Source organism: Marinobacter sp. P4B1, assembly GCF_001447135.1.
GTDB classification, from domain to species: domain Bacteria; phylum Pseudomonadota; class Gammaproteobacteria; order Pseudomonadales; family Oleiphilaceae; genus Marinobacter; species Marinobacter vinifirmus.
In genome coordinates this window covers 456,022-512,942 of the sequence record NZ_LLXM01000005.1, presented here as the reverse complement: position 1 = coordinate 512,942, position 56,921 = coordinate 456,022, and the positions used below count along the sequence as shown (strand labels likewise).

Annotated in this window: 50 protein-coding genes and 3 tRNA genes (2 of these 53 only partly in view); 30 read left to right on the top strand and 23 right to left on the bottom strand. The window is 59.4% G+C overall.

The window, feature by feature from the left end; genetic code table 11:
* On the bottom strand, nt 1-713 hold the 5' portion of the coding sequence (locus tag AQ621_RS04080) for a 6-phosphofructokinase (protein ID WP_058340377.1). The gene continues 550 nt to the left of window position 1, outside the view; the window shows 713 of its 1,263 coding nt (coding positions 1-713); its start codon is at nt 711-713; its stop codon lies beyond the left edge, outside the window.
* A gap of 145 nt (nt 714-858) precedes the next feature.
* Between AQ621_RS04080 and mpl the strand changes: the two genes are divergently transcribed.
* The 4 genes from mpl (at nt 859) to AQ621_RS04060 (ending at nt 6,137) form a co-directional block, all read left to right on the top strand.
* Complete coding sequence (gene mpl / locus AQ621_RS04075) at nt 859-2,253, top strand: UDP-N-acetylmuramate:L-alanyl-gamma-D-glutamyl-meso-diaminopimelate ligase (protein ID WP_058340376.1); 1,395 nt, start codon at nt 859-861, stop codon at nt 2,251-2,253.
* On the top strand, nt 2,246-2,869 hold the full coding sequence (locus tag AQ621_RS04070) for a flavin prenyltransferase UbiX (RefSeq protein ID WP_058340375.1): 624 nt from the start codon (nt 2,246-2,248) through the stop codon (nt 2,867-2,869). Before mpl ends, AQ621_RS04070 begins: the two co-directional genes overlap by 8 nt.
* A gap of 122 nt (nt 2,870-2,991) precedes the next feature.
* Complete coding sequence (locus AQ621_RS04065; protein ID WP_058340374.1) at nt 2,992-4,131, top strand: acyl-CoA dehydrogenase family protein; 1,140 nt, start codon at nt 2,992-2,994, stop codon at nt 4,129-4,131.
* Between the two features lie 143 nt (nt 4,132-4,274).
* Entirely contained in the window at nt 4,275-6,137 is a 1,863-nt protein-coding gene (locus tag AQ621_RS04060; RefSeq protein ID WP_058340373.1) for a hypothetical protein, read from the top strand.
* Nucleotides 6,138-6,325: 188 nt separating this feature from the next.
* Here AQ621_RS04060 and AQ621_RS04055 read toward each other — a convergent pair.
* Nucleotides 6,326-6,412 (bottom strand) — tRNA-Leu (locus tag AQ621_RS04055).
* A gap of 253 nt (nt 6,413-6,665) precedes the next feature.
* On the opposite strand from AQ621_RS04055, the gene rnr reads away from it, so the two are divergent.
* From rnr to alr, 8 genes are all read left to right on the top strand, one after another.
* Nucleotides 6,666-9,119: a ribonuclease R gene (gene rnr, locus AQ621_RS04050; protein ID WP_058340372.1), complete on the top strand. Its 2,454-nt coding sequence runs from the start codon at nt 6,666-6,668 to the stop codon at nt 9,117-9,119.
* A 25-nt stretch (nt 9,120-9,144) separates the two neighbouring features.
* Complete coding sequence (rlmB, locus tag AQ621_RS04045) at nt 9,145-9,882, top strand: 23S rRNA (guanosine(2251)-2'-O)-methyltransferase RlmB (RefSeq protein WP_058340371.1); 738 nt, start codon at nt 9,145-9,147, stop codon at nt 9,880-9,882.
* A gap of 241 nt (nt 9,883-10,123) precedes the next feature.
* Entirely contained in the window at nt 10,124-10,540 is a 417-nt protein-coding gene (gene rpsF / locus AQ621_RS04040; RefSeq protein WP_058340370.1) for a 30S ribosomal protein S6, read from the top strand.
* Nucleotides 10,541-10,564: 24 nt separating this feature from the next.
* Entirely contained in the window at nt 10,565-10,795 is a 231-nt protein-coding gene (gene rpsR, locus AQ621_RS04035) for a 30S ribosomal protein S18 (RefSeq protein ID WP_008937282.1), read from the top strand.
* Between the two features lie 25 nt (nt 10,796-10,820).
* On the top strand, nt 10,821-11,687 hold the full coding sequence (locus AQ621_RS04030) for a YybS family protein (protein WP_058340369.1): 867 nt from the start codon (nt 10,821-10,823) through the stop codon (nt 11,685-11,687).
* Between the two features lie 20 nt (nt 11,688-11,707).
* A complete protein-coding gene (gene rplI, locus AQ621_RS04025; protein WP_022987835.1) occupies nt 11,708-12,154 on the top strand; it encodes a 50S ribosomal protein L9 in 447 nt (148 codons plus the stop codon).
* Nucleotides 12,155-12,300: 146 nt separating this feature from the next.
* The gene (gene dnaB / locus AQ621_RS04020; protein ID WP_036218876.1) at nt 12,301-13,707 is read left to right on the top strand and encodes a replicative DNA helicase; all 1,407 of its coding nucleotides are present in this window, start codon (nt 12,301-12,303) and stop codon (nt 13,705-13,707) included.
* Nucleotides 13,707-14,780, top strand: coding sequence for an alanine racemase (gene alr, locus AQ621_RS04015; protein WP_058340368.1), 1,074 nt, complete (start codon nt 13,707-13,709; stop codon nt 14,778-14,780). The genes dnaB and alr overlap by 1 nt, the downstream gene beginning before the upstream one ends.
* Here alr and AQ621_RS04010 read toward each other — a convergent pair.
* Nucleotides 14,755-15,111, bottom strand: coding sequence for a hypothetical protein (locus AQ621_RS04010; RefSeq protein WP_022987832.1), 357 nt, complete (start codon nt 15,109-15,111; stop codon nt 14,755-14,757). The genes alr and AQ621_RS04010 overlap by 26 nt on opposite strands.
* Nucleotides 15,112-15,267: 156 nt before the next feature.
* On the opposite strand from AQ621_RS04010, the gene AQ621_RS04005 reads away from it, so the two are divergent.
* Nucleotides 15,268-16,161 carry an SDR family oxidoreductase gene (locus AQ621_RS04005; protein WP_058340367.1) on the top strand — a complete coding sequence of 298 codons (894 nt, stop codon included), beginning with the start codon at nt 15,268-15,270 and terminating at the stop codon, nt 16,159-16,161.
* Nucleotides 16,162-16,199: 38 nt separating this feature from the next.
* On the opposite strand, the gene fnr is transcribed toward AQ621_RS04005, so the two are convergent.
* Together fnr and ylqF are read right to left on the bottom strand one after the other, a co-directional pair.
* Complete coding sequence (gene fnr, locus AQ621_RS04000) at nt 16,200-16,949, bottom strand: fumarate/nitrate reduction transcriptional regulator Fnr (RefSeq protein ID WP_022987830.1); 750 nt, start codon at nt 16,947-16,949, stop codon at nt 16,200-16,202.
* An 85-nt stretch (nt 16,950-17,034) separates the two neighbouring features.
* Nucleotides 17,035-17,958, bottom strand: a complete 924-nt coding sequence (gene ylqF, locus AQ621_RS03995) for a ribosome biogenesis GTPase YlqF (RefSeq protein ID WP_058340366.1) — start codon at nt 17,956-17,958, stop codon at nt 17,035-17,037.
* 235 nt (nt 17,959-18,193) lie between these two features.
* On the opposite strand from ylqF, the gene AQ621_RS03990 reads away from it, so the two are divergent.
* Nucleotides 18,194-18,634, top strand: a complete 441-nt coding sequence (locus tag AQ621_RS03990) for a Spy/CpxP family protein refolding chaperone (protein ID WP_227508219.1) — start codon at nt 18,194-18,196, stop codon at nt 18,632-18,634.
* A 258-nt stretch (nt 18,635-18,892) separates the two neighbouring features.
* A complete protein-coding gene (locus AQ621_RS03985; RefSeq protein WP_058340364.1) occupies nt 18,893-20,947 on the top strand; it encodes a BCCT family transporter in 2,055 nt (684 codons plus the stop codon).
* Nucleotides 20,948-20,998: 51 nt separating this feature from the next.
* Here AQ621_RS03985 and AQ621_RS03980 read toward each other — a convergent pair whose 3' ends face one another.
* From AQ621_RS03980 to AQ621_RS03970, 3 genes are all read right to left on the bottom strand, one after another.
* Nucleotides 20,999-23,476 (bottom strand): efflux RND transporter permease subunit, encoded by a 2,478-nt coding sequence (locus tag AQ621_RS03980; RefSeq protein WP_058340363.1) that lies wholly within the window; start codon nt 23,474-23,476, stop codon nt 20,999-21,001.
* An 88-nt stretch (nt 23,477-23,564) separates the two neighbouring features.
* On the bottom strand, nt 23,565-24,608 hold the full coding sequence (gene lipA, locus AQ621_RS03975; protein ID WP_058340362.1) for a lipoyl synthase: 1,044 nt from the start codon (nt 24,606-24,608) through the stop codon (nt 23,565-23,567).
* 131 nt (nt 24,609-24,739) lie between these two features.
* Nucleotides 24,740-26,017: an O-acetylhomoserine aminocarboxypropyltransferase/cysteine synthase family protein gene (locus tag AQ621_RS03970; protein WP_058340361.1), complete on the bottom strand. Its 1,278-nt coding sequence runs from the start codon at nt 26,015-26,017 to the stop codon at nt 24,740-24,742.
* A 151-nt stretch (nt 26,018-26,168) separates the two neighbouring features.
* Between AQ621_RS03970 and AQ621_RS03965 the strand changes: the two genes are divergently transcribed.
* Complete coding sequence (locus AQ621_RS03965; RefSeq protein ID WP_058340360.1) at nt 26,169-26,693, top strand: hypothetical protein; 525 nt, start codon at nt 26,169-26,171, stop codon at nt 26,691-26,693.
* 42 nt (nt 26,694-26,735) lie between these two features.
* Here AQ621_RS03965 and AQ621_RS03960 read toward each other — a convergent pair whose 3' ends face one another.
* The 11 genes from AQ621_RS03960 to AQ621_RS03910 form a co-directional block, all read right to left on the bottom strand.
* A complete protein-coding gene (locus AQ621_RS03960) occupies nt 26,736-27,947 on the bottom strand; it encodes a serine hydrolase domain-containing protein (RefSeq protein WP_058340359.1) in 1,212 nt (403 codons plus the stop codon).
* Nucleotides 27,948-27,972: 25 nt separating this feature from the next.
* Nucleotides 27,973-28,416, bottom strand: a complete 444-nt coding sequence (locus tag AQ621_RS03955; RefSeq protein ID WP_058340358.1) for a PACE efflux transporter — start codon at nt 28,414-28,416, stop codon at nt 27,973-27,975.
* A 110-nt stretch (nt 28,417-28,526) separates the two neighbouring features.
* Nucleotides 28,527-28,603, bottom strand: a tRNA-Met gene (locus tag AQ621_RS03950).
* Nucleotides 28,604-28,694: 91 nt separating this feature from the next.
* Entirely contained in the window at nt 28,695-29,786 is a 1,092-nt protein-coding gene (gene ychF / locus AQ621_RS03945; RefSeq protein WP_022987812.1) for a redox-regulated ATPase YchF, read from the bottom strand.
* Nucleotides 29,787-29,870: 84 nt separating this feature from the next.
* Entirely contained in the window at nt 29,871-30,461 is a 591-nt protein-coding gene (gene pth / locus AQ621_RS03940; protein WP_058340357.1) for an aminoacyl-tRNA hydrolase, read from the bottom strand.
* A 21-nt stretch (nt 30,462-30,482) separates the two neighbouring features.
* A complete protein-coding gene (locus AQ621_RS03935) occupies nt 30,483-31,121 on the bottom strand; it encodes a 50S ribosomal protein L25/general stress protein Ctc (RefSeq protein WP_058340356.1) in 639 nt (212 codons plus the stop codon).
* A gap of 162 nt (nt 31,122-31,283) precedes the next feature.
* The gene (locus AQ621_RS03930) at nt 31,284-32,234 is read right to left on the bottom strand and encodes a ribose-phosphate diphosphokinase (protein WP_058340355.1); all 951 of its coding nucleotides are present in this window, start codon (nt 32,232-32,234) and stop codon (nt 31,284-31,286) included.
* A 52-nt stretch (nt 32,235-32,286) separates the two neighbouring features.
* A tRNA-Gln gene (locus AQ621_RS03925) sits at nt 32,287-32,361 on the bottom strand.
* Between the two features lie 22 nt (nt 32,362-32,383).
* Nucleotides 32,384-33,244: a 4-(cytidine 5'-diphospho)-2-C-methyl-D-erythritol kinase gene (gene ispE / locus AQ621_RS03920; RefSeq protein WP_058340354.1), complete on the bottom strand. Its 861-nt coding sequence runs from the start codon at nt 33,242-33,244 to the stop codon at nt 32,384-32,386.
* A 4-nt stretch (nt 33,245-33,248) separates the two neighbouring features.
* Nucleotides 33,249-33,875 (bottom strand): lipoprotein insertase outer membrane protein LolB, encoded by a 627-nt coding sequence (gene lolB, locus AQ621_RS03915; RefSeq protein ID WP_058340353.1) that lies wholly within the window; start codon nt 33,873-33,875, stop codon nt 33,249-33,251.
* Entirely contained in the window at nt 33,872-35,617 is a 1,746-nt protein-coding gene (locus AQ621_RS03910; protein WP_058340352.1) for a tetratricopeptide repeat protein, read from the bottom strand. The genes lolB and AQ621_RS03910 overlap by 4 nt, the downstream gene beginning before the upstream one ends.
* Nucleotides 35,618-35,853: 236 nt before the next feature.
* Here AQ621_RS03910 and hemA point away from each other — a divergent pair, with 236 nt between their 5' ends.
* From hemA to AQ621_RS03890, 4 genes are read left to right on the top strand one after another with little or no spacing between them, the layout of a single operon-like run.
* Nucleotides 35,854-37,143 (top strand): glutamyl-tRNA reductase, encoded by a 1,290-nt coding sequence (gene hemA, locus AQ621_RS03905; protein WP_058340351.1) that lies wholly within the window; start codon nt 35,854-35,856, stop codon nt 37,141-37,143.
* On the top strand, nt 37,140-38,228 hold the full coding sequence (prfA, locus tag AQ621_RS03900; protein ID WP_058340350.1) for a peptide chain release factor 1: 1,089 nt from the start codon (nt 37,140-37,142) through the stop codon (nt 38,226-38,228). Before hemA ends, prfA begins: the two co-directional genes overlap by 4 nt.
* Entirely contained in the window at nt 38,218-39,072 is an 855-nt protein-coding gene (gene prmC, locus AQ621_RS03895; protein ID WP_058340349.1) for a peptide chain release factor N(5)-glutamine methyltransferase, read from the top strand. The genes prfA and prmC overlap by 11 nt, the downstream gene beginning before the upstream one ends.
* An 11-nt stretch (nt 39,073-39,083) precedes the next feature.
* A complete protein-coding gene (locus tag AQ621_RS03890) occupies nt 39,084-39,827 on the top strand; it encodes a HesA/MoeB/ThiF family protein (RefSeq protein ID WP_058340348.1) in 744 nt (247 codons plus the stop codon).
* Nucleotides 39,828-39,976: 149 nt separating this feature from the next.
* Here the strand turns inward: AQ621_RS03890 and phrB are convergent, their stop codons facing one another.
* Nucleotides 39,977-41,368, bottom strand: coding sequence for a deoxyribodipyrimidine photo-lyase (gene phrB, locus AQ621_RS03885; RefSeq protein ID WP_058340347.1), 1,392 nt, complete (start codon nt 41,366-41,368; stop codon nt 39,977-39,979).
* A 138-nt stretch (nt 41,369-41,506) separates the two neighbouring features.
* Here phrB and AQ621_RS03880 point away from each other — a divergent pair, with 138 nt between their 5' ends.
* Genes AQ621_RS03880 through astD form a run of 6 tightly spaced genes read left to right on the top strand, consistent with a single transcriptional unit; the run spans nt 41,507 to nt 47,190 of the window.
* Complete coding sequence (locus AQ621_RS03880) at nt 41,507-42,325, top strand: hypothetical protein (RefSeq protein ID WP_058340346.1); 819 nt, start codon at nt 41,507-41,509, stop codon at nt 42,323-42,325.
* A 23-nt stretch (nt 42,326-42,348) separates the two neighbouring features.
* Nucleotides 42,349-43,236, top strand: coding sequence for a mechanosensitive ion channel family protein (locus AQ621_RS03875; RefSeq protein ID WP_058340345.1), 888 nt, complete (start codon nt 42,349-42,351; stop codon nt 43,234-43,236).
* Entirely contained in the window at nt 43,217-43,708 is a 492-nt protein-coding gene (locus AQ621_RS03870) for an ATP-dependent zinc protease family protein (protein ID WP_058340344.1), read from the top strand. The genes AQ621_RS03875 and AQ621_RS03870 overlap by 20 nt, the downstream gene beginning before the upstream one ends.
* A gap of 2 nt (nt 43,709-43,710) precedes the next feature.
* Nucleotides 43,711-44,616, top strand: a complete 906-nt coding sequence (gene rimK / locus AQ621_RS03865) for a 30S ribosomal protein S6--L-glutamate ligase (protein ID WP_058091875.1) — start codon at nt 43,711-43,713, stop codon at nt 44,614-44,616.
* A 6-nt stretch (nt 44,617-44,622) separates the two neighbouring features.
* Entirely contained in the window at nt 44,623-45,690 is a 1,068-nt protein-coding gene (locus tag AQ621_RS03860) for a succinylglutamate desuccinylase/aspartoacylase family protein (protein WP_058340343.1), read from the top strand.
* A gap of 30 nt (nt 45,691-45,720) precedes the next feature.
* Entirely contained in the window at nt 45,721-47,190 is a 1,470-nt protein-coding gene (gene astD, locus AQ621_RS03855) for a succinylglutamate-semialdehyde dehydrogenase (RefSeq protein ID WP_058340342.1), read from the top strand.
* 7 nt (nt 47,191-47,197) lie between these two features.
* Here the strand turns inward: astD and AQ621_RS03850 are convergent, their stop codons facing one another.
* Nucleotides 47,198-48,151, bottom strand: coding sequence for a 5-oxoprolinase subunit C family protein (locus tag AQ621_RS03850; protein WP_058340341.1), 954 nt, complete (start codon nt 48,149-48,151; stop codon nt 47,198-47,200).
* A complete protein-coding gene (gene pxpB, locus AQ621_RS03845) occupies nt 48,148-48,837 on the bottom strand; it encodes a 5-oxoprolinase subunit PxpB (protein WP_058340340.1) in 690 nt (229 codons plus the stop codon). Before pxpB ends, AQ621_RS03850 begins: the two co-directional genes overlap by 4 nt.
* 320 nt (nt 48,838-49,157) lie before the next feature.
* Here pxpB and AQ621_RS03840 point away from each other — a divergent pair, with 320 nt between their 5' ends.
* From AQ621_RS03840 to AQ621_RS03825, 4 genes are all read left to right on the top strand, one after another.
* Nucleotides 49,158-50,135 (top strand): TAXI family TRAP transporter solute-binding subunit, encoded by a 978-nt coding sequence (locus AQ621_RS03840; protein ID WP_058340339.1) that lies wholly within the window; start codon nt 49,158-49,160, stop codon nt 50,133-50,135.
* A gap of 79 nt (nt 50,136-50,214) precedes the next feature.
* On the top strand, nt 50,215-52,410 hold the full coding sequence (locus AQ621_RS03835; protein ID WP_058340338.1) for a TRAP transporter permease: 2,196 nt from the start codon (nt 50,215-50,217) through the stop codon (nt 52,408-52,410).
* A 94-nt stretch (nt 52,411-52,504) separates the two neighbouring features.
* Entirely contained in the window at nt 52,505-54,256 is a 1,752-nt protein-coding gene (locus AQ621_RS03830) for a sensor histidine kinase (RefSeq protein WP_058340337.1), read from the top strand.
* A complete protein-coding gene (locus tag AQ621_RS03825) occupies nt 54,253-55,605 on the top strand; it encodes a sigma-54-dependent transcriptional regulator (protein WP_058340336.1) in 1,353 nt (450 codons plus the stop codon). Before AQ621_RS03830 ends, AQ621_RS03825 begins: the two co-directional genes overlap by 4 nt.
* 6 nt (nt 55,606-55,611) lie before the next feature.
* Here the strand turns inward: AQ621_RS03825 and AQ621_RS03820 are convergent, their stop codons facing one another.
* Nucleotides 55,612-56,921 carry the 3' portion of an acetolactate synthase large subunit gene (locus AQ621_RS03820; RefSeq protein ID WP_058340335.1) on the bottom strand. Its footprint extends 355 nt past the window's final position, so only the last 1,310 of its 1,665 coding nucleotides appear in the window; its start codon lies off the right edge, out of view; its stop codon occupies nt 55,612-55,614.

Genomic DNA, 56,921 nt, shown 5'->3' with positions numbered 1-56,921 from the left:
TAATCTTTCACGCACTGGTCTACGCGCTCCAGGAACTTCTCCCGGTTGAACGGGATTTCCGGGAACAGGATGATGTGGGGCGGTTCGCCTTCACCCTGGCCGGCCAGGCCGGCGGAAGCGGCAATCCAGCCCGCGTGCCGGCCCATCACTTCCAGGATAAACACCTTGGTGGAGGTTTCGCACATAGACTTGATGTCCAGGCTGGCTTCCAGGGTAGAGGTGGCAATGTACTTGGCGACAGAACCAAAGCCCGGGCAGCAGTCGGTGAACGGCAGGTCGTTGTCGACGGTTTTGGGCACACCGATGCAGGTGATCGGATAACCCATCTTGTCGCCGAGCTGGGACACCTTGTAGGCGGTATCCTGGGAGTCACCGCCACCGTTATAGAAGAAGTAACCGATGTCGTGGGCGCGGAACACTTCGATCAGGCGCTCGTATTCGCGCTGGTTTTCCGACAGGTTCTTCAGCTTGTAGCGGCAGGAACCGAAAGCGCCGCCCGGGGTATGAATCAGCGCCTGGATGGCGTCATCTGACTCCAGGCTGGTATCAATCAGCTCTTCTTTCAGGGCGCCGATAATGCCGTTGCGGCCGGCAAACACCTTGCCGATCTTGTCCGGGTGCTGGCGGGCGGTCTGAATAACGCCACAGGCACTGGCGTTAATAACGGCGGTTACCCCGCCAGACTGGGCATAAAACGCATTCTTGATAGCCATCTCGGGCTAAAGCCTCCTGCTGGTTCAATGATGGCGCAAATCATACGCGAATCAGGTGGAAGTTTCATGAGCATATACCGTGCCCTTGACCCCGCAGAAAGTATGGTAGAGGCTTGGCAGGTTTCAAACCGGAGGCCTTACCTTAATGCACATACACATACTGGGAATCTGCGGCACTTTCATGGGCAGCCTGGCGGTCATCGCCCGGGAGCTGGGGCACACTGTGACCGGCTCCGACCAGGGGGTATACCCGCCCATGAGCACCCAGCTGGAGGCCCAGGGTATCTCGTTAATGGAAGGCTACCGGGTGGAGAACCTGGAGCCGAAGCCGGACCTGGTGCTGATTGGTAATGCCATGTCCCGGGGCAACCCGGAGGTGGAAGCTGTTCTGAACCGGCGCATCGATTACATGTCCGGCCCCGAGTGGCTGGCCCGGGAAGTCCTGCGCCATCGCTGGGTGATGGCGGTGGCCGGCACCCATGGCAAAACCACCACCACCGCCATGCTGCTGTGGATTTTGGACCAGGCAGGGTTTGATGCCGGCTACCTGGTAGGCGGCGTGCCCCAGGATTTCCCGGTGTCCGCGCGCCTGGGCAGCAGCGACTTCTTTGTCATCGAGGCCGATGAATACGACAGCGCGTTCTTCGACAAGCGCTCCAAGTTTATCCATTACCGCCCGAACACCCTGATCCTGAACAACCTGGAATACGACCACGCCGATATTTTCGAGAACGTGGAAGCCATCGAACGCCAGTTCCACCACCTGGTGCGCACTGTCCCGTCCCAGGGTCTGATCATTCGCCCGGCCCTGGGCCAGCATCTGGATAACGCCCTGGAAATGGGCTGCTGGAGCCCGGTGCAGGATACCGCCATCGGCAGCGAGATCAGCCGTACCGCAGACTGGCGCGCGGAGCTGCTGGCAGAAGACGGCAGCCGCTTTATGGTTATCCACCACGAGCAGCCGGTGGCTACCCTGAAGTGGAAGCTGACGGGTATGCACAACGTGCGTAATGCGCTGTCAGCCATTGCCGCTGCCCGCCATGTGGGTGTAACGCCGGACCATGCCGTGGCCGCCTTGTGCCGGTTCTCCGGTGTTAAGCGACGGATGGAGCTGGTGGGCGAGGTTGGTGGTGTGCGGGTGTATGACGACTTTGCCCATCACCCGACTGCCATTGCCCTGACGCTGGAGGGCTTGCGCAGCCAGGTGGGGGACGAGCCGATTATGGCCATTATCGAGCCCCGTTCCAACACCATGAAACAGGGCGTACACCAGCAGACCCTGATTCCCAGTGCCGCGGCAGCAGACCGCGTTCTCTGGGGTAACCTGAGCGAGATGAACTGGCTGCCGGAACTGGTGAACAGCTGGCGTGCCGAGCACGGCGAGCTGGACCACCATGGCGTGGAAGAGTCGGTTGACGCCCTGATTGTCCGGGCCGTGGACCAGCTGCCGGAAACCTGCCACATTGTGATCATGAGTAACGGTGGCTTCGGTGGTATTCACCGCAAACTGGTGGCGGAACTGGAGAAACGTCGTGGCTGAGAGTTCCCCGGTAATTAACCTGGCATTTACCGGCGCGTCCGGGGCCCAATACGGACTGCGCCTGCTGCAGTGCCTGGTAGCCAATGGTTGCCGGGTGAACGTGATGATCAGCAAGGCGGCCCAGGTGGTGATGGCCACTGAAACCGATTTCCGCCTGCCCGGCTCCACACCCGCCATGGCGGAGGCTTTGGCGGCCTATGCCGGTGCTGAAGATGGCCAGGTGCAGGTGTTCGGCCGGGAAGAATGGTTCTCGCCCCCGGCCTCCGGCTCCGGCGAGAAAGCCCCGCTGGTGGTTTGTCCCTGCAGCACCGGCACCCTGTCGGCCCTGGCGACCGGTGCCAGCAACAACCTGATCGAGCGGGCCGGGGATGTTGCCCTGAAAGAGCGCCGCAAACTGATCCTGGTGTTGCGGGAAACTCCCTATTCCGAAGTGCACCTGGAGAACATGCTCAAGCTCACCCGCATGGGGGCGGTGATCATGCCGGCCAGCCCGGGTTTCTATCACAACCCTCAATCCCTGGATGACCTGGTGGACTTCATGGTGGCCCGGATTCTTGACCACCTGGACTTGCCGCAAACCCTGGTCCCGCGCTGGGGTGCAAAGAACGCGGACTGATGCCTGCCCGGGGCGTTGGTTTTGGCCAAAGCGATTGATGGTTTTCACCATTGAGCCAAAACCCGCCCCGCCACAGACTTGCTGGACACAACGATAAACCAACCCGTTCACCGAGGTTCAGCATGATTCCACGTACTCTGTTCGACGCCGATCTTGAAGGCTTTCGCGATTCCGTTCGCAAGTTCCTGGAACAGGAAGCCGCCCCGTACCACGATCAGTGGGAAAAGGATGGCCAGGTCAGCCGCGAGCTCTGGCGAAAGGCGGGGGAGCTGGGCTTTCTGTGCCCGATGCTGCCGGAAGAGTACGGCGGCGTGGGGGCCGATTTCCGCTACTCGGCGGTGATTATGGAAGAAATCTCTCGGGCCGGTTTGTCCGGCATTGGCTGGGGACTGCACTCCGATATTGTGGCGCCGTACATCCTGAACTACGGCTCGGAAGAGCAGAAGCAGAAGTACCTGCCGAAAATGGCCTCCGGTGAAATGATTACCGCCATCGCCATGACCGAGCCGGGCGCCGGTTCTGACCTGCAGGGCGTAAAGACCACCGCCATTCGCCAGGGCGACCACTACAATCTCAATGGCTCTAAAACGTTTATTACCAACGGCCAGCTGGCGGACCTGGTGATCGTTGTGGCCAAGACCGATCCCAAGGAAGGCGCCAAGGGAACCAGCCTGTTGCTGGTGGAAACCGCCTGGGAAGGCTTCGAGAAAGGCCAGAACCTGAACAAGGTGGGCATGAAGGCCCAGGACACCTCCGAGCTGTTTTTCCAGGATGTAAAAGTGCCGGCCGATAATCTGTTGGGCAGCATGGAAGGGCAGGGCTTCTTCCAGCTGATGCAGGAGTTGCCGGCGGAGCGCCTGCAAGTGGCTCTGACTGCCGTAGCCGCTGCCGAAGCAGCCTGGCAGTGGACCCTGGACTACGTGAAAGAGCGCAAAGCCTTCGGTAAACCGGTTATCGCGTTCCAGAACACCCGTTTCAAGCTGGCGGAGCTGAAAGCCGAAATCACGGCCGCCCGGGTGTTTACCGACCGCTGCCTTGAGCTGCACCTGGACAAGAAGCTGGATATCCCCACTGCAGCCATGCTCAAGCAGCACACCACAGACCTGCAGTGCAAGGTGATGGATGAATGTGTGCAGCTGCACGGCGGCTACGGCTATATGTGGGAATACCCCATTGCCAGGGCCTGGGCCGATTCGCGGGTGCAGCGCATCTATGCCGGCACCAACGAAATCATGAAGGAAATCGTGGCTCGTTCATTCTGAGGGTTTTGACCCGGCTGGCCCCGACACCGTGCGGGGCCAGTGCTTTACCAAACTTTACAATTTGCCAAGCCTGTCAAGGTCTCCCGGCGGTACATCCCCTAAAGTAGCGGCACAACCTCTAACAAGGATAACCGGTTGCCGCGATGAAACGCCTGACTGCTCTCTCCGTTCCCCTGCTTACCCTTGCCATCGCCGGTTGTGGCGAAGAATCCGACCAGCTGCCCGTGGATGGCCGCGATTTTGATGGCGTGAATTACAGCGAACCGGCGCCGTACCAGGGGCGGGTGATTGATGGCTATCTGAGGAATGCCAGGGTGTGGCTGGATGTGAACGGTGATGGAAAGTACACCGCCGAGTCGTTCACTGTAGAGCTGGATAATGGCAATTCTGCGGTTATCGAAGGCGGCGAACCCATGGCCATGAGTGGTCAGGATGGCGCGTTCAGCCTGGACCTTGCCGCTTTGCAGTTGTCACCCCAGGAAGGCCGACCGCTTGATCCACGGGACTACCCGCTGTTCGCAGCCGCTATTCCCGGAACCACGGTTGAGCAGACCGAAGTGGGGGATCAGGCCATAGCCGTGGGCTATGTTTTGTCGGCTAATCCCGGTGTCCGCAATGTAACGCCGCTGACCACCCTGGCCCGTTACCAGACGGCATTGGAGTTGATGCCCGGGGGCGATCTGGGCGAGAGCCTGGCTGGCATCAACGTGACTGCGGATTATATCCGTGGGCAGGATGACCGGGCCCATGCCTATGCCCGGGCACTGGTGAAGTTTATGACACAGCAGGTGGCAAGCAGCATGCCCGAAAGGGCGGGCGCAGAGCTTAGCCTGAGCCCGGAAGAGGCCCGGCTTCTGGGCACTTCCCTGTTGCGGCACGCTCCGGCGGTGATTGCGGCCGTAGATCAGGCGGCTGGCGATGACTACTCCAGCGTGGCTAGCGATACTCTGGAACTGCCGGATGTCACCGTCAGTATCACCGATCCGCTGGTGCTGACGGGTCAGCAGGTCTTTGCCCGCGCGGAAAGTGGTGAGCTGCCGGTGGCGCCGGATAACCTGGTTGCCTCAACCGGGCTTGAGTTTGAGTACGGTGAAGACGGGCGGCTGGCTAAAATTGCGGCGAATGGCTGCCTGGCGCTGTCGATGCCGGAACTGGCCCGGCTGATTGATGCTGGTGGCTATATGGGCAAGCTTTCTACCCAGTGGCTACCTTCGGTATCCCTTGCGCCAGCGGGTTGGGGTGCGTTCAATCCTGAAAACGATCCCGACCAGGTAGTGGATGAAACTCTGACCTTTGACTGGGGTACCCGGACAATCGAATTCCAGACGTCGACACTTTGCCATGCAGCCAGGGGCATCGAACCGGCGTCCACCGAGCTTGGAGCCGGAGCGGAGGTTAGCTATAGCTGGAGCGAGCAGGACGGTGCAATTTCGGAGCTTGTTGCGACAGTCGGTGGCGCTGGTGCGGACGCGGGGGTTGTCTACCGGTTAGCCCCGGGTTCTGGGGAGTTGGTGGCCGATTACGCTATTACCAAAGATGACCAGCCACTCGAGTCTGTTGAACTGCAGGGCGGGCCTGCTGACTGTGGGCCTCTTGACGACGAAACCGCAAAGGAAAACTTTGTTGTGACATCAATCCAGAGCTATTTGTTTTCCGGTTACGAGCCACAGCCGGCAACCTTTACCGACCTGGCGTTCGAATACGATACCCGGACGTTTTCGGCCGACAGTGTTGAGGTAGAGGTCAATCGCCTCCTGCGCTACGCATTCCTGGATCCGGCGCTGGCCGGTTCGGGCAATGTGGCGGCAGACGCCGGGTTCCAGTGGTTACTGCACTACGACGCCACGCCGGATGTAAATGCTCCGAACCTGATCCGGGAGGCTTATCTGTCTGATTATTCTGTGCAGAGTTGCGGAACCGGCAGGCCCGCGCCAGCCAGGGTCTATGCGAAGGTCGAGTACAGTTACATGAAGTTATCCGAGTATTTACTGGAAGCAATCCAATAAGAGTCAGGCAGATGCCGGGTGACGCTGAGCGCCCGGCAGCTCATGCAGGATGATTGGGAGCGAACGCACAAGGTAAACAAACGCAGAAAAACCGACAGCAGGCCGTTTGGCTTGGTCAGTGGCGTATTGCGCTTTTAAGGCTTTGTAAGGAATCTTGAAGGATTCTTGCCATTTCCTGGGGAAGGAAATGGTGCCGAGGAGAGGACTTGAACCTCCACGGGGTTGCCCCCACTAGCACCTGAAGCTAGCGTGTCTACCAATTTCACCACCTCGGCAGGTGATTTGCAGATTCGCTGTTAGTTTATTGAAAACTTAGCGTTTCTGCCAGCCCGGTGAGGTGTTCCCCTCAACCGATGGCGGGTACTTTAATGATTCCGTTCGGGGCTGTCAAACATTTTTTCAAAAAAAGTTTTCGCCGTATTTGTGCCTATTAATTGTCCCCTGGTTAGGCAGGTTCGACTTACCAACGTTATACTGCAGGGATAATGAATTCCGCCGCAGTATCGCGGCCAGATAGCAAGGATCCGAATGGTTTCCAGGAAGAAAGAACACAAAGACCCTCACGCCAGTCGCGAGGCTCAGAAATACGAAAACCCCATCCAGAGCCGGGAGTTTATTCTCCAGCACCTGAAAGAGCGGGGGGCACCGGCCACCCATGAGACTCTGTGCCAGGAGCTTGGGCAAACTTCCGAGGAAGGTATAGAAGCCCTTCGCCGCCGACTGATTGCCATGTGCCGCGACGGGCAGCTGATTTGTAACCGCCGGGATGCGTTCCTGCCTATAGAAGAAGCAGACCTGGTAACCGGCCGGGTAGTCGGGCATCGGGACGGCTTCGGTTTCCTGATTCCTGATGATGGCGGTTCCGACCTGTTTCTCACCGCGCGCCAGATGCGCCAGGTGTTTCACGGTGACCGTGTAGCTGCGCGGGTTGACCAGGTGGATGACCGTGGTCGTCGGGAAGGCAAGATTGTTGAAGTGCTCGAGCACCGTACCGAGCAGATCGTTGGCCGCTTCTTCAAGGAAAGCGGTATTACCTTCGTGGTGCCCGAGAATGCCCGCATCAACCAGGAAATCCTGGTTCCGGACGAGCACGTAGGCAAGGCGGTGCATGGTCAGTATGTAGTCGTACAGATTCTGCGTCAGCCGACAATCCGTACCCAGCCGACAGGGCAGGTTGTCGAAATCCTGGGTGAGCACATGGCGCCCGGGATGGAAATTGATGTGGCCATCCGTTCCTACGAGATTCCCCACAGCTGGCCGTCCGCCGTGGGTGAGCAGGCAGCAGCGATTCCTGCCGAAGTGGCAGAGAAGGACAAGGCCAACCGGGTTGATATCCGCAATATGCGGCTGGTGACCATCGACGACGAAAGCGCCCGGGATTTCGATGACGCCATCTATTGCGAGCCGCGCCCCCGTGGTGGCTACCGGCTAGTGGTGGCGATTGCTGACGTATCTCACTATGTGCGTCCGGGTTCCCCGCTCGACGAAGAAGCCATTCAGCGTGGCAACTCGGTGTATTTCCCGGATCATGTCGTGCCCATGCTGCCGGAGAAGCTCTCCAATGGCCTGTGCTCCCTGAATCCGGGCGTGGATCGCCTGTGTATGGTGGCGGATATGACCATCAGTGCCGCTGGTAATATCAGTGGTTACACCTTCTACCAGGCGGTGATGCGCAGCCATGCCCGGCTGACCTACAACAAGGTCAGTGCCATGCTGGAGCATCCGGATACCGAGCAGGGCTACAAGCTCAGCAGCCATTACGCTGATTTGTTGCCGCACCTGCATAACCTGTATGAACTGTACAAGCTGCTGCGCCGTGCCCGCACCGAGCGGGGCGCCATCGATTTCGAAACCACCGAAACCAAGATTGTGTTCGATCCCGAGCGCAAGATTGAGGAAATCGTTCCGGTGCACAGGAACGATGCCCACAAGATTGTGGAAGAGTGCATGCTGTGCGCCAACGTGGCGACGGCGCGGTTCCTGAAAAAACACAAGATGCCGGCGCTTTACCGGGTACACGATGGCCCGTCGGAAGAACGTCTGGGTAACCTGCGCCTGTTCCTGGGCGAGCTGGGTTTGCAGCTGGGTGGTGGTGACAAGCCCACCTCCGGTGATTACCAGCAGTTGCTGGAGCAAGTGGCGGATCGCCCGGATGCCAACGTCATCCAGATGGTGATGCTGCGCTCCCTGAGCCAGGCGGTCTACAGCCCGGAAGAAGCGGGCCACTTCGGCCTGGGCTTCCCCAGCTATACCCACTTTACGTCGCCGATTCGCCGCTACCCGGATTTGATTGTGCATCGGGCTATCAAGTCCCGTATCCACAATCCGGAAGTGACCAAGGATGTGGTCTCACCCAAGGTGGCGGATCCGCAGCTGGCAGAGTACCCCTACGACCTCGCCAAAATGGAACAGCTCGGTGAGCATTGTTCCATGACCGAACGCCGGGCCGATGACGCCACACGGGATGTGATGGCGTGGCTGAAGTGTGAATTCCTGCGTGACCACGTGGGCGAGGAGTACAACGGTGTGATTGCCGCCGTGGTGCCTTTCGGTTTCTTTGTGGAACTGTCTGATATCTACATTGAAGGCCTGGTGCACGTTTCCACCCTCAGTGGTGACTACTTCCACCACGATGCCGCCAAGCATCGCCTGATCGGCGAGCGCACGGCAGTCAGCTTCCGCCTGGGTGATGAGGTGCGTGTGAAGGTGGTGCGGGTCGACCTGGAAGATCGCAAGATTGACCTGGAGCTGGTCAGCACCCCGAAGAAGCGCACGGCAGACCGCGATGCCCTGGATATGTCCAAGCGTGAGTCCCGTGGTCGGGGCGATCGTGCAGGCAAGGGTGGTAAAGGTGGTAAGCGTACCGGCAAGCCGGCCAGTGCCAAGGAAAAGCTGGCGGCTGAAGCGGCCAGGGACGCAGCGCGCAAAGGTGGCAAGGGCAAATCTCCGGCGGCAGGCAGGAAGCGCAAGCCCCGAAAGTAACCAGTTACACAGGAATTGATCGTTAGTGTCTCAGGAATATGTATTTGGCTGGCACGCCGTGGATGCGGTGCTGAAGCGGGAGCCGGAACGGCTTCAGCAGGTCTGGATCCAGACCGGACGGCAGGACAAGCGGGTAAAATCGGTGACCGATGCCCTGGATGGCCTGGGTGTGCGCTGGAAAGTAGTGCACCGCCGGGAGCTGGATGAACGCGTGTCCGGCGTCCACCAGGGTATTGTGGCGGCCGTGGCGGAAAGCCGTGAATGGACGGAAGACGACCTGCTGGCCCAGCTGTCCAGTAGCGACAAGCCACCGTTTTTGCTGGTCCTTGATGGCGTAACCGACCCGCACAATCTCGGTGCCTGCATGCGCACCGCAGATGCGGTCGGCGTCCAGGCGGTTATTGTGCCCAAGGACAAGTCCGCCTCGCTCACACCGGTGGCCCGTAAAGTGGCCTGTGGTGCGGCAGAAACCGTGCCCTTTGTGCGCGTAACCAACCTGGCCCGCTTCCTGCGGGAGCTGAAGGATCTGGGGGTGTGGCTGATCGGCACCGCCGGTGAAGCCGATGCCGGCCTTTACCAGGCTGATTTCAAGGGGCCGGTAGCGCTGGTTATGGGGGCCGAAGGCAAGGGCATGCGCCGGCTGACCCGGGAACACTGCGACCAGCTCATCAACATCCCCATGCAGGGCCATGTCGACAGCCTGAACGTGTCGGTGGCCACCGGCGTTTGTCTGTACGAGGCCTTGCGCCAGCGACTCGGTTAATCCTTGCACTGCAGGCCCCTTGGGCCTAGAATACGTGACCCCTTTTTTAAGGGGCGGTTTTGTATTGCCTGTATTCCGGGCTGCAAAACGCCGCTTTTGATCTGGCCTTACCCGTAAGTGCCTAGTTGATAAAGCAAAAAAGAAGCCGGCAGCTTTGCTGTCACCTCCTTGCTTTCACGCTGGGTCGCGGTCCGGAAGGATCGCCGAAAGAAGAAAGCTGTTTAACCCGTAGGGAGAACTCATGCGTCACTACGAAATCGTTTTCATGGTACATCCGGATCAGAGCGAGCAGGTGCCCGCGATGATCGAGCGTTATACCAGCGTCATCACTGAAGATGGCGGTAAGGTACATCGCCTGGAAGATTGGGGCCGTCGTCACCTGGCTTACCCGATCAACAAGATTCACAAGGCTCACTACGTGCTGATGAACGCTGAATGTTCACAGGCCGCTATGGACGAGCTGACTCATAACTTCCGGTTCAACGATGCCATCATCCGTGACCTGATTCTGCGTCGCGACGAGGCTGTTACCGACATGTCTCCGATGAAAGCCGCTGAGTCCCGCGAGGACCGTCGTTCCGGCGGAGACGATCGTCCGCGTCGTTCAGCTGATTCTGACGACCGTCAGAGCAGCGCATCCCAGGACGAAGAAGAGTAATTAACCGGAGTTAGGAGTTACGTTATGGCTCGTTTTTTCAGACGTCGTAAGTTCTGTCGTTTCACGGCAGAAGGTGTTAAAGAGATCGATTACAAAGATCTGGACACCCTGAAAGGCTACATCACTGAAACCGGCAAAATCGTGCCCAGCCGCATCACCGGCACCAAAGCACGTTATCAGCGTCAGCTGGCTACCGCTATCAAGCGTGCCCGCTACCTGGCACTGCTGCCGTATACGGACAGCCACGATCACTAAGCACAGATAGACAGGACCCGGGACCATGCGTGCACTGGCACAGTATGTAATGCGCGGTCCCATGCAGGCCGGCGGGGTTGCGGCAGTTGCGACTGCATTACCCTTGCTGTTCTGGATTGGCGCAGCAGTTATCGGCCTGGTCATTTTGCGACTGGGCATCCGGCAGGGGCTGAACATCGGTCTCTGGGCAGTACTACCCGCACTGGGTTGGGCCACCTTCGGGCAGGATCCGACCGCGCTGGTGGTGCTGTTGCAGGTGATGCTGATGGCGTCGATTCTCAGAACATCGCTGTCCTGGGAGAGAGCGCTGCTGTCGGGCGCCTTTCTGATGATACTGACAGGGCTGATGATGCCTTTGATGTATCCGGCACTGCTGGACGAACTGGTCCAGGCCGGTGTCGGGTTTTACGAGCAATACAACGCCGAGGTGGCGCGGTCACTGGGCAGCGAACTTGAGCTGATCATCCGCAACACCATGAACGCCAGTATGGCGGGCACCTATTTCGCCACGGCCATTGGTATGACAATGCTGGCGAGGGCATGGCAGGCGGGGCTGTATAACCCCGGAGGTTTCCGCAAGGAATTCCATGCCCTGAGGTTGTCGCCGGCCATTGCGGTTGTGTTCGCTGTCACCATGGTGATAGGCCCGCTACTGGGGCTCAATTCCATGCTGCTGGCGTGGGCTGCGGGAACACCGCTGTTCATCGCTTCGCTGGCACTGGTGCACGGGTTTGTTGGTCGTAAACGGTGGGGCGGGCAGGCATTGGTAGCATTCTATGTGCTACTGGTTCTGCTGGGTCCGAGTCTGATGATGCTTTTGTTGGTTCTGGCTTTTGTGGATAGCTGGCTGGATATCCGGGGGCGAATAAAACCCGCCGGGCCGGCTGAATAAAGCACGAAGAGGTTAACGAGATGGAAGTTATTCTGCTCGAGAAAGTAGCAAACCTTGGCTCCCTGGGTGACAAGGTAAAGGTTAAGGCCGGTTACGGTCGTAATTTCCTGCTGCCGTATGGCAAGGCTGTTCCTGCCACGGCTGCAAACGTACAGGCGTTCGAAGAGCGTCGTGCCGAGCTGGAAAAAGCTGCCGCTGAGAAGCTGGCTGCTGCCCAGGCCCGTGCCGAGGCCCTGGAAGGTGCGTCCTTCACCATCAGCTCCAAGGCTGGTGAAGAAGGCAAGCTGTTCGGTTCTATCGGTGTTCGTGACATCGCAGAAGCTGTTTCTGCCGGTGGCACTGAAGTCGAGAAGAGCGAAGTTCGTCTGCCGGAAGGTCCGCTCCGGACTGTCGGCGAGTTCGACATCGAACTGCAGCTGCACACTGATGTTGAAGTTACTATCAAGCTGGCGGTTGTTGCCGAGTAATCGGTAGCCGCTACAGGTAGCTTCAAAGGAGCTGAAACCCCGGGTTTCAGTTTCCCCAGACGGGCCCGAACCGGAGACGGTTTCGGGCCCGTTGCTTTCTGGTATTCTTGTACTCCCGTATTCCCATTTCAATGTTGTCGGTATTTATGGCCAATCCCACTCTGAAACCTGCGTCGATGGATCCCGAAACCAGCCGGATCAAGGTTCCCCCTCATTCGGTAGAGGCAGAACAGGCTGTTCTCGGTGGTTTGATGCTGGATAACCGCCGTTTTGACGAAATCTCCGAAGTTATTTCTGCCTCCGACTTTTACCGGCAGGATCATCGGCTGATCTTCGGTGCGGTGGAACGGCTGGCCAGCGAAAGCGAGCCGCTGGATGTGGTTACCCTGGCCGAGTTCCTGGAGCGGGCCGGCGACATTGAAGATGCCGGCGGCTTGTCGTACCTGGCCGAGCTGGCCGAGAAAACCCCGGGCGCGGCAAATATTCGCGCCTACGCTGACATTGTCCGCGAGCGTTCGATCCTGAGGAAACTGGTGGAAGTTTCCGGCCAGATTTCCGACTCGGCCTTTAACCCGCAGGGTCGCAAAAGCAGCGAGATTCTGGACGAAGCCGAGCGCAGCGTGTTCCAGATTGCAGAATCCCGCAGCAAGGAGGGCTCTGGTCCCAAGGCCATCAACCCGATCCTGGCCACCACCCTGAGCCGTATTGAAGAGTTGTTCGAATCCGGCGAGCAGACCACCGGCCTGACCACCGGTTTCCGGGACCTGGACGACCAGACCTCCGGTATGCAGCCGGCAGACCTGATTATCGTGGCGGGGCGGCCCTCGATGGGTAAGACCACCTTCGCCATGAACATTGTTGAAAACGCACTGATCAGCACCGGTACTCCCATCCTGGTGTTCAGTATGGAAATGCCCGCCGATGCACTGGCCATGCGTATGCTGTCTTCACTGGGCCGGATCGACCAGACTAAGGTACGAAGCGGCAAGCTGGAAGAAGACGACTGGCCGCGGTTGACCTCGGCGGTCAGCCTGCTGAAAGACAAGCCCCTGTACATAGACGACACCCCGGGCCTGAGCCCCACGGAAATGCGTTCCCGTGCGCGCCGTATTGCACGGGAAAACGGCGGCAAGATCGGCTTGATCATGGTCGACTACCTGCAGCTGATGCGGGTGCCCGGTAACACCGAGGGCCGTACCGCCGAGATCTCGGAAATTTCCCGTTCCCTGAAAGGCATAGCCAAGGAGCTGAGCTGCCCGGTGGTTGCACTGTCGCAGCTGAACCGGAGCCTGGAGCAGCGGCCCAACAAGCGCCCGGTGAACTCGGACTTGCGGGAATCCGGTGCGATCGAGCAGGACGCCGACGTCATCATGTTTGTATACCGGGACGAGGTGTACAACGAAGACACCCAGGATAAAGGCATTGCCGAGATCATCATCGGTAAGCAGCGGAACGGCCCCATCGGCACCATTCGCCTGGCGTTTATCGGCAAGTACACCAAGTTTGAGGACCTCGCCCACGGGGATTACGGTGACTACGGTGGTGATTACTGATGCCACGCCCCACCGTTGCCCGTATCGACCTTGAGGCGATCAGGTTCAACTATCGCCTGGCTCAGCAGAAAGCCGGCAATGCCCGGGCCATGGCTGTGGTCAAGGCCGACGGTTATGGCCATGGCATCCAGGCGGTGGCCGGTGCCCTGGACGGGCTGGCCGAGAAATACGCTGTGGCTTGCCTTGAAGAAGCGGAAGCCATCCGTGAGGCGGGCCTGCAGCAACCTGTGGTGTTGTTGCAGGGCGCGCATGAAGCAAGAGACCTGGCCCGTTGTGCAGCCATGGACTTCGAGCCGGTGTTGCACTGCCGGCAGCAGCTGGGCTGGCTGTCTGAAGCCTCGGTGCCGAGCTTCTGGCTGAAGGTAAATACCGGTATGAACCGGCTGGGTTTCCGGCCCCGGGAGTTACCGGAGGTGGTGGCCGGCCTGGAGTCCATGGGCGGCCGAGCCCGGTTACAGGGCTTTGTCACCCACTTTGCCTGTGCGGATGACCTGGCCAGTGATTTCACCGGGCAGCAAACCCGCAGCTTTGAAGCGGCTGTCGCGCCCTGGCCGGATCTGATGCGCAGTGTCGGTAACTCGGCGGCCCATTTCCGGCCCAACCAACCCCTCTACGAATGGAGCCGGCCTGGCATCATGCTGTACGGCGCCTCGCCAATGATTGGTAAAACCGGACTGGATCTCGGGCTGAAACCGGCCATGACCCTGGAGGCACCGCTGATCACCACCCGCACCGTGCGTGCCGGTGAAGCCATTGGCTATGGGTGCACCTTTACAGCAGACCGGGACACCCGCATGGGCATGGTGGCGATCGGTTACGGCGACGGCTACCCGCGCCATGCGGGCACGGGAACGCCGGCGGCCATCAATGGCCAGCGCATACGGCTGCTGGGCCGGGTTTCCATGGATATGCTGGCGGTGGACCTGGGCAATGCGCCTCAGGCCCGTGAAGGGGACAGGGTGGAGCTTTGGGGCCCGACCGTCAGCGTGGATGAGGTGGCGGAATGTGCCGGCACCATCGGCTATGAGTTACTGACCGGGGTTTCTGCTAGGGTGCCTCGGGTTCATGAATGATCTCCTCGATGAAATCGAGAATCGCCGCCAGGCTACGGTCATCCAGTTTTTTCAGAACCTTGTGAATCACCATCTTGCTGCCTTTGAGCATGCTGCTGATGCCCATCCTGGCCATGCCCATCATCATGCTGCCGGCTTTCAGGCGGCGCAGCGGTTCGATGAAGAAGAAATCCAGCCCGGCTTCGGTCAGCTCGTTGATCAGGTCGTACAGCTGTTCAATAGCCTGCTTGTCGGCCTTGCCGCGGCTTTTCAGCTCGCTTACTGTGTACAGCGCGCGGGTACGGAGTTCATCGGGAATCGGGGCAACAATATGGCTCTGTTGTTTCAGCATAGGGCTTCCTGTTGTTGTATGCTCGCAAGTGAGACTTCAATTAACACCGGCGTTTCAGGTTGCAGGCATAGTGCAGCAACCCTCCGCTCCGGCCATTGGCCTGAGTGGTTCCCGACAGGCGTCATATCAGTGATATTCCGGAGGCGTTGATTCCGCGTGCATGTACTTGTTGTTCACGACTACGGCCCACTGGGGAAAGTGCTCCTGGAGCGCTTGCGCAAAACCCATCTGCGGGTGAGCCCTTTGCTGGTCAGCGACCCGGCCAACGCCGACCTGAAAGCCCTGGAAAGCTGGATTCCGGAAGATGCAGACCTGATTGTGAATGCGCTCTGGCTGGCTGACCCGGAGAAGGCCGAAGCCAACCGGGAAGCGGCCCATGAGGTGGCCTTTTCGCTGCCCCTGTGCCTGGCCGAGCACGCCCGGGACCGAGGCATGGCTCTGCTGCAGTTGTCTTCCTGCTACGTGTTTGACGGCCGCAAACAGGGTGCTTACATAGCGTCTAACCCGGGCCAGCCAATCAACGAGCTGGGCCGCTGGCAGTGGGAGTGTGAACAGGCGCTGCGTACACTGCTGCCCCGGCACATCCTGCTGCGTACCGGTTGGAGCCTGGGCCGCTTTATCCGCAAGCTGTACGAAAGCACGGGGCGCGCAGACACCTTGTCGCTGCCCGGCCGCTGCCAGGGCCAGCCGGTGGCAGTCCAGGACCTTGCCCGGGTGATAAGTGCGATTGTGCTGCAACTGGATTGCGGTGCCGAAGTCTGGGGCACCTATCAGTATGCCGGTTCCGAAGAGATCAACCTGTATGAGCTGGGGCTGGCGATCGCCGGTATGCCCGGTATTCCGGAAGACATTCGCGTGGTGGACGAACTGCCAGAGTGGGGACACCTGGAGCCGGTAAACACCACCATGGTGTGCAGCAAGATCAAGAACACGTTCGGTATCAAGCAGCTGCCCTGGCGCACATGGCTAAATGAAGAGGTTGCCATGATCAAGGGTACGGGTAGTATCGACGAAAAAGCTGAAGAGAAGACCGAGCCGACGGACCTGTAATCCGCCGGCCAGTGATATTCAGAAAGGAGTCAGGGTGGTTACTGACAGCCCTGGCGGGCGAAGTCACGGGTAACCAGCTGCAGGGCTTCTACATCCAGCAGTTCTACTTCACGGCCACGGGCACGGATAATGCCCTGGTTCTGGAAGCGGGTGAACACCCGGCTAACGGTTTCTACTGCCAGGCCCAGGAAGTTGGCAATGTCGTTCCGTGCCATGGGCAGGCTGAAGTTGGTCGGCGACATGCGACGGCGACGGAAGCGGCTGGACAGTGACAGCAGCAGGGCGGCAATGCGCTCTTCTGCGGTGTTCTTGCTCAGCAACATGGCCAACTGGTGGCTGTTCTGGATTTCCTGGCTCAGCAAGTGGTACATATGATGCTGAAGCTCGGGCAGTTTGCCGGTGAGCTCTTCCAGCTTTTCGATCGGGAACTCGCACACACTGGTGCGTTCCAGGGCCTTGGCCGTGCAGGCGTAGGTGTCGCTGCTCATGCTGTCGAGCCCGACCAGCTCGCCAGGCATAAAGAAGCCGGTCACCTGCTCGTCACCGCCTTCGGTAATGATAGAGGTCTTCACCGACCCGCTCTTCACCGCAAAGCAGGACCGCATCGGGGTGCTCTGGTCAAAGATGTGCTCGCCCCGGTTGTAGATTTTGCCCTGCTGGACAATATCTTCGAGCCGCTCGAGATCGTTCTCTTCAACGGCAAGGGGAAGGCAGAGGTTGCTCAGGCTACACTGCTGGCATGAGGCTTTGAGCGGAGACACTTGGTGGAGATGAATTGCCTGGGCCATAGTTGATAAACCATCCGGGTTGATCCAAATCAAGCATAGCAGAATGGTAGCCTGATATGTAAGTGTTGAACAGCGAACGATCGATTCAGCGTTTCTTTCGTTTCCGCTGTTCGGCTTTGATGGCTTTTTCCTTCGCTTCCTGCTCTTCCTTGATACGCGCTGCTGCCAGTTCCTGTTCAACCATGTCCGGTGTTTCCAGGGAAATCTGCCCCAGTGTGCCGGCCCGGAATTCGTTCAGCAACACCTCGGAAACCTTGTGCAGGTCCGGTACGCCGCCGCGGCCCAGGAAGCGCCGCTTTTCCGCAATCGCGTCCATCAGCGCCAGCCCGTCCCGTGGCTTCTGGTCTAGGCCGTAGCGGGCCATGACCAGCTCCGGGTAGGCCTGCACCAGGTAGTCGGCTTCGAACATCGCAACATCTTCAAAATCCAGTACCGCGCTTCGGATGGCGCCGGTGACTGCCAGCCGGTAGCCGCACTGCTCCGGTGACAGCTTGGGCCAGAGAAAGCCCGGGGTGTCGTACAGCAGCACGTTATCCGGCAGCTTGATGGCTTGCTGGGCCCGGGTAACCGCCGGCTCGTTACCGGTCTTGGCGGCAGGGCGCCCGGCCAGGGTGTTGATCAGCGTAGACTTGCCCACGTTGGGGATGCCCAGAATCATCACCCGCAGGGCGCTTTTCTCCCGGTTGTGGTTCGGGGTCATTTCCTCCGCCAGCTTCAGGATGCCCAGGGCTTCCTGGCGCTGGTTGTGGGTGAGGGTGATGGCCCGCACTCCGCGTTCTTTTTCAATCCAGGCCAGCCATTGTTCGGTGATTGCCGGGTCTGCCAGGTCTCGCTTGTTCAAAACCTTGATCAGCGGCGTGTCGCCACGCAGCGACGGCACCAGCGGGTTCTCGCTGCTGAACGGGATTCTGGCGTCTACCACCTCGATGATCAGGTCCATCTGGGGCATGACCTGTTTGATCTCCTTGCGAGCCTTGTGCATATGCCCGGGAAACCAGTTAATCGCCATCGGTGTTGCTCCGCCTGTTGCTGAAAGGCGCCATTATGCAGGGGAATGACTAAACTTTCACATTTATCGGAAGCCCCGTGATGTCTGGGCTGGCAACGGTTTTTCTGTGTGCTGTGTACAGAATGACGGGATATCGGGATGAAATCCGGTGTGTGATTGTTTTAGGGTGTGGGGTCTCAAACGTTAAGCCAATAAACGGCGGCTTTGACAGTGGCCGTCTGCGATGGAGAAAATTATGCAGCAAGTTGTGAAATTTATCGGTTCCGCACTGATTGCCCTGAGCCTGTCGGCCACCGCATTCGCCCAGCAGCCCGGCCAGCCGGACCAGGTTGCCCAGCTTGCAGAAATGGTGGGGCTGTCTGACGACCAGCAGAGCGAAATCCGCGGCATTATTGATGACATGCAGGGCGAGATCGGCGAGTTGCGCCAGAGTGCCCAGAACCTGCAACAGAAGCTGCAGGGTGAAATCAAGCCGGACTACAACGAATCCGCCATCCGCGACAACGCCGAAGAGCTGGGTGATGTGACCGGTGAAATTGCCGCGCTTTCCGCACTGATGCAAGCAAAAGTGGATGCCGTTTTCACCGAGGAACAGCGCGCAGAGCTGGACCGCCAGATGCAGGAAATGCAGCGTCAGATGCAGCAACAGCGTCAGATGATGCAGCCGGGCCAGTAAGTTCGCCCCGTCGTTACACTGCCCGCGTCTGCCGATGCTGCAGGTGCGGGTTGTTTTCTCTCCGGTTACCCCCTTTGCCACTCCGCCTTTTCCCCGTAATTCCTTCTGCACAAAAGCCTTGACCGGTCTATAAGTTTATTTCACGGTTAGAAGTATTCTGTGTAATCCAAATAATGCATTTGATCCTATACTTTTCGTAATGCTCGAAAGGGCTCGCAAGAAGCCCTGTAAAACTCACTCATAACATGGATGGACTCTATGGCTTCAGATACGAAAGCTATCCGTTCCACTATCCTCGTACCGGTCTTTATTCCGGCCGTTGTTGTTGCGCTGTTGCTGGTGATCGGAACCATCAGCAACCCCGAGCTGGCAGGGGAAGCGTTCAGCGCAACTCTGGCCTGGATTACCGATACCTTCGGCTGGTTCTACATGCTGTCGGTTGCGATCTTCCTGGTGTTTATTGTCTCTGTGGGTGCATCCAAGTGGGGCAATATCAAACTGGGGCCGGACCACGCGGAAGCCCAGTACTCCTTCCCGGAATGGTTTGCCATGCTGTTCTCGGCCGGCTACGGTATCGCGCTGCTGTTCTTTGGCGTGGCCGAGCCTGTGCTGCATTACGCCACGCCGCCTGCCGGCGCTGCTGAAACCGTCGATGCGGCCAAGCAGGCCATGCAGATAGCTTTTTTCCACTGGGGCTTTCATATCTGGGCCATCTACGGCCTGGTAGGCCTGGTGCTGGCGTACTTTGCCTTCCGCCATGGTCTGCCGCTGTCTATCCGCTCCGCGCTCTACCCGCTGATTGGTGAGAAGATCTACGGCCCCATCGGCCATGCAGTGGATATCTTCGCCATTCTGGGCACCATGTTCGGTATTGCCACTACGCTGGGGCTGTCGGTTACCCAGATCAACGCAGGCATCAACTATCTCTGGCCGGAAGTTCCCATCAGTACCACGGTTCAGATCATTGCCATTGCGGTAATTACCGCGGCGGCGACCGTGTCTGTGGTAGCGGGTATGGATAAGGGTGTAAAGCGTCTGTCCATTCTCAATATGGTGCTGGCGGTTTCCCTGATGCTGTTTGTGTTTGTGGTAGGGCCCACCATCCACATCCTGGAAACCTTCCTGCAGAACACCGGTAGCTACCTGAGTGGTATTGTCGAGCGTACCTTCAACCTGCAGGCCTACACTCGCAGTGACTGGATTGGTAACTGGACACTGTTTATCTTCGGCTGGACCATTGCCTGGGCGCCGTTCGTGGGCATGTTTATCGCCAAGATCAGCCGCGGCCGTACCATCCGCCAGTTTGTGTTCGGTGTGATGCTGGTGCCGTCGGTGTTCACTTTCCTGTGGTTCTCGGTATTCGGCGACACCGCCCTGAACCTGATCATGAATGAAGGCCTGAATACCCTGATCACGGACGTGCAGGATGACCACGCGGTTGCCCTGTTCAAACTGTTCGACGTGCTGCCCTGGTCGTTCTTTATTTCCCTGCTGACGGTGCTGCTGATCATCACCTTCTTTGTCACCTCGTCTGACTCCGGCTCTCTGGTGATTGACTCCCTGGCTTCCGGTGGCGTGATCAACACCCCGGCATGGCAACGGGTGTTCTGGGCCGTGCTGGAAGGTGCGGTTGCAGCGGTGCTGTTGTTGGCAGGCGGGCTGAGCGCCTTGCAGACCATGACCATTGCCAGCGCCCTGCCGTTTGCCATCATCATGCTGATTGCCGCCGTTGGTATGTGGCGGGCGCTGGTGATCGAAGGGCATCGTGAAACCAGCCTGCAGGCGCATATGATGAGCAACCGGCACATGACCGGCTCCCAATGGAAGCATCGCCTGGCGGCGATTGTGGAATTCCCGGGCAAGCACGAAGTGGAAATGTTCATCAAGAACACTGCCATGAATGCCATGCGGGAAGTGGAGCAGGAACTGAAGGCCAAAGGCTGGGATGCAACCGCCGAGTTCGATGCCGAGAACCTGCGTTCGCACCTGCAGGTGCACCGTGAGCACCATGTCGACTTCATCTACGATGTGCGGCTGACCGAGCACCCGATGCCGGGCTTTGTCTACGGCGAGCTCAAGCGTGACCCGGATGAGCCGGAAGCCTATTACCGGGCGGAGGTCTATCTGCGCCGGGGCGGTCGTTCCTACGACGTGTTCGGCTACGATGAGCATGACATCATCAAGGACATTCTCGACCAGTTCGAGAACTACCTGCACTTCCTCAATATCTCACCGGGCAAGCTGCCGTGGGATATGAATGAGCATGATGACATGATCAATACCCCGGAAGACCCGGAGCCAGGCAAGGCCTGATCCGGTAACCGCAAAAACCCCGCCCGAGCCATGCTCCGGCGGGGTTTTTCGTTATGGGGCAGGGAATGGCTTGAACAGGACAATCAGCCGGGGCAGCAGGGTCAGGGCACCGAGCAGGGCCATGAACATGGCAAAGCCGGTGAACAGGCCGAAGTAGATGGTGGGAATAAAGTTCGACAGCACCAAAATCGAGAACCCGGAGATGATGGTCAGCGAGGTAAAGAACATGGCCTGGCCGATGCTGCGATGGCAGCGGTGCATGGTGGCCAGGTAGTCACCGTCTTTGGCGAACTCGGTTTTGAACCGGTGAATGTAATGAATGGTGTCATCCACGGCGATGCCGACGGTAATGGCGGCCACGGTAATGGTCATCATATCCAGCGGAATGCCGAGCCAGCCCATCAGGCCCAGTACCGAGCCGGCGGCAATCAGGTTGGGTGCCATGCCGATCAGGGCCAGCTTTACCGAGCGGAACAACAGCAGGAACATAGCCAGGATGGCGCCAAACACGACACCGATGGTTTTGATCTGCGAATCGAACAGGCTTTGCAGCATGTTGTTGTACATCACCGTCATGCCTGAAAGCAGGATACGGTCTTTGTCGTAACCCAGCTCGGTGGTCAGGTGGCTGCGGATTCTGTCCAGGAGCTCCTGCCGGCGCAGTTCCGGTAAGGTTTCCAGTATGCGGATGCTGAACCGGGCCTGGTCGTGCTCTTCGGAAATATAGGGGGTGAGCAGGATGTCCTGTAAGTCCTCTGGCACGGCAGCCGGTACAAACGCCAGTTGCAGGGCATCCAGCGGTTCACCGCCGTTTACCTGTGCCAGCAGGTCCAGCGTTGTACTGATCGACAATACCTTGCCGGTTTCCGGCAGGCTGTGCAGGTAGTCGTGTACCGCGCCCAGGTCCCGCATTTTCTGGTAGGTGTACCAGGTGTCCCGGTATTCCTCGTCGCCGCAATCGTCCAGGAACGGATCGCAGTCGCTGGCAAAGGGATCGTCGCCGGGGTTCTCGGGTGCCGGTTCATCGGTAATCACCACATCCAGCGGGGTCGTGCCGCCCAGCCGGTCGTCGATGGTGATCATGCCCTGGTGAATCTCGGTAGAGGATTTGAAGTAATCGATAAAGCTGTTTTCCACCGTCAGCCGGTTCAGGCCGATCACACACAGCACAGCGATGATTGCCGAGCCGACCAGGACGGTGCCGCCGAAATGCTCGGTAAAGCGGGCAAAGGCATCGGTGAAGGGCACCTTGTTTGACGTTACGCGGTTATCCAGCGGTGGTGGCAGCAGGCTGAGCAGGGCGGGGAAGACCAGGAAGGTGATCAGGAACGCCACGGTAAGGCCGAGGGTCATCATCCAGCCGAAGTCGATCACCGGGCGGATGCCGCTGAAGGTGAGTGAGCCGAAGGCCACGATGGTGGTCACCGCCATGTAAAAACAGGGTTTGATCATGGCCATGATGGTGCGGCGCAGGACATCCCGGGGCGCGGCACCTGGTTCGTCGTGCTGGAATTCCCGGTAGCGCACAATCAGGTGGATGGTGAGCGACAGGGTCATGATCAGCAGCAGCGAAATAAAGTTGGAGGAAATCACGGTGACCGGCCACTGGGCCCAACCCAGAAAACCGATCATCAGCCACACGGTAAAGCCACAGCACAACAGTGGCACCAGTACCCATCGCCACTGGCGGAAAATAATCGCGAGGGTCAGTAACAGGAAGGCCAGTACGCCCAGGCCAAAGGTCGACAGATCGCTTTCGATAAAGCGAATCATGTCGGCGACAATCATCGGTACGCCACCCAGGTGGATGCTGGCGTGTTCCCGGTAGTTGTCCAGAATGCTGCGCACCTGCCCAATGGTGGCATCCCGCTCGGCACCCAGCTGTTCGGTGTAGTCGATGAACTGCCGGCTGACCTGTTCCAGTTGCTGCTGGTCTTCGGCACTGGCATTGCCGCTGCTGGCTTTGTCTCGCAGTTCGTTGCGGCGGTTCAGTAGCTCAAAATAGCGTTCCGGTGTCGGCAGGTTCACCTGGATGGCGGTGGTACGGGCGTCTTCGCTGAGCAACAGGTTCGGGTACATGGGGTTGTCGAGCATGGCCTGGCGGGCGGTTTGGGGCGCCACATCGTGGTCGTCCAGGGTTTTGATTTCACTGTCGACGGTATCGAGGGTCAGGTCCGGGCTGTGCAGCAGGGGTACGTTAAGAATGCTGTTGGTAGAGCCGACCGCCTCCAGGGCCTGGAGTTCGTCTCTCAGTGCTGCCAGCCGTTGCAGGCCGGTTTCACTGAACAGGTCTTCCCGGGGGGAATAGGTCACCACCAGGAAGTCGTCAGAGGTAGTGAATATCCGGTTTACCTGCCGGTACTCTTCCAGGGAACGGTCGTTTTCCAGGACCAGGGATTCGGCGGAGGCATCCAGCCGGAACTGATCAAAGCGCAGGGCTGCCAGGGCCAGGATGGCACCGAACAGGATCAGCACAATCCAGGGGTGGGGGAGGATAAAACGGTCGTACAGGGCGCCGAGGCGATTCATGGCTTACTACTCTGCTGAAAAAACGAGTGCAGAGTGTGCCACAAACCCGGGCCGACTGTGACCTCCGGCCCGGGAATCTGTGAACGGATCAGTCGACGGCTTTCACCGGGATCTGCATGGCGTTGGAGGCGGGCACTTCCGGCACGGCCAGCCCCAGGTTGTTCTTGTCGAACACCCGGTCAGCGCGGTAGCTGGAACGCACCATGGGGCCGGAGGGCACTTCCATAAAGCCCTTTTCGAGGCCGATTTCACGGTAGCGGTTGAACTCTTCCGGAGTCACATAGCGTTCCACCGGCAGGTGGTTCGGGGTGGGGCGCAGGTACTGGCCGATGGTGAGGATGTCTACGCCGATGGCGCGCAGGTCATCCATGGTTTCCAGGATTTCTTCTTCGGTTTCACCCAGACCGACCATCAGGCTGGTCTTGGTGAGCACGTCTGGCCGGTGTTTCTTGGCATGGGCCAGTACGCTCAGGGTTTTCTCATAACCGGCGCGGGGGTCGCGCACGCGGGTGGTCAGGCGCTTGACGGTTTCGACGTTCTGGGCGAATACATCCAGGCCGGAATCCACGACTTTTTCCACATCGCTCATCACCGCATCAAAGTCCGGAGTCAGGGCTTCAACGGCCACTTCCGGGGTGCTCTGTTTGATGGCAGATACGCAGGCGGCGTAGTGAGCGGCGCCGCCGTCGTCCAGGTCATCCCGGTCGACCGAGGTCAGTACGATGTAACGCAGGCCCATCAGCTCAACAGACTTGGCGGTGTTCTCCGGCTCTTCCGGGTCCAGCCAGCCTTTCGGGTTGCCGGTATCCACTGCGCAGAATTTGCAGGCGCGGGTACACACAGAACCCATCACCATGATGGTGGCCGTGCCGTTGGTCCAGCATTCACCGATATTGGGGCAGTGGGATTCCTGGCACACGGTGCTCAGGCGATGTTCCGAGACATTGCGGCGCACCGCGTCATAGCGCTCGCCACCGGGCATGCGCGCCCGCAGCCATTTCGGCTTGCGCTCCAGGGGCTTGTCTTCCGTGTTTGAAGAGGAACGTTTTACGCCGTCCTTGATGGCGGAAAAGCCGTGTTCGTTACGGAATTTGGAACCACTGGTAATGCGGGACTTTGCGCTGTCGCTCATGGGGCCGGAAACTCTCGGGTCAACGTATGGAGAACCTTAAAGAGTAATCCTGCGGCAGGGCAGTTACAAGGCGGGTAGGGGGAATCACGGGGTAACCGGGCACGACATTGGTCGTACCCGGTTGATCAATGTCAGGCCTGGGATTTGTCCAGGGCCTGGGTGATGTCGGCAATGATGTCTTCAACGTCTTCAATGCCGATAGACAGGCGCACCAGGTCTTCACTGACACCCGCACTCTTGAGCTCGTCAGCGTTGAGCTGGCGGTGAGTGGTGGTAGCCGGGTGGCAAGCCAGAGACTTGGCATCGCCGATGTTCACCAGGCGCAGGATCAGGCCCAGGGCGTCGATGAATTTGGCGCCGGCTTCACGACCGCCTTTGATGCCGAAACTCAGAATGCCGGAAGCCTTGCCGCCACAGATTTTGTCGCAGGTGGCCTTGTAAGGGCTGTTGGCCAGAGTTGCATAGTTCACCCATTCAACGGCCGGGTGATCCTGCAAGAATTGCGCAACTTTTTCGGTGTTTTCGCAGTGACGTTCCATGCGCAGTGCCAGAGTTTCCAGACCCTGCATAATCAGGAACGAGTTGAATGGCGACAGGGCGGAGCCGGTGTTGCGCAGAGGCACGACACGGCAGCGGCCGATAAAGGCAGCTGCGCCCAGAGCTTCGGTGTAAACCACTCCGTGGTAGGAGGGGTCCGGCTGGTTCATCATCGGGAATTTATCGGCGTTGGCTTTCCAGTCGAACTTGCCGGAATCCACTACGATACCAGCCACCGTGGTGCCGTGACCGCCGATGTACTTGGTCAGCGAGTGAATGACGATATCTGCGCCATGCTCGAATGGACGGCACAGGAAGGGCGTGGCTACAGTGTTATCAACAATCAGCGGAATGCCGTGCCTGTGGGCGATTTCGGCCCATTTCTGAATATCCACCACGTTGCCGGCGGGGTTGCCGATGGATTCGCAGAACAGGGCGCGGGTCTGGTCATCAATGGCGTTTTCGACAGCCTCAAAATCATCGTGGCGCACCATCTTGCACTCAATGCCCTGATTGGGCAGTGAGTGGGCAAACAGGTTGTAAGTGCCGCCGTATACCTGGCTGGTGCTGACGATGTTATTGCCCACCTTGCAGATGGTCTGCAGAGCGTAGGTAATTGCGGCCATGCCGGATGCTACTGCCAGTGCGCCAACGCCACCCTCCAGCGCGGTCATGCGCTCTTCCAGTACATTGTTGGTCGGGTTCATGATGCGGGTGTAAATGTTGCCCTGAACTTTCAGATCAAACAGATCGGCACCGTGCTGGGTGTCATCAAAGGTGTAGGACGTGGTCTGGTAAATAGGAGTGGTAGCGGCCTTGGTGGTCGGGTCGCTCTTGAAGCCGGCGTGCAGCGCGAGAGTTGCTGGTTTCATCACAACGTTCCTTGCGGGTGGATTGTTCATTATTGGTTTGAGAAACCGAGTATGCCACAGGCAATGGAACCCTCGCACAGTTTCAAACGTTATAGGCGTATAAGAAGTATATGGTTTAATGAAAATTCACTGACCCTGATAAGGAAATGCCATGAAACTGACCGTGATTCGTTCTGCCGTGATTGCCTCCAGCCTGTTGCTGGCAGGGGGCCTGGTCTCTGCTCCGGTGTATGCCCAGGCTGGCGGTAGCAACGCCCAGCATGGCGAGCAAATGATGCAAAAGGGCAAGGCGAAGGGGGAAGAAGCCAGAAACAAGGGCCAGCAGAAAGCTGAAGAAAAACGCGCCAAGAAACAGGAAGAAATGACCCGCGAGCGCGCAAAGGATATGGAAGAGCGTGGCCGTGATGAAGCGGAGCGCACCCGTGAGCAGGCCAAGGATCGCGCCGAAGCAGAAAAAGACCAGGCCGAGCGCATGCGCGAAATGCAGCAAAAACAGGAAGAGCAGGCCCGTGAACGCGCTCAGGACCAGAAAGAGCGCATGAAGGATCAGGGGCAGGGAGAATCCAATCGGGATAACACGAACCGCAAGGCTGATCCGGCCAGCAAAGGTAGCGAGCAAGGCCAGGCCAAGAAGCAGGAAAAGTCCAAGGCCTGGTGGAATTTCTGGGGCGAATAATTCCCCCTGCGTTTACGAAAAAGCCCGCAATTGCGGGCTTTTTCAGTTCAGGGCTCCGTACACCAGTGCCCGGAGGTCCTGGCGGATGGGGTAGGAGGAAGATGGCATCAGCTGGGTCATGAAGATCACCACCATGTCTTCCACAGGATCCACAAAGAAGCTGGTGCTGGCCAGCCCGCCCCAGCCGAATTCGCCTTCGGAGCCGATGGTGGCGGAACTGGCAACATCGGTTTTCACCGAAAAGCCCAGCCCGAACCCGCTGCCGGCATAGGGTGTTTCGCTGAAGCCGCCAATAGAGAGCCCCGGCAGATCCTTGCCGCCCGGCAGGTGGTTCAGGCGCATGAATTCCAGGGTCTTACGCCCGATGATGCGCTGGCCCTGATACTCGCCGCCCTGGCAGAGGGCCTGGGCGAAGCGGAAATAGTCATCAATGGTGGAGACCAGCCCACCGCCGCCGGACAGGAACTTGGGCTGCTTCAGATAACGGGAGCGCTCCGGATCGTCCTGCAGCTTCATGGTGTCTCCGGGTTGGTACAGATAGCAGGCGGCGAAACGCTCCTGCTGGTCCGGCCGCACCTGAAAGCCGGTGTCGGTCATGCCCAGTGGCTCGAAAATGTGCTCACGGAAGTACGCATCCAGTGGCTTGCAGGACAACAGCTCAACCAGGTAACCCAGTACATCGGTGGATACGGAATAGTTCCACGCGGTGCCCGGTGAGAACTCCAGTGGCAGTTCTGCAAGGCGATCCACGAGCTTGTCCAGGGTCAGGATGGAGCTGCCATCCAGTTTCAGCTGGCGATAGGCGGCATCGACTTCTGTTCGCTCGGTGAAACCGTAGGTCAGCCCGGAGGTGTGGGTCATCAGGTCCCGGATGGTCATGGTGGTGGTTGCCGGTTCAGTTTCGAAATCCGGGTAGCGGCCACCCTTGTACACCTGAAGGCTTCGCCAGGATGGGATGTACTTGTGTACCGGGTCGTTCAGCAGAAATTTGCCTTGCTCATACAGCTGCATCATGGCGATGGAGGTGATGGGCTTGGTCATGGAGTAGATGCGGAACACTGTATCCCGTTCCATGGGCAGGTTGCGTTCGACATCTCTCAGGCCCTGGGCTTCACACCAGAGAACCTTGCCATGCCGGGCCACCAGCGTGACCGCCCCCGGGATCTTGCCGGGTTGAATGTAGTTCTGGTCAAAGTGGCGGGTAATACGCTTCAGGCGATCCAGTGAAGCGCCGGAGGTGATTGATTCCTGCATGGCAACGGGCAGCCTTTTGTTCGGTTTAACGGGTCTGGTTGGCAGATGCCGGGCCGGCATCGTTATCGGGAAACACGGTATCGTAGCACCAGGTAAACACAAAGGCGTAAACCAGGTAAAACACCACAAAGGCGATATCCACGATCAGCGCCTCCAGCAGGCCGATATCGAGCCACCAGGCGATCACCGGGAGGAACGCCAGCATCAGCCCGAACTCGAAACTGATGGCATGCAGGAAGCGCAGCTTGAGGGTTTTCCGAGTGGTGCCGGTGAACCGCTTCAGGCCGTGATCAAACATCAGGTTGAAGATATAGTTCCACAGGGTGGCCATGGTGGCGCCGATGGCGGCAAGTACACCGGTTTCCCCAAGATCCAGGCCAAAGACAAAGGCGGCCAGGGGAGTTGATATGAGCAGGCCGATCACTTCAAAGGAAATGGCCTGGCGGATTCGGTCTTTTGTGGTTCGCATGGTGTTGGGAGTAAGGTAGGCGGGTCGTCCCGCGTCCTGTTCCCGGGAAGGGTGGGGTCGTCCCCAGAACTGAAAAAGCCCGGTTCTTTCGAACCGGGCTTTCAGAATACTGGTAGCAAGGGGCGGAGTCGAACCGCCGACCCCAGCATTATGAGTGCTGTGCTCTAACCAACTGAGCTACCTTGCCATTTCGCTTCAGGGCATGCCCCAAACGAGGCGCGTATTTTCGGTATTTGAGCTCAGGGTGTCAAGGCCTTGAGCCCAAAATTCCGGAAAAATTACACGTTAAAGCGGAAGTGGATAACGTCGCCGTCTTTGACGATGTATTCCTTGCCTTCCAGGCGCCACTTGCCGGCATCCTTGGCGCCGGCTTCGCCGTTGTACTGTACGAAATCGTCATAGCCGATAACTTCGGCGCGGATGAAGCCCCGCTCGAAATCGGTGTGGATAACTGCGGCGGCCTGGGGGGCGGTGGCGCCGATTTTTACGGTCCAGGCGCGGACTTCCTTAACCCCGGCGGTGAAGTAGGTCTGCAGGCCCAGCAGGCCGTAGCCGGCGCGGATGACGCGATCCAGGCCCGGCTCTTCCATGCCCATTTCATCCAGGAACATGGATTTCTCTTCGTCTTCCAGTTCCGAGATTTCTGCTTCCAGTTTGTTGCAGATAGGCACGACTACCGCATTTTCAGACTCGGCGATTTTGCGCACAGTGTCCAGGTGCGGGTTGTTCTCGAAGCCGTCTTCGTTCACGTTGGCGATGTACATGGTGGGCTTGACGGTAAGCAGGCACAGTTCACGGATCAGTGCCATCTGGTCTTTGTCCAGGCCCATGCCGCGAACGGGTTTGCCTTCGTTCAGCACCGGCAAAAGCTTTTCAAACATCTCCAGCTGGGCCTTGGCTTCCTTGTCGCCGCTCTTGGCGACGCGCTGTACTCGCTTGATCGCTTTCTCGACGGTGTCCAGGTCAGCCAGTGCCAGTTCGGTGTTGATCACTTCGATGTCCGAAGCCGGGTCTACCTTGTTGGCTACGTGAATCACGTTGCCGTCTTCAAAGCAGCGCACCACGTGGGCGATGGCGTCGGTCTGGCGGATGTTGGCCAGGAACTGGTTACCCAGGCCTTCACCCTTGGATGCACCGGCAACCAGGCCGGCGATGTCCACGAATTCCATGGTGGTGGGAACCACGCGCTCAGGCTTTACGATTTCCGCCAGCTTGGTCAGGCGGGGGTCCGGCATGGCCACTACGCCGGCGTTCGGCTCGATGGTGCAGAAGGGGAAGTTTTCCGCGCCGATGCCGGCTTTGGTCAGTGCGTTGAACAGGGTGGATTTGCCGACGTTGGGAAGGCCGACGATGCCGCAGTTAAATCCCATGGAATGCCTCTGCTGGAACTGAAAAATTTGGGCGGATTATACCGGTGTATCGGTAAGGGTGCGAGTAAGGGGTTGTGCCCCTGCTCAGGGAGCCGGTTTGAAGCTGTGCAGACGGTTCATGGCCGCAGCCAGTTTGCCGCTGGCAGCATCGGGCAGTACCCGCATCACTTCGTCGAAGACGGCATTGAGCTGCTCGGTTTCCTGCTTGCCCAGGCGGCCCAGTACATAGCCGGTTACCTTGCGGCTGTCGCCAGGATGGCCGATGCCAAGGCGTAAGCGCTGGAAGTCGTTGGTACCCAGGTGGGCAATGGTGTCCCGAAGACCGTTGTGGCCGCCGTGACCGCCGCCTTTTTTGAGCTTGGCCGTGCCGGGAGGCAGGTCGAGTTCATCGTGGGCGACAAGAATCTGTTCGGGGGGAATCTTGAAAAAGTCCGCCAGGGCTTTGATTGCGGTGCCGCTGCGGTTCATAAAGGTGCTGGGGTTCAGCAAGTGCAGGTCGAGGCCCTGCCACTGAATGCGGGCATACAGCCCGTGGTACTTCTTTTCGGGGCGCAGCGTCTGGCCCGCATCGCGGGCCAGCGCTTCGACGAACAGGGCGCCGGCGTTGTGGCGGGTATTCTCGTAGTCGGTACCGGGGTTCCCCAGTCCAACCACCATGACAATATCCTGTGCCATTCGCCTTTGCCCCCGGAGTGATTACTCCTCGCCGCCTTCCTCGCCTTCGGCTTCCTCGGCGTCGTCCGCCTTGGCACCCTTCGGCTTGTGGATAGAGGCAACCGGCTGGTCGTGGTCTTCGCCCTGCAGCAGGGCAGCAACCTGAACGCCCTTCGGCAGTTTCAGATCGCTCAGGTGAACAACCTGGTCCATCTCTACTTCGTTCAGGTCTACTTCGATGAACTCGGGCAGGTTCTGCGGCAGACAGATAACTTCAACTTCAGTCATGGTGTGGGAAACAACACCACCCTGCAGTTTAACGGCCGGAGCAACATCTTCGTTGATGAAGTGCAGCGGTACGTTAACGTGGATCTCGTGATCCTTGTCAACGCGCAGGAAGTCGGCGTGGGTCAGCAGCAGCTTGTACGGGTGACGCTGCAGATCCTTCAGGATCACGCTTTCTTTCTTGCCCTGAATGTCGATAGTCAGGATGTGAGAGAAGAAGGCTTCGTTTTCGAGGGCCTTTTTCAGCTCGTTGTGCCAGATGGCTACCGGAGTTGCGTCTTTGCCGCCACCGTAGATGATGGCCGGGATTTTACGCTCTTCGCGACGCAGGCGGCGGCTCGCACCTCTCCCCTGATCGTCACGAGGAAATGCTTCAATTACGAATTCCTGGGACATGGTATGTACCTCGTTATTCATCTGAACGGCCCGCGACCAGGCTTGGAACAGATGAGTTCTCTGAAAGGCCAGTTATCTGGCCTACTAAAAGAGTCGGGAGCCCAGCTGGACTCCCGACCCGAAAACTGCCTTTAAGTCTGAGTGTTACGGAGCTTTGCCGGCTCAGACGTTCTCAAACATGGCACTGATGGACTCTTCGTTGCTCACACGACGAATGGATTCGGCGAGCAGCCCAGCCATGCTGAGGGGGCGGATTCTATCACAATTTTTTGCTTTGTCACCCAACGGGATGGTGTCACAGACCACCAGTTCGTCCAGCTCCGAGTTACTGATGTTCTCGATAGCCGGGCCGGAAAGTACCGGGTGGGTAATGTAGGCAACCACGCGGGAAGCGCCGTGCTCTTTCAGGGCATTGGCGGCTTTGCACAGGGTGCCGGCAGTATCGACAATGTCGTCTACCAGGATGCAGGTCTTGTCTCGTACATCACCGATGATGTGCATCACCTGGGATACGTTGGCCTTGGGGCGACGCTTGTCGATGATGGCCAGGTCGGCATCATCCAGGCGCTTGGCTACGGCGCGGGCGCGGACAACGCCGCCGACGTCCGGAGAGACAACCACAAAGTTTTCGAAACGCTGCTTCTCGATGTCTTCGAGCAGAACCGGCGTGGCATAGATATTGTCTACCGGGATGTCGAAGAAGCCCTGAATCTGGTCTGCGTGCAGGTCTACAGTCAGTACACGATCCACGCCGATGCTGGAGATCATGTCGGCTACTACCTTGGCGCTGATGGCAACCCGGGTAGAGCGAACGCGACGGTCCTGACGGGCGTATCCGTAATAGGGGATAACGGCGGTGATCCGTGTGGCGGAAGCGCGGCGCAGGGCGTCGGCCATCACGATCAGTTCCATCAGGTTGTCGTTGGTCGGGTAGCAGGTGGGCTGGATGATAAAGACATCGTGGCCGCGCACATTTTCGTTGATCTCAACGGTGGTTTCACCATCGCTGAAACGACCAACAGTGGCCTGACCCATGGGAATATGAAGTTTCTTGGCAATATCCTGAGCGAGTTCAGGATTGGCGTTGCCGGCGAAGATCATCAATTTGGACACGACAGTATCCTTCTCAGTATCGGCGTTTGATTCAGAAGAAGCGGGAGAAAGGTGGCTGGGGTGGCAGGATTCGAACCTGCGCATGACGGGATCAAAACCCGTTGCCTTACCACTTGGCGACACCCCAATATCATCGTGCTTTCTTGGCATCATTTCAGCTCTGTTAGCTTTTGGTGTAGAGGCGAAATGTTCACCCCTTTAGCTACGAACCCCGTGATGCCGGAGGGTTTGCTTTCCCAGATAATCCGGGCTGCGGATTCTGTAGGGAAACGTCCAAAAATGCAAGCCCCGGTTCCGGTTAATCTTGCAGGTCCGAATTGTGAAAGCCATTCCAGGCTCTGGTTAACCTCCGGATACAGTTTGCGAACTACATCCTCACAGTCGTTTCGGTACCTCGAGGCGTCTCCCTCAAAAGCGGGGCGTATTTTGATTTTTGGTGTGTCCCTTGTCAACCCTTGTTCTGAAAAAATCTTTCCGGTGTTTATTTCGCACTCAGGTTTCAGGACAACAAACCAGTCTTCCGGCGGGTTTACGGGGGTCAGTTTTTCGCCGACACCCTCGCCAAAGGCGGCGTGGCCGCGCACAAATACCGGTACGTCGGCGCCCAGGCCAAGGCCGATTTCTGCCAGCTGGTCTTCATTCAGGTGCAGCTGCCACAGGTGGTTCATGGCCAGCAGGGTGGTTGCGGCATTGGAGCTGCCGCCACCCAGGCCGCCGCCCATGGGCAGGCGTTTGTGCAGGTGAATGGTTACGCCGGGCAGGGGGGCTTTGCTGAGTTCTGCCAGTGCCAGAGCGGCCCGCACCACCAGATTGTCGCTGTCGGGCACGCCGGGAATCGGGTCAGCCAGGCGTACACCGGGTTCATCCGGGGTCAGGGTAAAGCTGAGCTCGTCCCCGTAGTCGAGAAACTGGAACAGGGTCTGCAGCTCGTGATAGCCGTCAGGCCGGCGGCCGACAATGTGCAGGAACAGGTTGAGCTTGGCGGGCGAGGGCAGGGTCAGATCGGCCACAGGTTTAGTCCTCCCGGCGCCAGTCGGCAATCACCACGCGAACCCGCTTGTCTTCTTTCAGGGCGGTGATACGGGCCGGCAGCGAAGGCAGGTTTTCGATAAAGCCGTGCCAGCGGTCGTAGCGTATTTCCCAGCCGTCCTGCCTGATGATGGCCAGTTGGCTTTGTTCGTCGAACAGCAGGCGGAAGTCGCCATCCGGTGATGGCAGCCCGCGAATCCACCAGCTCAGGCTGTCGATGGGCAGCTGCCAGCCGGTCGCGGCATTCACCAGGGTTTCCGGGTCGGAAGACTGGTAAACATCGCCATTGGCCAGGGTGAGCTCGATAAAGCCCGGAACGCCCTGAAGCCGGGTTGTGCCCATGCCCAGAAACGATGACGACAGGGACAGATCGTATTGCTCGCCATTCTGGAACCAGCGATTGATCACGGCGGTGCCGCTGTCGGAGGGCTGCTTGACGGCAAGCTTGCCGGACAGGTGCCAGTGGTCAAAGCGGCCCAGGTTCCGGCTGCGTTCTGTCCAGTCTGCCGGTGGCTGGTCTGTCATGCCTTCTGGCAGCGGTTCCAGCGCAATGGTGGTGCAGCCGCTGAAGGTCAGTACGGCAAGGAGTATCAGGGGTAGCCTGGCCGTCATTGGTTGCCCCCGTTCCGGGTCAGGCGATCAATGGTTTCGTTCAGGATGTCATGGTTCGGGTCTTCGTCCAGGGCTTCGTCCCAAACCACGCGGGCCTGCTCTTCGTTGCCGGTTACCCAAAGCACTTCGCCATAGTGAGCGGCTACTTCAGGGTCCGGGTAGATGGCCCACGCCCGGGACAGGTATTCCAGTGCGCCTTGGTTGTCTCCCTGGCGGAACAGGATCCAGCCCATGCTGTCGAGAATGGCCGGGTTTTCAGGGTCCAGGCTCAGGGCTTTCTCGATGTGCGCGCGCGCTTCGTCCAGCTGATCGGTACGCACGGTCAGGATATAGCCCAGGGCATTCAGGGCGACAGCGTTCTCCGGCTGGGCTTCAATGATGGCGCGCAGGTCTGTGATGGCCGGGTCTGTATTGCCCATGGCGTCCTGCAGCATGGCGCGGGCATAGCGGATTTCGATGTTTTCCGGATAGCTCTCCAGCGCCAGGTTGGCGGCCTTCAGGGCCTGCTGTTCCCGTTCCTGGTCCAGCAGGAGATTGACTTCCAGCAACCAGAAGCGCTCGGCCTGGTCCGGGTTGGTGTCCCGGAGTTGCCGGATGTTCGCCAGGGCGTTGTCCAGCTCGCCCAGTTCGGCCTGCAACTGGCTGGCGCGGGCCAGGGCCGGGAAGAAATAATTGCCCTGCTCCACGCTCTGGTAATAGCCGATGGCCTGAATGGTGTTTTCGGCCTGCTCTTCTACCTGGCCCAGGTAGTAATTGGCTTCGTCGGTGTGGTGGCCTTGTTCGGTCAGGCGGGTGAGCTCTTCCCTGGCCAGGTCCGGTTGCTGGTTTTCAAGGGCCACCAGGGCGTGGGACAGCCGCAGCCCCGGGGTGTCCGGATAGCGTTTTACCAGGCGGGCGAATTCGTCCTGGGCGGCCTGCAACTCGCCTTCGTTGATCAGCATGCGGCCGTACAGGGTACCCATCTGCCGGTTGGCAGGGAAGCGCCGGGTGGCGGCGGTCATGTGACTCAGGGCGTCGCGGTTCTGCCCGGTCTGATACAGCAAGTCACCTTTCAAAATGATGGCCGGCTGGAACTCCGGTTCTCGATTGAGCAGGGTGTTCAACTGTTCCAGTGCGGTCTCCGGCTCGCCGGTGATTTTCTGGAGCAGGGCAATACTGTATTCCAGTTCGGGGGTTTCCGGGTGCCGTTCGGCCAGGTTCTGGTACAGCTCCAGCAGTTCCTGTTGCTGGGCCGGTGGCAGTCGGGCGGCCATGGCGGCCAGGCTGTCGAAGTCGGCATCTTCACCCTGGTCCATAATCTGCTCCATATGGAACAGGGCGGTTTCCAGGTTCTGGCGCTTTACTGCCTGAATGGCCGCTACCCGGTGTGCCTGCAGGTTGTCCGGATCAATATCCAGCCAGAGGGTGGCCAGCTGCTGCTGGGCGTTGTCGGCGTTGAGGGTCTGGGCAATCCGCATGGCCCGGTCGATCACTCCGGGGTCTTCCGAGGTCTTGGCCGCTTGCAGGTAATTCACCAGGGTTACGTCATAGCGGCCACGCTGTGCGGCTATTTCTGCGGTAAGCAGCTGGTACAGCACTTCCGGTTCAAAGTCGGCGTACCGGATTTCTTCCGTTTCAGCCTGCTCGGCCTGAACCGGAGGTGCCGGTTCTTCGGCGGTTCCGGAAAAACTGGCGCAGCCCGGCAGGACAGCTACGGTAAAACCCAGCAGGCAGGTAACCAGGTACGGTGCGGATTTGTGCATGCAATTTCCTGTGTGTTTCAGGCGATTTTTCAGGAAAGACCATCTTTTCGCCCCGTTAATTGAGGCAAATCGGATTGCGGTCGTGGCCGAAACCCTATAATGGCATAAGCGTCTTATCTTGCCCAACCTGTCCGCAGTTCCCGAAGCACCGGTGTTTTCGGGTGGCAGGCGGGGCCTTGCGCCGGTAGAATGCTGTTTGAATATCCACGACTGGAACAGGGTTATCTGACCATAAAATGGCGTTGCTGACACTGGGAATCAATCACCGAACCGCACCCGTAGAAATTCGCGAGCGTGTAGCGTTCACTCCGGAGCGGATGGCGGAAGCCTTTTCCGAACTGCGTGCTGCCTCCGGTGCCGGTGAGGCTGCCATTCTGTCTACCTGTAACCGTACCGAGCTGTACCTGGCCGGTGACGACGACTGCGCGCCTACCGTGCTGCGCTGGCTGGCGGGCTTCCACGACCTGGACGCAGCAGACCTGGAGAACGTGCTATACCTGCACCGGGATTCCGATGCCGTTCGCCACATGATGCGCGTTGCCTCAGGCCTGGACTCCATGGTGCTGGGGGAGCCGCAGATCTTCGGCCAGCTGAAAGATGCCTATTCCCTGGCCCGGGAACACGGTGCCACCGGTTCCTTTCTGACCCGGTTGTTCGAACACACTTTCTCGGTTGCCAAGCGGGTGCGAACCCAGACTGCTATCGGCGAAAACCCGGTATCTGTGGCCTATGCTTCGGTCAGCATGGCGCACCATATCTTTGCGGATATGTCCCGCAACAAGGCCTTGCTGATTGGTGCCGGTAAAACCATCGAGCTGGTTGCGCAACACCTTGCAGAAGCCGGTGTGCGCCAGTTCCTGATTGCCAACCGTACCCTCGAGCGGGCCCAGTCCCTGGCCGAGGCCCACGGCGGCAAGGGCATTCTGCTGTCCGAGATTCCGGATCACCTGGCGGATGTCGACATTGTTATTTCCTCCACCGCCAGCCCGCTGCCCATTCTGGGCAAGGGTGCCGTTGAGCGGGCCCTGAAAAAACGCAAACACCGCCCGTATTTCATGGTGGATATCGCCGTACCGAGGGATATCGAACCGGAAGTTGCCTCGCTGGCAGACGTCTACCTGTATACCGTTGATGACCTCAAGCAGGTAATCGAAGAAAACATCCGCTCCCGGGAAGGCGCAGCCCGTGAGGCCGAAAATCTGATCAGCAGTGGCGTCCAGGATTTCCTGGAGCAGCTGCGGGCCCTGGATGCGGTTTCTACCCTGAAAGTTTTCCGTCAGCGGGCAGAAGTGATGCGCGATGCGGAAACCGAAAAAGCCCTGCGCGCCCTGCGCAACGGCGCAGACCCCGAGACAGTGCTGCGAAGCATGGCCCGGGGCCTGACCAACAAACTGCTGCACCAACCTTCCATCCAGGTTCGCAAGGCCATGGCCGAGGGCCGGACGGAAGTCACGGAATGTCTGAGGGAGCTCTACCAGCTGGATACGCTGGATGCGGACGAGCCTATCACCACGGAAAAACTATGAAGCCATCCATCCAGTCCCGCCTCGAACGTTTGGTAGAGCGGTTCGAGGAGGTGAGCGCACTGCTGAGCGATGCCTCCGTTATCTCCACCCAGGACAAGTTCCGGGAGTTATCCCGGGAGTTTGCCGAAATCGAGCCGGTGGTAAAGTGCTTCCAGTCCTGGCAACAGTCCCTCGACGACATCAGTGAAGCGAAAGAACTGTTGAAAGATGGCGATGCCGACATGCGCGCCATGGCTGAAGAAGAGCTGGACGGCGCCGAAGCCCGCAGTGAAGAGCTGGATGAAGAACTGCAGCGCCTGATGCTGCCGAAAGACCCCAACGACACCAAGAACGTGTTCCTGGAAGTGCGGGCCGGTACCGGTGGTGATGAAGCCGCCATCTTTGCGGGCGACCTGTTCCGCATGTATTCCCGCTACGCCGAGAAACGCCGCTGGCAGGTAGAAGTGCTGAGCGAAAACGAAGGCGAACACGGCGGCTATAAAGAAGTGATTGCCCGGTTGTCCGGCGACGGCGTATACGGTGCCCTGAAATTCGAGTCTGGCGCGCACCGGGTACAGCGGGTACCGGAAACCGAATCCCAGGGCCGTATTCACACCTCCGCCTGCACCGTGGCGGTGATCCCCGAGGCGGATGAAGCCGAAGCCATCGAAATCAACAAGGCCGACCTGCGGGTGGACACCTTCCGTTCCTCCGGCGCCGGTGGCCAGCACGTTAACAAGACCGACTCCGCCATTCGCATTACCCACCTGCCGACCGGCATTGTGGTGGAATGCCAGGAAGAGCGCTCCCAGCACAAGAACCGGGCCAAGGCCCTGAGCCTGCTGGCGTCACGCCTGCAGAATGCCGAGCTGGAAAAGCAGCAGAAAAGCATGGCGGAAACCCGTAAAAGCCTGGTGGGCAGCGGCGACCGCTCCGAGCGCATCCGCACCTACAACTTCCCCCAGGGCCGGGTAACCGACCATCGCATCAACCTGACGCTGTACAAGCTCGACGAAGTGATTGCCGGCGACCTGGATGCGGTGGTGCTGCCGCTGCAGCAGGAACACCAGGCCGAACTGCTGGCTGAACTGGCCAATGAGCAGTGAGCCCCCGCTGACCTGCGAAGCCCTCCTGAAGAGCGCCGTTGAGCAGATTGGCGGCGACTCGCCCCGGCTGGATGCCGAACTACTGCTGAGCCACGTAACCGGCCTGGGCCGAACCAGCTTCCGGGCCTGGCCCGAACGGGAAGTGCCGGCGGAACAGGCTAAGCGATTTGTGAACCTGGTGGTACAGCGCGCCAGCGGCCAACCGATTGCCTACCTGCTGGGCGAGCAGGAATTCTGGTCCTTACCCCTGAAAGTCAGTTCCTCAACGTTGATTCCCCGGCCCGATACCGAGTGTGTGGTAGAGGCCGCGTTATCACTGGAACTACCCGCTAACGCCCGGGTACTCGACCTTGGCACCGGCACCGGTGCCATAGCCCTGGCCCTGGCCAGCGAACAGCCGGGCTGGCAAATCATGGCGAGCGACCGGGTTGAAGAGGCAGTAGCCCTGGCCCGGGAAAACAGCCAGCAACTGGGCCTGTCCATCACCGTGGTGCAGAGCCACTGGTTCGACCAGATACCGGCTGGAAGCTTTGACCTTCTTATCTCCAACCCGCCCTACATCCCGGCCAGCGATCGCCATTTAAAGGAAGGCGATGTACGCTTCGAACCCGAGTCTGCCCTGGTGGCCGGAGAAGATGGCCTGGACGACATCCGCCTGCTGGTCACCGGAGGCCTGGACTGGCTCAACCCGAACGGCTGGATGCTGCTGGAACACGGCTACGACCAGGGCGAAGCCGTACGGGATTTGTTTGCCAAAGCCGGATGGCGCAACATAGAAACCCGTAAAGACTACGGCGGCAACGATCGCATGACCCTGGCCCGCAAGCCCGCCCGCGACCAATAGCGAGAACAACCATGCTCAGCGACGAAGAACTGCTCCGCTACAGCCGACAAATCCTGATGCCCCGGTTCGACATCGCCGGCCAGCAAAAACTCAAAGCCGCCCATGTACTGGTCATCGGCGCCGGCGGTCTGGGTTGCCCCGTGGCACTGTATCTGGGCGCGGCGGGTGTCGGTCACCTGACCCTGGTCGACGACGACCAGATCGAACTGGCGAACCTGCAGCGCCAGATCGCGTTTCAGCAAAGCTGGCTGGGCGATTCAAAGGCCGAGCGCCTGGCGGAGCGGGTGCGGGCGATCAACCCCGAGATCACTGTTAATGCCGTCAATCGCCGGGTGGATAGTGATGACCTCAAACAACTGGTTGGCGAATCCACCCTGGTGCTGGACTGCACCGACAACTTCAACACCCGCTTTGCCCTGAACCGGGCCTCTGTTTTATCCAAGGTTCCGTTGGTTTCCGGTGCTGCCATTCGTGGCGAAGGCCAACTCTCCGTTTACGATCCCCGCCAGCTTGAGAGCCCCTGTTATCACTGTTTGTATCCCGAACAAGGCAATGAAGATCTGACTTGCTCGGAAGCGGGTGTTATAGCGCCACTGGTAGGCATGATCGGTTCAGCCCAGGCCATGGAAGCCATAAAGGTTATCTCAGAAGTGGGCAACCCACTGGTTGGCCGCCTGTTGATCCTCGACGCCTGGCAAATGGAATGGCGAGAAATGAAACTCGCAAAAGACCCAGACTGCCCGGTGTGCCGCTGACTTGGGCTGACTCCGGAGTGGGGCAGGGTTGGGTTCGCCTTTCCAAAAACCGCTCCTTACGGCACATCCCTGTGGCGCTTCTGCTCCGCCATCCATGGCTCCGCAAATTTTTGGAAAGGCGAACCCAACCCCGCCCACCAACTTACGAGTTAGTCCTTTAGCGCCTGAAACCTTGCTATGGCTTCTTTGCGGGATTCTTTCAGATCGACAATTGGTCTGGGGTAGCCTTTTGGGATAACTCCCCCCTTGGATGGATCATGAATCCGCTTGTTATCCAGTTTGGCCAACTCCGGCACCCACTGCCGAATAAATTCCCCTTTCGGGTCAAAGCGCTCACTTTGGGTCACCGGATTGAACACCCGAAAATAAGGCGCCGCATCGGTACCGGTTGAGGCACTCCACTGCCAGCCACCGTTGTTGGACGCCAGAAAACCATCCGCCAGATTTTGCATAAACCAGGCTTCGCCCAGCCGCCAGTCGATGAACAGGTTCTTGGTCAGGAACATGGCGGTGATCATTCGCAGACGGTTGTGCATCCAGCCGGTCTCCTTCAGTTGGCGCATAGCGGCATCCACAATCGGGATGCCGGTGCGGCCTTCTTTCCAAGCCTCAAAATTATCCCCCGGTTCGTTCCACACCAGCGCTTCGGTTTCTTCCTTGAACGCCCGACCCATGCTCACCCTCGGGTAGTGGTAAAGGATGTTGATGTAAAAATCCCGCCAGGCGATTTCGTTGATCCAGGTTTCGATGCCGTCGCCGGAGGCACCGGACTGTTTGGCGGCGATGAGACACTGTTTGCCGGACAGTACGCCGTTGGCCAGGTACGGCGATAGCTGGCTGGTGCCGTCCAGGGCCGGGAAGTCGCGGTTGTCTTTGTAGTCTTTTGCTCGCTCGGCCAGGAATTCTTCCAGCTGGTCGTGGGCGGCGTCTTCTCCGATGGGAACCAGGGGTTCCGGTGCATCGCTGAACGGTGCGGGTAGAGTGTCGGTCTGCTCGGCCTGTACTTCAGGGGCCTGGGCTGAGGGCGCCGGGTAAAGCGTGGGCTGGGTTTCTTCTATCCAGGTGCGCCAGCGCCGCGAAAACGGGGTAAACACCGAATAGGGTTCGTTCTGCTGGGTAAGTATCTGGCCCACCGGTGCCACGGTCTGGTCACGGTATTTGTTTACTTTGACAGACAGCTCGTCCAGGCGGTCGTGGACCTGCTTGTCGCGGCGGCGTTCGTTGATGCCGTACTCTTCGTTGAAGTGCAGGGCGGTAATGCCATGCTCTTTGCAGAAAGATTCAAGCGTGTCGAGGCTGTCGGCAAAGGTGTCGGCGTTCAGGAATGACAAGCCTATGCCCAGCCTGGCGAGCTGCCGGGCCAGGCTGTTGGCGTGTTCCAGCACAAACTGCACCCGGGCCGCAGACCAGTCGTGTTCCTGCCACTGTTTCGGGGTAACAATAAAGCAGGCCCAAACGGGGTTGCCGCTGCGGCAGGCCGCGGTCAGGGCGGGGTTGTCGGCAAGGCGCAGATCGTTGCGGAACCAGACCAGCTGTGTCATTGGAACATCCATTTTGGCCAGAGGGTGAATAAGGGTAATTACACTCTTAAATCATTGGCTTGTATATTCGCTGCCGGGGCGATACTGGATTATAGTTAAACATCACGGCCTGCCATGAAAAGGAGCATTTTCCGCAGCATGACTGTTTACCCCGAAGGCCAGCGCGACGGTGTCTGGGCACACCCGTATCAACTGGCTTCCGGCCAGACCCAGCAACACCGGTTGGGGCATACGCATTTGTGGGTCACCCTGCTGGACCAGGAGTGGCAGGTGCGTTTTGTGGTGCAGCAGGGTGAAGATTCGGCAGACCCGCTTACCTGGTTCGAGACCATCGGCCACAGCCTGCCGTCGTCGGAAATCCCTGTACAGCGCTTCGTGCGTTCCGGTGATAACGGCGAGGTGTGTTTTATTCCCGCAATGGCCAGCTTGCCCACGGTAATCCGCCCGTCCCAGCCTTTAACGGTGCCGGCTGGTGGCCGCTGTGTGCTCTATGTGGGGACCAATCTCTGGATGAAGGTATGTGTGGGCGAAGGCCGTAGTGAGCTCACAGAAGTGCCGCTGGCGGTACCGTCACGAACCTGGCTTGGCCGGAACTCGATGGAGGGGGAAATCTGCTACGCCTCTTCCACCTATGGCCGGCTGGCCCTGGAGGCAGTACCGAAGCGGCCGTGGCGGGCGGTTACGCCGGTCACCATCATCAACCGCCGGGAAAGGCCTTTGTTGCTTGAGCGGTTCAGCCTGCCCACACCGCTGCTGTCGGTGTACCGTAATGGCCAGGGACTGCTCTGGACGCCGGGGATAACCGTCGAATGCGAAACGGATATGAACTCCGCCAGCCTGCGAATTGATCAATCGGCACCGCAGGCTGCCGGTGAATGCGAGTTGCTGGCACCGGCCAGGGAAAAACTCGCCAAGGGCCGGAGACTGGTGCGTGCGTTTGATCATATATTCGGTTAATCACGGCACAGGGAGCCGCGAAGGTGCTTGAAACGTTACAGACAACCATCGCACAGGTGATCGGAAGTATTGCCTGGGGCAAGTGGCTTTCGGCGGGCTTTTTGCTGGTGCTGGGGATTGTGCTGGCCACCTTTGTTGCCCGCAGTGTCGGCCGCCTGGTAGAAACCAGGACAACCCGCCATCACCAGGTGATGATCCGGCGGGTGTTCTTTTACCTGGTGTTTCTACTGTTTGCCGTTGCCGCGCTCAGGGAAGCCGGCTTCTCCCTGGAAGTGGTGCTGGGCGCCGCCGGTATTCTCACGGTCGCTATCGGCTTTGCCTCCCAGACCTCCGCCTCCAACATCATCAGTGGCCTGTTCCTGGTGATGGAAAAGCCGTTCGAGATTGGTGACACCATCGAGGTGGATGCCACCATCGGGGAAGTGGTGGCAATCGACCTGCTCAGCGTAAAGCTCAGGACGGCCGACAACCTGTACGTGCGCATCCCCAACGAAACCCTGATCAAAACCCGGGTGATCAACCGCTCCCGCTTTCCAATCCGCCGGATCGACCTGGTTCTGGGCATCGCCTACGCGGAGGACGTGGAAAAAGTGCAGGATTTGCTGCTGGAACTGGCGCAGCAGAACACCGTGTGCCTGGAAGAGCCGAAACCCTTTGTTCTGGTTACCGGGTTTGGGGCGTCTTCGGTCGATTTACAGTTCTCCTTCTGGGTGCCCAGAGAAGAATTCCTTGATGGTCGGGGCAGCATGATGATTGCCGTCAAGAAAGCCCTGGACGAGCACGGCATTGAAATACCTTTCCCCCATACCAGCGTGTATGCCGGTAGTCATTCCGAGCCCTTCCGGGTGCAATTGATGGCCCCGGAACAACAAAAAGATAAGGATTCCCCGGATGTCGACAGAAACGACTGAAGTGATCAAAACCACTCCGCCCACCGAAGCTGAAAACAAGGTGTCACTTGGCTGGCGCGAATGGGTGGGCCTGCCGGACCTGGGCATTGGCCGGATCAAGGCCAAGGTAGATACCGGCGCGCGCACCTCGTGCCTGCACACGTTCCGGACGGAACCCTACACTGAAAACGGCGAGCGCCGGGTGAAGTTCTGGGTGCACCCGATACAGAACGACCTGCACCATGTGGTGGAATGCGACGCCCGGGTGCTGGATGAACGCACCGTGTCGGATTCCGGTGGCCACAAAGAACAACGGCTGGTGATCGAAACCACCCTGGTACTGGGTGACGAGAGCTGGCCCATTGAAATGACCTTAACCAACCGGGACTCCATGCGGTTCCGGATGTTGCTGGGGCGCACTGCCATGGCGGGGCGAACCACCATTTATCCCGAAGCTTCTTACCTTGCCGGCAAGCCGGCACCAAGGAACTGATTATGAAAATTGCGGTACTGTCACGAAACCGTCACCTCTATTCCACTCGTCGCCTGGTGGAGGAAGGCATCAATCGTGGCCATGAAGTGAAGGTGATTGACGCGCTGCATTGCTCCATGAACATCACGTCTGCCAACCCGCTGATCCATTACCACGAAGAAGTGCTGGAAGACTTCGATGTGGTGATTCCGCGAATCGGCGCCTCGGTGACGTTTTACGGCACCGCGGTACTGCGCCAGTTCGAGATGATGGGTGTATTTCCGCTCAACGAATCGGTAGCCATTACCCGTTCCCGGGACAAACTGCGTTCCCTGCAGCTGCTGGCCCGTAAGGGCGTGGGCATGCCGGTAACCGGGTTTGCCAACAAGCCGGACAACGTGCCGGAGCTGCTGAAGATGGTGGGTGGCGCGCCGGTGGTTATCAAACTGCTGCAGGGTACCCAGGGCATTGGTGTGGTGCTGGCGGAAACCCGCAAAGCGGCGGAGTCTGTGATTGAAGCCTTTATGGGCCTGAAAGCCGACATCCTGGTGCAGGAATTCATCAAGGAAGCCGGCGGTGCCGACATCCGCTGCTTTGTCATCGGTGACAAGGTTATCGCCGCCATGAAGCGCCAGGGCGCGGAAGGCGAATTCCGCTCGAATCTGCACCGGGGCGGCACCGCATCGCTGGTGCGGATTACCCCGGAAGAGCGCCGCACCGCCATTACCGCTGCCAAGGCCATGGGCCTGAACGTGGCCGGTGTGGACTTGCTGCGTTCCAGCCGTGGCCCGCTGGTGATGGAAGTGAACTCCTCGCCGGGCCTGGAAGGCATCGAGAATGCTACCGGCAAGAACGTGGCCGGCATGATCATCAACTGGACTGAAAAGAACTACAAACCCTGGAAAACCAAGACCCGGGGCAGAGGATAAGCGCGCATGGCAAGAGCACCGTTCGAGATTGCCGGAGTACAGGTAAAGCCGGGTACCCGTGTGACTGTGGAAGTTCCGGTAGCCAAACTCTACACTCACACCCCGCTGCATATTCCGGTGGAAGTGGTGCATGGCCGCCGTGACGGGCCTGTTCTGATGGTGTGTGGAGCCATTCATGGCGACGAGATCAACGGTGTGGAAATCATCCGCCGTGTACTGAAGAACGGCGCCTTGCGGCACCTTCGGGGCACCCTGGTGGCGGTGCCGATCGTCAACATTTTCGGCTTTGTGCAGCGCACCCGCTACCTGCCGGACCGGCGTGACCTGAACCGGTGTTTTCCCGGTAGCGAGAGCGGTTCGCTGGGTGGCCGTATTGCCTACCTGCTGCGCACCCAGATCATGGAAAACGTGACCCATATTATCGACCTGCACACCGGGGCCATTCACCGGTTCAACCTGCCACAGATCCGCGCCGAGCTGAAGAACCCGGAAACCTCCCGCATGGCCGACGCCTTTGGTGCGCCGATCATTATCAATGCCGGTTTGCGGGAAGGCAGCCTGCGGGCCTACGCCGACTCACTGGATATCCCGGTGATCACCTTTGAAGGTGGCGAAGCCCTGCGCTTTGATGATGTAGTGATTGCCAGCGGCGTAAAAGGCATCATCCGGGTGATGCGCGAGCTGGAAATGGTGCCCGCCAAGAAAGGCCCGAAGGCGCCGAAAAAACGTTCGGAAACCGCTGCGAACTCACAGTGGGTGCGGGCAGATATGGACGGCATCATGCGCCCGGTGGCCAGCCTTGGCCAGAAAGTGCGTAAAGGCCAGAAGCTCGCCATGGTGGCGGACCCCTTCGGCGAAACCGAAGTGGCCATTACCTCGCCCTGTTCCGGTATTGTTATCTGCGTGAATAACCTGCCGCTGGTGAACGAGGGCGAAGCCATCTACCACATCGCCCGCTTTGACGAGCTGGGTGAGGCAGAAAAAGCCATGGACTATTTCCGAAGCTCGTTCGAGAGTGAAGTATCGGAAGACGCAGTGGTGCCCGTACACCCGTGGGATGAACTGCAGAAATAGTTGTGATGGCCGCCAAAAGGAGTGCCAGATATGACATTACCGGTTCTTATCAATAACCAGTGGCAAGAAGGCAACGGGCCTTCGCTATCTTCCCTGAACCCGGCCACGGGAGAAGTGTTCTGGCAGGGTAATGCGGCCGATGAGGCCCAGGTGGCGAGTGCCGTAGAGGCCGCCCGGGCGGCCAGCACCGGTTGGTCCCGGGCCGGGTTTGAGCATCGGGTGGCCATAGCCCGCCGCTTTGGTGAACTGCTGGGCGAACATAAAGAAGCCATGGCACGCTGCATTGCTTCGGAAACCGGAAAGCCCTTCTGGGAAGCCCTGACCGAAGTGGCCGCCATGATGGGCAAAGTCGAAATTTCGGTGAAAGCCTACAGCGAGCGAACCGGCCAGCGCAGTACCGATATGCCGGGCGCAAAGGCCGTGCTTCGGCACAAACCCCACGGCGTGGTTGCAGTATTTGGCCCCTATAACTTCCCCGGCCACCTGCCCAACGGGCATATTGTTCCGGCCCTGATTGCCGGCAACACCGTGGTGTTCAAGCCCAGCGAACAAACCCCGGCCGTCGCCGGCAAAACAGCCGAGCTGTGGCTGGAAGCCGGGTTGCCCGCCGGAGTCCTGAACCTGGTGCAGGGCGCCAGGGAAACCGGCATCGCCCTGGCCAATCATCCGGATATTGATGGCCTGTTCTTTACCGGCAGCTCCCCGACCGGAGAAATTCTGCACCGGCAATTCGCCGGCAACCCGGGCAAAATCCTGGCCCTGGAAATGGGCGGCAACAACCCGCTGATTGTGGATGACACCGTAGACGTCACCGCCGCCGTGCACGAAACCATCCAGTCTGCCTACATTACCTCCGGCCAACGCTGCACCTGTGCCCGACGGCTGATGGTGCCGGCAGGAGAGTGGGGCGACAACTTCCTGGATGCCCTGGCCCGGGCCGTGGAAGCGATCCAGGTGGGTGGCGCCTTTGACGAGCCGGCGCCATTTATGGGCAGTGTCATTTCCGAAGCAGCCGCGCAGGGTGTGCTTGAGGCCCAGAGCCGGCTGCTGGAACTCGGTGGCCGTGCACTGGTAGCGAGCTGGCACCTGAAACCCGGCACAGGCCTGCTGTCACCGGGGCTGATTGATGTCACCGCTGCCGTGAATGTGCCCGACGAAGAGATCTTCGGGCCGGTACTTCAGGTTTACCGCTACCGGGACTTTGACGAAGCGATTCGACAGGCCAACAACACCCGTTTCGGGCTGTCTGCCGGTTTATTCAGTGAAAGCCGGGAGCGCTTTGAAGATTTCTACGACCGGATTCGGGCCGGCATCGTTAACTGGAACAAACCGCTGACCGGTGCCTCCAGTGCCGCGCCCTTCGGTGGCATCGGCGCCAGCGGAAACCACCGTGCCAGTGCTTACTACGCGGCAGACTACTGCTCGTATCCGGTGGCGGGCATTGAGGCAGACCAACTGGCGTTGCCGGCCAGTCTGTCGCCCGGCCTTAAAATCATTTAAACAGGCTTTAGCGCTGGCTTCCGGTTGCGGTGAAGAAGGAGAGAAACTGTCTCTCCTCGATCTGCGCCTCGTGCAGCGTAACCGGCCGGAACCTGAGCGTTGTGCCTGGTGTTCGCTGGGCCAGGGCATCCAGGCTGCGGGGTGTAACGGCTCCGAGCTTTGGATATCCGCCGATGGTCTGGCGGTCATTGAGCAGCACGATCGGTTGCCCGTCGGCCGGAACCTGAATGGCGCCCTGGCTGGTGCCTTCCGATATCAGGCGCTCTCCCAGCGGTTCCAGTGCCGGGCCTTTCAGGCGCGCACCCATGCGGTCGGTTTGCCGGGTCAGGGTGTAGGGATTGTTGAAAAAGGTGTCGAGAACGGACGCAGGAAAACGGTCGATCTGGGCACAAGGAATCACCGAAAGCACCAGCTCTTCCTTATAGTCCGGCCGCCAGCGCTCCGAGACTTTTCGGTTCAGAACCCTGGCGCTATCCGCGTGGCAGGGCAGGTGGTCGCCTTCCTGCAGTGGGCGACCATCCTGATTCAGGCCTCCGAGCCCCTCTCGCGTAAACGTGGCACAGCTGTTACCCAGCCCCGGCGCTACCTGAAACCCGCCAAGCACTGCCAGATAGCTTCTTATCCCAACCTTCGGTGCACTCAGGGCAACTCTGTCGCCGGCCTGAATATTGATAACGCTCCAGAGCGGCCGGGACTCTCCGTTAACCCGGCATTGCACTTCTGCTCCGGTAATCGCGATCTGGGTAGCAAGGTTACTGGTGAACTCAACCCCTCCGAAAGTGATTTCCAGCGCGGGCGTGCCGAAGGGATTATCCAGCAACCGGTTGGCCCAGGCCCAGGCGTTCCGGTCCATGGCGCCGCCGGTCGCCAGCCCCAGGTGCATCACACCCCGGCGCCCGCCATCCTGCAGCAAACTGAGAAAGCCGGGTTTTGTAAAAGTCAGGCCTGGCTGGGTGCTCATATCTGGCCTCCGAGTGCCAGGTATTCCTCCCGGCCGATGGGCCGAAAGCGAACCCGCTGGCCGGCTTGAAGCAGGGAAGGCTGGCCCCGGCCAGGATCAAACAGCGTCAGAGGCGTTCGGCCGATCAGGTTCCAGCCACCGGGGGACTGCAGCGGATAGATGGCGGTCTGGGTATCTGCAATGCCCAGGGTTCCGGCTGGTACCCTGGCGCGTGGCGTTGCCAGGCGAGGTGTTGCCAACTCCGCCGGCACTTCACCCAGATAGGCAAACCCGGGCGCAAAGCCGATGGCAAACACGTAGTACTCTTCAGCAGAATGCTTCTGGATGACCTGTTCCCTTGATAACCCGGCCCTGGCGGCAACCGCGTCGAGGTCCGGCCCTGTGGAGGGATCATAGTAAACCGGAATCTCTACAACATCGCCTTTGGCCGCGTTTGTTTCAACCTCGGGAAGCCTTGCTAACGCGTTGGTGATATCCGCCACCAGCGAGGCCAGGTCATCTTCCAGCACGTTGTAGCGCAGCAGCAGAGTGGTATAGGAAGGCACCAAATCGATCAGCCGGGGCCCCAGCCTGTGTGAAAGTGCCTGGGCGGCCCGCTGGATCCGCTCAGTCAGCGCAATATCAATAGCGTCACCAAAGTGAAGCGTAATGGTATCAACGCCGGTTACTTCATATCGCCAGAACATTGCGGCTGTTCTCCGGGGGCTTTGGATGGCTCTTTCCATGCGAAGAATACTATCTGACCCCCGAGGGATCACAAAGCCTGTTACCACGGGCCGAGTGTGTTTCAAAGAACTGAGCTGATGGGTGGAATTCCACCCAAATCGACTTCCATGATGGGTGAGATTTCACCCAACGGATGCCGGCTGCGTCGGCCTCAAAAAACCAACAGTCTGTTTTATAAGTATTTTCCCTGACTGGCCCGCTAATTGCTCCTTCATTTGCCAGCGAGGCCATCAAGGTCTCTCCAGCACCCAACCAACAAAATGAATCGGGAGCATTCTTTATGAAACTTCAAACCGTTCTGGCGGCTGCGCTCGCCACCTCCGTTGTTGCAGGCCCTGTGGTTGCCCAGGATCGTGACGGCTGGCCGGATAACTTCACTGTCGGTACTGCCAGTCAGGGCGGCACCTACTTTGCCTACGGCTCTGGCTGGGCGAACTTCGTGGCTGAAAACCTGGGCGTATCCGGCGGTGCCGAAATCACCGGTGGCCCGGTTCAGAACATGGCGCTGGTGCACACCGGTGACCTGAAGTTTGGCCTGACCACCATGGGCCCGGCCCGGGAATCCCGTGACGGTGAAAGCCCGCTGGCTCCGGGCATGAAGATGGATAACGTGTGCGCGATGTTCCCGATGTACGAAACCCCGTTCTCCATTACCGCCCTGTCCAGCTCCGGCATTACGTCTATCTCTGATATTCCGGATGGCGCCACCATCGGCTTTGGCCCGGCAGGTTCCACTTCCGACACCTACTTCCCGCGCATGATGGAAACCTTGGGTGTGAAGTTCGAGCGTCGTAATGGTAGCTGGTCTGATCTGGGCGGCCAGCTGCAGGACGGCCTGATTGATGTGGTGGCCTTTGCCGCCGGTATTCCGATTCCGGCTGTTAGCCAGCTGGAAGTGCAGACTGACGTGAACATCATCGGCATGAACGATGACGAGGCGAAGAAAGTGATCGAGAACTTCCCGGTCTCCGAGTTCATCATCCCGGCCAGCACTTACCAGTCCCTGGAGGAGCCGTCCCGCGTGGTGTCCATGTGGAACTTCGCCATGGTCAACTGCGACATGCCGGAAAGCTTCGTGTATGAAATCACCAAGCTGACCATGGAAAACAATGACAAGATGGTGTCTATCCACAAAGCCGCCCGTCATTCCATTCCCGAGAACTACACCAAGAACAACGTGCTGCCCTGGCATCCGGGTGCTGCCCGCTGGTTTAACGAAAACGGTTACACCATCGAAGCAAGCGCCATCAAGCAGTAAGGCCTGAACCCGGGGTGCCTGCATGGCGCCCCGGGACTGGTTGTTCGAATTACCGCCTTACCTCCAGGCAGGACTTAACATGACCAAAGAACACACGCATTCCGAGGGTGAACAGCAACTGGCTGAGAACCTGACGATCAACGAAGACCACCTGCTTGCCCACAACGTGGATGAAGAGCCGGTTGAAGCTAACCGACGCTTGTTCACCGGGTTGCTGCTCAAGTTTGTGGTGATGCTGGCCATCGCTTACTCGGTGTTTCATCTGTACACCTTGAACATAGCGCCCATGGAAACCTGGTCGTTCCGGATTGTGCACGTAGCCGGTGCCCTGGTACTGGGCTTTATCCTGTTTGCCGGCGCCCGTTTTGTATCGGCCGAGGAAGGCCCCGCCCGACACAGGTGGACCACCTGGATTGCCGGCGTAGCGACGATTCCTGCGTTGTACGCCCTGTATCAGACATGGTCGTTCAACCAGATGATCCAGAGCGGCACCATGCGTATTCCGGCCGAGCTGGAAACCTGGCACTTCGGCTGGCCGTTGCTGGCGGCGTCGGCCATTGGCATTGTAATGAGCTGGTTCCACCAGCGTGATCGCGCCCGCTTCAGCGTGCCGGACCTGGTTCTGATAGTGTGCTCCGTGTCGGTTGCCGCGTACTTGCTGATTGTTTTCAATACCTCCATGCGCATGACCACCGGCACGGCGTTTGCCCCGGTTGGCATTTCCTTTGCCGCAGTTGCCGGCACCGCGCTGATTATGGAATTGACCCGCCGGGTGGCTGGCCTGGCCCTGGTGGTTATCGGGCTGGTGTTCCTGGTTTATGTGTTCGCCGGGCCGTACCTGCCGGGCTTCCTGGGTTATCCGGGGCTGTCTGCCCAGCGTTTCTTCAGCCAGGTGTACACCGATGCGGGTATTCTTGGGCCCACCACCGCGGTGTCGTCTACCTACATTATTCTGTTCATCATCTTTGCGGCCTTTTTGCAGGCCTCCAAGGTGGGTGACTACTTTGTGAACTTTGCCTTTGCGGCAGCCGGTCGCTCCCGTGGAGGCCCTGCCAAGGTGGCGATTTTTGCCTCCGGCCTGATGGGGATGATCAACGGCACCAGTGCCGGTAACGTGGTGTCTACCGGTTCCCTGACCATTCCGCTAATGAAGCGGGTGGGGTACAGCAAGGAATCGGCCGGTGCGGTGGAAGCTGCAGCCTCTACCGGTGGCCAGATCATGCCGCCGATCATGGGTGCAGGCGCCTTCATCATGGCGGAGATTACCGGTATTCCCTATACCGAGATTGCCATTGCCGCGATTATTCCGGCCATCCTGTACTTCGCGTCTGTGTTCTTCATGGTGGACTTTGAAGCCAAGAAGCTGGGCATGCGTGGTATGCGCAGTGACGAACTGCCGAACCTGCGGCTGATGATGCGCCAGGTCTACCTGTTTGCGCCGATCATTATCCTGATTGTGGCGCTGTTCCAGGGCTACTCCGTGATCCGGGCCGGTACCCTGGCGACGGTATCTGCGGCGGTGGTGAGCTGGATTTCGCCCAACAAGATGGGTTTGAAGTCTATCCTTCGGGCCTTTGAAATTGCCGCTTACATGTCTATCCAGATCATCGTGGTGTGTGCCGCGGCCGGTATCATTGTGGGGGTTATTTCCCTGACCGGTGTGGGTGCGCGTTTCTCGGTGCTGCTGCTTGATGTGGCTGCCCACAGCCACCTGCTGGCACTGGTGTTTGCCATGTTCATCTCGATCTTGCTGGGTATGGGCATGCCAACCACGGCCGCCTATGCGGTGGCGGCCTCTGTGGTAGCGCCGGGCCTGGTGCAGCTGGGTATCGAGCCGCTGACCGCGCACTTCTTCGTGTTCTACTTTGCGGTGGTGTCTGCCATCACGCCGCCGGTTGCCCTGGCGTCTTACGCTGCGGCCGGTATTTCCGGTGCCAATGCCATGTCTACCTCGGTAGCGTCGTTCCGCATCGGTATTGCCGCGTTCATCGTGCCGTTCATGTTCTTCTATAACGGTGCGCTGTTGATGGAAGCCGGCTGGGTCGAGATCGCCCGGGCACTGGTTACCGCTACCTTCGGCGTGTACCTGTTGTCTGCCGGTGTGCTGGGCTGGTTTGCCCGCTCTGCCGCCCCGGTTCTGGTGCGCCTGTTGCTTGTCGCCGCTGCGCTGATGACCATCGAAGGCGGAGTGTGGACAGACCTGGCCGGTATCGGGCTTGCGGTGGTGGCGTTCCTGATCCAGCGCAAGCGGGCACCCGGGTTGGCTGCGGCCTGATATGGCAAGGCAAGGGCAGGGCAGCGGTCATGACGGCCTGTTGTCCTACCCGGATTCCGGCGCTAGTCTAGAGGCTTTGCCGGAATCCGAACCCATGCTTAACCGGATCAGCATTGCGGTTGTTCTGATTATTACCCTGCTGCTGTCCTGGCTGCTCGGGGGCTGGTCTGGTTACCGGCAACTGGAGCAGGACAGCCTGCAGGAAGCCTTTCGTTATCGCCAGCTGGTCGCCAACGAGCTTAACCGCTACCTGCCGGTGCCTGCCCTGATTGCCGAACACCCCCTGCTGGCGGACGCCCTGAAAGAACCGGATAACGCCGTTACCCTGCTCCGCGCCAACGAGCAGATGCAGCGGATGGCCACCATTGTGGGCGGCTCCGATATCTATCTGATGGACCTGACCGGGATGACCATTGCGGCCAACAATTTTGGCCAGCCAGATACTTTTGTGGGCAACAATTACGCCTTCCGGCCGTATTTTTCAGAAGCGGTTGCCACCGGCGGGTCGGTGGCCTACTTCGCACTGGGTAAGATCTCCTCGGAGCGGGGGTTGTATTTCACCAACCCGGTTCGTGACCAGCGCGGCAATATGCTGGGTGTTGTTGCTATCAAGGTTCTGGTGCACGAGCTGGAATCCCAGTGGCACCGGCCCGAAACCCGCCAGCATGCAGAGATGGTGGTGCTGGATGGCGACGGCATCAGCTTTTTGTCCAGCCGGACGGACTGGCTCTACCGGGATTTCAGGCCGACGGATAATGCCGAAGAGAATGCCAGGGTTCGCCAGCGCTATCCCGAGCGGGAACTGACGCCCATTGACTTTGTGGAGCAGGGCAAGCCCTGGGGGCTGGCGGACGAGTCAGCCCGCATCCGGTTAAGGGAAAGTGACAAGGCCGGAACCTACCTGACGGTTGAAACCGGTTTGCCCCGGCTGGACTGGAGCCTGCTGGTGCTGACAGACACCCGGCCGATACTGTGGACCCGCATCGGGTTTATGGCCGGTGGCCTGGCCCTGTTCCTGGCCTGCTTCCTGACCTGGCTGTACCTGCGCGAGCGTTACCGCCGGGAGCGGGAGCTGGCGCTCAGGGGTGAACAGCTGGAGCGCCGGGTGGCCCAGCGCACCGCAGATCTCCGTGAAACCCAGCAGGAGCTGATCCAGGCCGCCAAGCTGGCGGTGCTGGGCCAGATGTCCGCCGGCCTGAACCATGAAATTAACCAGCCCCTGACGGCGATCCAGGCCTATGCCCGTAACAGCCGGAAATTCCTGGAGCGGGGTGCCACCGATATGGTGGATGCCAACCTGGGCGAGATTGTTGGCCTGTGCGACAAGATGGCGGAGCTGATCCGGCAGTTCAAGGTGTTCGCCCGCAAGTCCGAGGGGCCGCCGTCGGTGGTGGACCTGCGCCTGCCGATTGATGCAGCGCTGAAAATTATCCGCGCCCAGAACGCCAGCGAGGGCATCAACATTCGCTGGCAGCGACCGGACAACCCGGTGATGTGCCACGGTGACCTGATCCGGGTGGAGCAGGTGATGGTTAACCTGCTGGCCAATGCGGTCCAGGCGGTGGAAGGCTGCGAGCAACCGCAGATTGATATCCTGGTTGCCGATGAAGGCGACGACTGGCGCTGCGTGGTGAAGGATAACGGCCATGGCTTGCCGGGTAATTCCGAGCAGGTGTTCGAGCCGTTCTTTACCACCCGATCGGTCAAGCAGGGGCTGGGGCTCGGCCTGTCGATCTCCCGGCAGATTGTTGAAGCACTTGGCGGCAGCCTGACCGGCCAGAACCGGGTCGACGGCCCCGGGGCGGAGTTTGTTCTGACACTGAAACAGCGTAAGGCAGAGGGATGACAATACCATCAGTGATTTTTGTGGATGATGACCCGGATATCCGGCCGGTGATGGAGCAAACCCTCACCCTGGAAGATATCCCGGTAGCCTGTTTTGCCGACGGAGCATCGGCGCTGAAGCTGGTGCAGCCGGAGTTCGAAGGCATCGTCCTGTGCGACTACAACATGCCGGGCATGGATGGCATGCAGCTGTTGCACGAGGTACGGAAGATTGATGAAGACATCCCGGTGATTCTGCTCACCGGCCAGGGCGACATCAGCACGGCGGTGTCGGCCATGCAGCAGGGGGCCTATGACTTCATCGAAAAGCCCTTTGACCACGACGAGCTGATCGAACTGCTGCGGCACGCCCTGGAAAAACGTCACCTGGCACTGGAAAACCGGCGCCTGAAGGCCCAGTTACGGCAGCTGGCCAAGCCCGGGCCGCGGGTTTTGGGTGATTCGCCAGCGATGCAGGCGGTAATGTCGACAATCGGGCCGATCCTGGATATTTCCGCAAACGTGCTGCTGCATGGTGAAACCGGTTCCGGTAAGGATGCCCTGGCCCGGTACATTCACGAAAGCAGCCCCCGCAGTGCCCACAACTTTGTTGCCATCAACTGCGGCGCGGTGCCCGAAAACCTGATCGAGAGTGAACTGTTCGGCCACGAAGCCGGGGCCTTCACCGGTGCCGAGAAGCGGCGTATCGGCAAGATTGAGCATGCCCACCGGGGCACTTTGTTCCTGGATGAAGTGGAAAGCATGCCCATGGCGCTGCAGGTGAAACTGCTTCGGGTACTTGAGGAGCTCCGGGTGGAGCGGCTGGGCAGCAACCAGTCAATAGATGTGGATGTGCGCATTATTGCCGCCACCAAGGCCGACCTGAAACAGCTCAGCGATGAGGGAGCGTTCCGGTCTGATCTCTACTACCGGCTGAATGTGGTGAAGGTGGATATTCCGCCCCTGCGGGAGCGCAAGGGAGACATTCCCACGCTGTTTCACCACTTTGCCCTGATTGCCGCCGCCCGTTACGACCGGGAGAGTGTTCCGCTGGATGCCCGCCAGGCGGCCCGGCTGATGCAGCACTCCTGGCCGGGCAACGTGCGGGAATTGCGAAACCTGGCGGAGCGTTACGTGCTGCTGGGGCCGGCCGCCCTGGACGGTGGTGACAGTTCCGAACAGGGCAACCTGTCCGGGCGCCAGACACTGTCCGAGATGATGGACGGGTTTGAACGCACGGCCATCGTCAGCGCGCTCAACGCCAGCCATGGCAGTATCAAAGACACTATGCTTCAGCTGGGAATTGCCCGCAAAACCCTGTACGACAAGATGAAGAAGCACGGCCTGGACAAGGCCCAGTTCAAGGATTAGCGCCCCTCAGGGCGCAATCTTTTTCTTAAGGGCCTTGGTCAGTGGCCGTGGCAAGCTCGGCAGCGACTTCAGCAGCCAGGGCAGTACTTTCCGTTTAACGCCATTCAGCGATTCCGGCACCACTGCTTCAATGAGGTGCGGCCCGGGGTGCGCCTGGGCGTACTCCATGGCTTTGATCAACTCTTCCGCCGTGCGCACTCGCACACCGTGCACACCCATGCTCTGGGCCAGCTGGGCGTAGTGGGTGACCGGCCCGCTGATGTCCAGCTGGGACTTTGCCTTGGCGCCGGCTTCTTCTGCACCTACCCGCTCCAGTTCCACGTTCAGGATGGAATAGGAGGCGTTGTTGAAGATGATGGTGGTTACGTTCAGGTTTTCCCGGGCCATGGTCCACAGGGCCTGGATGGTGTACATGGCGGTGCCGTCGCCAATCAGGGCGAACACCGGGCGGTCCGGGCAGGCGATGGCAGCACCTACCGCGTTGGGCAGGCCCTGGCCGATTGCGCCACCGGTGAGGGTGATCATGTCGTGGCGCGGAGCGCCTGCGGTCATGGCGTTGAGCATCAACCCGGAGGTGATGGATTCATCCACGATGATGCTGTTTTCCGGCATCAGCTCGCCCATGGCCCGGCACACTTTTTCAGCGGTCAGCTTGCCCTTGGGCAGTCCCGGCCGGCCTTCGGCCTGCAGCCTGGGCTCGGCACCGGCACCGGCAGCGCCCAGGGCTTCAGCCAGTTTGTTCAGGCTTGCGGCGGCGTCTTGCTCCGGAGTGCTGAGCGTGAGGGCGGTGCAGTTGTCGGGCACCAGGTAACTCTGCTTGCCCGGGTAGCCAAAGAACGACACCGGCGCCTTGGCGTCTACCAGCACCAGGTGGTCGAATTCAGACAGCTGCAGGGTGGCCAGTTCAGCCAGGTAGGCTATCCGCTCTACCGGGGGCAGGCCTGCGCCCCGTTCGATGCGGGTCGGGAAGGTTTCGGCAAACAGGGTAACGCCACTGTGGGCGGCAATGCGGGCTGCGGCCATCAATGCCGGCTCCCGCAGGGCGCGGCCACCGAGTAACAGGGCGGTTTTCTGGCCACTGGCGATGGCGTCTTTTACCGCCTGAACGGCGGCATCGTCCGCCGCCTGGGCTTCCGGCTGTGGCAGTGGCGCACAGGGTTGGCCGCCTTCGCCCCAGGATACATCGGCGGGCAGGATCAGGGTCGCTACCTGCCCGGGCAGGCCCTTGGCCACTGCGATGGCTTCGGCGGCGTCCTGGCACAGGGCTTCGGTGCTTTGAGAGGTGCGCACAAAGCCCGGAGACACGTTGCGGGCCA

What these genes read in the sequence shown, in the direction of transcription:
- mpl (WP_058340376.1), top strand. Translation starts at nt 859, where the DNA reads ATGCACATACACATACTGGGAATCTGCGGCACTTTCATGGGCAGCCTG.
- AQ621_RS04065 (WP_058340374.1), top strand. Translation starts at nt 2,992, where the DNA reads ATGATTCCACGTACTCTGTTCGACGCCGATCTTGAAGGCTTTCGCGAT.
- AQ621_RS04060 (WP_058340373.1), top strand. Translation starts at nt 4,275, where the DNA reads ATGAAACGCCTGACTGCTCTCTCCGTTCCCCTGCTTACCCTTGCCATC.
- rnr (WP_058340372.1), top strand. Translation starts at nt 6,666, where the DNA reads ATGGTTTCCAGGAAGAAAGAACACAAAGACCCTCACGCCAGTCGCGAG.
- rpsF (WP_058340370.1), top strand. Translation starts at nt 10,124, where the DNA reads ATGCGTCACTACGAAATCGTTTTCATGGTACATCCGGATCAGAGCGAG.
- rpsR (WP_008937282.1), top strand. Translation starts at nt 10,565, where the DNA reads ATGGCTCGTTTTTTCAGACGTCGTAAGTTCTGTCGTTTCACGGCAGAA.
- AQ621_RS04030 (WP_058340369.1), top strand. Translation starts at nt 10,821, where the DNA reads ATGCGTGCACTGGCACAGTATGTAATGCGCGGTCCCATGCAGGCCGGC.
- rplI (WP_022987835.1), top strand. Translation starts at nt 11,708, where the DNA reads ATGGAAGTTATTCTGCTCGAGAAAGTAGCAAACCTTGGCTCCCTGGGT.
- dnaB (WP_036218876.1), top strand. Translation starts at nt 12,301, where the DNA reads ATGGCCAATCCCACTCTGAAACCTGCGTCGATGGATCCCGAAACCAGC.
- alr (WP_058340368.1), top strand. Translation starts at nt 13,707, where the DNA reads ATGCCACGCCCCACCGTTGCCCGTATCGACCTTGAGGCGATCAGGTTC.
- AQ621_RS04010 (WP_022987832.1), bottom strand. Translation starts at nt 15,111, where the DNA reads ATGCTGAAACAACAGAGCCATATTGTTGCCCCGATTCCCGATGAACTC.
- fnr (WP_022987830.1), bottom strand. Translation starts at nt 16,949, where the DNA reads ATGGCCCAGGCAATTCATCTCCACCAAGTGTCTCCGCTCAAAGCCTCA.
- ylqF (WP_058340366.1), bottom strand. Translation starts at nt 17,958, where the DNA reads ATGGCGATTAACTGGTTTCCCGGGCATATGCACAAGGCTCGCAAGGAG.
- AQ621_RS03990 (WP_227508219.1), top strand. Translation starts at nt 18,194, where the DNA reads ATGCAGCAAGTTGTGAAATTTATCGGTTCCGCACTGATTGCCCTGAGC.
- AQ621_RS03985 (WP_058340364.1), top strand. Translation starts at nt 18,893, where the DNA reads ATGGCTTCAGATACGAAAGCTATCCGTTCCACTATCCTCGTACCGGTC.
- AQ621_RS03980 (WP_058340363.1), bottom strand. Translation starts at nt 23,476, where the DNA reads ATGAATCGCCTCGGCGCCCTGTACGACCGTTTTATCCTCCCCCACCCC.
- lipA (WP_058340362.1), bottom strand. Translation starts at nt 24,608, where the DNA reads ATGAGCGACAGCGCAAAGTCCCGCATTACCAGTGGTTCCAAATTCCGT.
- AQ621_RS03970 (WP_058340361.1), bottom strand. Translation starts at nt 26,017, where the DNA reads ATGAAACCAGCAACTCTCGCGCTGCACGCCGGCTTCAAGAGCGACCCG.
- AQ621_RS03965 (WP_058340360.1), top strand. Translation starts at nt 26,169, where the DNA reads ATGAAACTGACCGTGATTCGTTCTGCCGTGATTGCCTCCAGCCTGTTG.
- AQ621_RS03960 (WP_058340359.1), bottom strand. Translation starts at nt 27,947, where the DNA reads ATGCAGGAATCAATCACCTCCGGCGCTTCACTGGATCGCCTGAAGCGT.
- AQ621_RS03955 (WP_058340358.1), bottom strand. Translation starts at nt 28,416, where the DNA reads ATGCGAACCACAAAAGACCGAATCCGCCAGGCCATTTCCTTTGAAGTG.
- ychF (WP_022987812.1), bottom strand. Translation starts at nt 29,786, where the DNA reads ATGGGATTTAACTGCGGCATCGTCGGCCTTCCCAACGTCGGCAAATCC.
- pth (WP_058340357.1), bottom strand. Translation starts at nt 30,461, where the DNA reads ATGGCACAGGATATTGTCATGGTGGTTGGACTGGGGAACCCCGGTACC.
- AQ621_RS03935 (WP_058340356.1), bottom strand. Translation starts at nt 31,121, where the DNA reads ATGTCCCAGGAATTCGTAATTGAAGCATTTCCTCGTGACGATCAGGGG.
- lolB (WP_058340353.1), bottom strand. Translation starts at nt 33,875, where the DNA reads ATGACGGCCAGGCTACCCCTGATACTCCTTGCCGTACTGACCTTCAGC.
- AQ621_RS03910 (WP_058340352.1), bottom strand. Translation starts at nt 35,617, where the DNA reads ATGCACAAATCCGCACCGTACCTGGTTACCTGCCTGCTGGGTTTTACC.
- hemA (WP_058340351.1), top strand. Translation starts at nt 35,854, where the DNA reads ATGGCGTTGCTGACACTGGGAATCAATCACCGAACCGCACCCGTAGAA.
- prfA (WP_058340350.1), top strand. Translation starts at nt 37,140, where the DNA reads ATGAAGCCATCCATCCAGTCCCGCCTCGAACGTTTGGTAGAGCGGTTC.
- prmC (WP_058340349.1), top strand. Translation starts at nt 38,218, where the DNA reads ATGAGCAGTGAGCCCCCGCTGACCTGCGAAGCCCTCCTGAAGAGCGCC.
- AQ621_RS03890 (WP_058340348.1), top strand. Translation starts at nt 39,084, where the DNA reads ATGCTCAGCGACGAAGAACTGCTCCGCTACAGCCGACAAATCCTGATG.
- phrB (WP_058340347.1), bottom strand. Translation starts at nt 41,368, where the DNA reads ATGACACAGCTGGTCTGGTTCCGCAACGATCTGCGCCTTGCCGACAAC.
- AQ621_RS03880 (WP_058340346.1), top strand. Translation starts at nt 41,507, where the DNA reads ATGACTGTTTACCCCGAAGGCCAGCGCGACGGTGTCTGGGCACACCCG.
- AQ621_RS03870 (WP_058340344.1), top strand. Translation starts at nt 43,217, where the DNA reads ATGTCGACAGAAACGACTGAAGTGATCAAAACCACTCCGCCCACCGAA.
- rimK (WP_058091875.1), top strand. Translation starts at nt 43,711, where the DNA reads ATGAAAATTGCGGTACTGTCACGAAACCGTCACCTCTATTCCACTCGT.
- AQ621_RS03860 (WP_058340343.1), top strand. Translation starts at nt 44,623, where the DNA reads ATGGCAAGAGCACCGTTCGAGATTGCCGGAGTACAGGTAAAGCCGGGT.
- astD (WP_058340342.1), top strand. Translation starts at nt 45,721, where the DNA reads ATGACATTACCGGTTCTTATCAATAACCAGTGGCAAGAAGGCAACGGG.
- AQ621_RS03850 (WP_058340341.1), bottom strand. Translation starts at nt 48,151, where the DNA reads ATGAGCACCCAGCCAGGCCTGACTTTTACAAAACCCGGCTTTCTCAGT.
- pxpB (WP_058340340.1), bottom strand. Translation starts at nt 48,837, where the DNA reads ATGTTCTGGCGATATGAAGTAACCGGCGTTGATACCATTACGCTTCAC.
- AQ621_RS03840 (WP_058340339.1), top strand. Translation starts at nt 49,158, where the DNA reads ATGAAACTTCAAACCGTTCTGGCGGCTGCGCTCGCCACCTCCGTTGTT.
- AQ621_RS03835 (WP_058340338.1), top strand. Translation starts at nt 50,215, where the DNA reads ATGACCAAAGAACACACGCATTCCGAGGGTGAACAGCAACTGGCTGAG.
- AQ621_RS03830 (WP_058340337.1), top strand. Translation starts at nt 52,505, where the DNA reads ATGCTTAACCGGATCAGCATTGCGGTTGTTCTGATTATTACCCTGCTG.
- AQ621_RS03825 (WP_058340336.1), top strand. Translation starts at nt 54,253, where the DNA reads ATGACAATACCATCAGTGATTTTTGTGGATGATGACCCGGATATCCGG.